The sequence below is a fragment of the Pseudoalteromonas sp. SR45-1 genome, from assembly GCF_014163655.1.
Lineage (GTDB): Bacteria > Pseudomonadota > Gammaproteobacteria > Enterobacterales > Alteromonadaceae > Pseudoalteromonas > Pseudoalteromonas distincta.
Window position 1 is genome coordinate 1 of the sequence record NZ_JACJDR010000020.1, and the last position, 57671, is coordinate 57671.

Below are 57671 nucleotides of genomic sequence, written 5' to 3' on the forward strand. Positions count from 1 at the left end.
AAAATTTAAGCTTTAGCCTTTTATCAGTTAGCTGATCCTGTTAGTATTTATCGTATTGATTAGTTTACTTTTATGTAAATTTATATTTACGTTATTTGTTTTTTAAGGTGGTATGAACGTGGCTGACATAAGTGATTTAGCACAGCTGAGAGAAGGTATAGATGAATGCGACGCACAACTTGTTGCCTTACTCGCTAAACGTAATGGTATTACGCAAAAAATTGGTGAGATAAAACAACAAACAGGCGCGCCTTTACATGCACCTAATCGTGAAGCAGAGCTATTAGCGGCAAGAAGGCAAGAAGCAATAAATCAAAATGTAAGCCCCGATCTCGTTGAAGATATACTAAGACGCATGATGCGAGAAGCCTATCAAAACCAACAAGCAAAACTTGCATGTGCAGCGCCAGAACTTTCGCCAATTGTTATTGTAGGTGGCCAAGGTGCTATGGGGCAGCTATTTGCTCAGCAGTTTATTCGCTCAGGTTACGAAGTTAAAGTTTTAGATAAAGATCAGCAAAACGATGCGCAAAATATTTTAAAAGGTGCCAAGCTGGTAATGATTAGCGTACCAATTAATGCATTGGACGCAGTAGTTGCTAAGTTACCTAAACTAGATGATGACTGTTTACTAGTTGATATTACATCGGTAAAGCAATCGCCTATTAAAGCACTAAAAGCTGCGCACAGTGGCCCTGTGGTGGGTTTGCATCCTATGTTTGGCCCTGACATATCACACTGGGTAAAACAAACAGTCGTTGTATGTGAAGGGCGAGAGCACCAAGCGGCAAAAGGCTTGTTACAGCAGTTACAAGTATGGGGTTGTCAGCTTGTTGAGCTTGATGCTAAAAAGCACGACGAAGCAATGCAAATTATTCAGGTAATGCGCCATTTAACAACATTTGTGTACGGACAGTTTTTAGCAAAACAAAGTCATACACTAGAAGAGTTACGTAGTTGCTCGTCACCTATTTATCAATTAGAGCTGATGATGGTAGGGCGTTTATTTGCACAGTCGCCGGAGTTGTACTCAGATATTATGTTAGCGCAATTCGATGATGTAGAGAGCCTGCTCGCACAGTACCAAGACACTTTTGCAAGTACATTGGAAAAATTAAAAGCAGGAGATAAAGCAGCGCTTATTGATTCTTTTGCGCAGGCGAAAGTTTACTTTTCTGATTCAACAGAGCACTTTTTAACACAAAGCCGAAGCTTATTAAATAAAGCGAATGATTCAAAAGTTTTAGACTAATACTCGTCACTTTTTACTAAAAAGGGCCGATATCGGCCCTTTTTAATTATGAAAGTGTGTATTAAGTATTAACGCTTACTGCCTGCAATGACTCGCTTTGATAGCAGCCTAAAATACGCACATATTGGGTGTGTTCTTTAAGTTCTTCTAGTGCTTCTTTTACTTGGCTATCAGCTAAGTTTGCTTCAAGATCTACATAAAATACTTCTTCCCACGGATTGCCCGGAGTTGGGCGCGACTCAAGTTTTACTAAATTAATCTTATGCTGTTTAAAAATCATCAACGCATCGGCTAGTGAGCCCGCTTGCTGTTTTGTCGACATGATTAAACTAGTTTTAGTTGGAATTTGGTTAGACACTTGCAGAGGTTTACGCGCAACAACAATAAAGCGGCTATGGTTTTCGCTTTGATTAGCAAGATTTGATTTGATGACTTCAAGGCCGACATTTTTTCCTGCTTGTGCAGAGCCAATTGCAGCACTATTTGGTGTGTTTAGAGCTGATTGTAATGCGCTTGATGTAGAGTCACAAGTTTCATGTTGTAAATCACCTAAGCCCTGTAAAAAACGGCTGCACTGTGCAAATGGTTGTGGATGTGCAAATACTTTTGTTAGTTGGCTAAGTTCAGTATCAGGGTTTGCGAGTAAGCAATGCTCTACACTGTGAGTGACTTCTCCAACAATAGAGACTTGTGCGTGCTGTAATAAGTCAAATACTTCGTTAATGCTACCAGAGCTTGTGTTTTCAATCGGTAATAAACCAAAATCAGCTTGGCCGTTTTCTACTTTACCTGTTATTTCGTCAAACGATGTACAGCCAATTTCAATTAATTTACCAGGGCGGCGACTAAAGTATTTATGACATGCAAGCTGGCTATAAGAACCCTGACCACCTAAGTAAGTTACACGGTGTGTTTCACTCAGTGCGTCTGGATTAAGGTTTTTTTGTAACATTGCTTGTTGGTGTAAAACTGAATCTTCCAAAATAGTTTGAAACACATTATTTACGTAGTAAGCATCTAAACCCAGTGACTTACCATAACCAATTAATTTCTCTAGAAGCGCGAGTTCACGTGCTTCATCGCGAATTGGCTTGTTGTTGGCGATTTTATATTCAACCACACCGTGGCTAATGCGACGACGTTTAGCTAATAACACGAGTAGGTCGGAGTCTATTTCATTTATATCGTGTCTTAGTGCATTTAATACATCATTTGTCATTTTGGTATCCTCATTCCAAAAGTAGGCTGTTATTACACAGCAAAAACAAAAAAGCCTCCCGGTTGGGAGGCTTTACTATTCGATTGATTTTATCTCACAAACAGGGAAGCCTCTTCTATATAAAGAAGCTAAAAAACGAAAAAAAAGTGCGAGAGATAAATATGTTCATACGGTTAATGTATGGAGAGTTGCCAACAATGTCAATAAAGATCTAAATAAGCTTAGGGTACTATTTATTTATCTTAGGTGATTATTATAGAAACTTTACAAATAATTTATAAATATGAATGCGGATCTGGTATATTTCGTTAACTGGTTCAAATAATAACAATTATTAATAATTAAGGTTGACCCGTGGTTTACAGACGGCCTCCATCTCGTTTTGGATTGAATTCTTTAAGTGTAAAACTTTCACTGCTTATATCTGCTATTTGTTTAATAGCAGGGGTATGTGCGGCTGCCTTAATGCTTAAATCTGAAGAGAAACAACTTGTTTTTGAAGAACATGAGGTGTTAAAAAGCTCTACAGATTTATTAGTGAAGCAGTTTAATGAGCGTATTAAAACAAAAATAAATATTGCTCAGCAAGCTAATAACGTAGTGACAGAGCAGCTTTTTCAATCTAATTCACCAATTAATTTAGGTAATAAATCACAGTTACAGTTTAATAGCGATGGTACGATTCGAAGTGCCTCGGCTGACGGATTATCAGCAGCATTTTTACCACAGCAAAATTACTCTCCTTTTTATAAACGCCTATTTAATGATTCTGAAATGTTATGGCGTATAATTTCTCCGACTCTGGTACATGACTTTTTTAACTTTTATTTAATTACCGATGACGATTTCATTCGTGTTTCTCCTCCAAACTGGGCATTAAATGCACCAGCCGAGTTTAGAGTTACGCAAGGTACAACGTATAAATATATTAAAAGTATGTTGGGGTCAGAGCGAGAGCCTGCATGGTCAAAAGTTTATTACGATACAGTATGGCGAAAGTGGGTTATTAGCTTACTAGTGCCGGTGTATGTTGATAACGAGTTTTTAGGTGTAACGGGAAGCGATATTTCCCTTAATAAACTTATTTCATTTTTACCTGTTGGCGATAAAGAAAAACACTTACTTGTATTTGATAGTAAAGGGCAATTGTTAGCCCATCCCAATCTAAACCCTGCATTATTAGCTGACTACGGTAGTGACAATAAAGCACTCGCTACTAACGAATTTGTAAACCCAGAACTGCAGTCAATTATTGACGATGCAATTGCGGTGAAGTTACCAGAATACGCCAATTCATTTGAACAAAATGATGAAGCTCACATTATTAATATCCGTAAAATTGATGATTTAGATTGGTACATAGGGGTTTATAAAAAACGTTCATCAACGTTATCTGCGTTACAAGATTTAAAACTGAAGTTTTTTGGACTCTTTATTTTATACGCAATATTAGTTGCCTTATTGCTGCATCAGGCGCTTTATCAACTAGTGCTTCGGCGTTTACATACTTTAGTTTATGCAGTAACAAGCTTTGGTAAAGGTCAGCTAACAACAGAGTTTCCGCCAGAAAACAAAGATGAGATTGGTACCCTTAATGGCTCATTTAGAGACATGACGGTAGAAATCCGCAAACTTATTGATGGTTTAAACCAAAGAATTACAGAAAAAGAAATTGCTGAAAAAGCAGCTAATCGTTTATCTAAAGCGGTCGCGTTCTCGGGCACTGGGGTTGTGATCACCGATGAAAATTTTGTCATTGAGTACGTAAACCCCAAAATGCTCGAAATGACAGGCTATCCAGAAAGCCATTTTAATAGAGCACCATTACTTAATATTATTGCCTCAGAAATGTCTATTTTAATTGAAGATATAGACATAGATTTACGCAGCCGTAATTACTGGCGCGGGGACACATTAATAGCTGGTTTAAACAAAGAGCCAATTTGGGTGTCTTTAAGTGTTTCGCCAATTCGTGAAGAGGGCGGTGAAATAACCAGTTATGTAGCATCAGCACAAGATATTTCGTTTGTAAAAGAAAGCCAGCGTAAAATGGAACAACTGGCTTACTTTGACACCCTTACGGGACTTGCCAACAGAACGTTTTTTAGAATGCAATTGCGTAAATCAATGGCATTAGCAGAGCGCGGGCATTATGCATTTGCTTTGTTTTACTTTGACTTAGACGAATTTAAGCGTATTAACGACACATTAGGGCACGATGCTGGCGATCAATTATTAATTGAAGTGGCAAACAGACTTAAAAAACGTTTACGAGCCGAGGACACCATAGCGCGCTTAGGTGGTGATGAATTTGCAGTGTTGCTCAGTGGTATAGAAAGCCAAGCTCACGCGGCTGATGTTGCCAATACAATTCAAAAAACACTGAACGTGCCCATAAAACTAGGTAGCAATGAAGTTATTGTCAGTGCAAGTATTGGTATAACTATGGCTCCTTACGATAGCTTAGAGGAAGATCAGTTACTCAAACATGCTGATTTGGCAATGTATGAGGCAAAAGCAAAAGGACGTAATACCTTCCACTTTTATAGCCAAGAATTAAACGCGGCCGCAAATGAGCGTTTATTTATCGAAAATGAGTTACGTATAGGGCTCAAAGAAAAGCAATTTGTAGTTTACTACCAACCTCAAGTTGATAGCCGTACTCATCAGGTCGTTGGTTATGAAGCGTTATTAAGATGGTTCCACCCAACTGAAGGCGCAATCCCTCCAGATAAATTTATTCCTATTGCAGAAGCGACAGGCCTTATAGTTGAATTAGGTGAATGGGTGCTTCAAGAGTCTTGTGATTTTGCCGTAAGATTGGCAGAACAAGGTCTAGAAAATAATATATCGATAAACTTATCGGCCCGCCAGTTTAAAGACTCAAGCTTAGTTACAACACTGAGCAAAATGATAATTAAGTCGGGTGTTTCAGCAAAGCGCCTTCATTTAGAGCTGACCGAAAGCATGCTAATGGGTAATGTAGAGGCAGCCATTACACAATTGCACGAGCTTAAAGCATTAGGTATATCTATTTCTATTGATGACTTTGGTACAGGTTATTCGTCGCTCAGTTACTTAAAACGGTTCCCGGTTGATATATTGAAAATTGACCGTTCATTTGTAAAAGATATCCCTGAGGATACAAATGATATGGAAATCACTGCAGCTATTATTGCGATGGCGCAAAAGTTAAAGCTAGACGTGGTCGCAGAAGGAGTTGAGACAATAGAGCAGATGCAGTTTTTACAAAATAATAATTGCTTCATTGTGCAAGGCTATTATTTTAGTAAGCCAATTGCTGAGCACGAACTACCGAATTTGTATGAAAGGTTAAATGAACTCGCAAATAGCGAAGTAACTAGTTAATAAAATTGCGGGTTAACCACCCGCAATTTTAACTTTAAATTTTAACGCTTCTAAAATGCCTTTTAGTTTATCTCGGTCATCACCTTGTACTTCAATAATGCCTTCTTTTACTGCGCCGCCTTGGCCCATTTTGCTTTTTATAGTTTTAGCTAACTTTTTTAAATCATGATCTTTTGGATCAATGCCAACAACTAGCATTACGCCTTTGCCTTTACGCCCTTTTGTTTGACGCTCAATGCGAATAAAACCATCTTTAAAAAGTTTAGCGTGCAACTCTTTTTCTGGTTTCGGCTGGTCAATGCGACCCGTACTAGTTGAATATACTAAGTGACTATCACTCATACCTTACCTTTGTGGATAAAAATGAATTAAATACTGGTGTAAATGATAGCAAATTTGAAGTTGTGTGTTTTTCTTTTTGCTAAATACTTTTAACAGGTTATATTTAGTTCAAAGGAAATATTATTGGAGTTTACTATGAGTTTAACTAAGAATGAATCAGTCGATGGCACTACATTAACAATACAAATTAAAGGTAAGTTTGATTTTAATTTAGTGCAATCGTTTCGCCAAGCTTATGCTCAAATGAGCGAAAAAACAGTAAAGGTTATTATCGATTTAAGAGAGACTGATTATATGGATAGTTCAGCACTTGGCATGTTACTTAACATGAAAAAAACCATTGATAGCCAAGTACAAACCATCGAAATAAGTAATTGCCAGCCTCAGCTTAGAAAAATCCTACAAATTTCACGTTTTGATAAAAAGTTTGATATTAGCTAATGATACATGTGTTGATTGTTGACGATCAGGCGCTCAATCGCATTTTACTAAGTAAAATGCTTGAGCAGGAAGGTTACAAAATTTCAGTGGCTTACAATGGGCTAGATGCACTTAATGTACTTAAAAGAGAGCAAATAGACATTGTTTTACTCGATGTATTAATGCCCGTAATGGATGGTTTTGAAGCAGCTGAAAAAATAAAGCAGCAGTATAGTGAAGTTTACTTACCGATTATTTTTATAACCTCCTTAGAAGATCAAGCAAGTTTTGAGCGGTGCCTCGCGTTAGGTGGCGATGACTTTATTCATAAACCATTTGAAAAAGTTATTTTGCATGCAAAAATTAAAGCACATAGCCGCACCAGAGAGCTAAGTAAAAAATCGAATCAACAAAAAAAACTGCTTGAATATCATCACAATCAAATTGAACGTGAACACGAAATAATTGAGCATATTTTTAATAACTCATTAGAGAATCAAGGCAAGTTTAAAGAGTACCTCGATTTTAATTTATCGCCGGCGTCTATGTTTAACGGCGATATGTTTTTAGTGGCGCAAAGTCCAATAGGCAATCTGTATTGCATGTTGGGAGACTTTACAGGGCACGGCTTAGCGGCAGCTATTGGTGCATTACCTATCTCTCGTGTTTTTTATACTATGGTACAAAAAGGCATGGCGATTAATGACATTGCCTGTGAGCTAAATACACTGCTTTACAATCTCCTACCTGGACACATGTTTTGTGCTGCAACCATTATAGAGCTTAGTGCATCCGGTAAAAGTATTTCTGCATGGATGGGCGGCCTGCCAGATGCGTACCTAATAGATAAAGACGGTAATGTAAAACAAACATTAGAGTCGCAACATATGGCGCTGGGGATTTTAGACGACCAAGAATTTGAATATGAAGTTATTCACTTTGAAACGAATAGTAATACACGCCTAGTATTAGCAACCGACGGTATTATAGAAACAGCAAACAAAGAAGATACATTTTTTGGGGAAGAGCGTTTTTTACAAACCTTAAAAAGTAAATCGATGATTAGTAGCGAAGATATAGTGGCTGACGTTACTAAGTTTGCAGATGGCACTAAACAGCAAGACGATTTAAGCATTGTTTTACTAAACTGCCTGCCTTTAGTTCCTGAGGAGCAAGAGCGAGAAGCATTCTCTACTTTAGCGTTTAATTTATCTTTGAGTTTAAACTCAGAACAAATAAAAAAAACAGACCCCGTTTACGACGTTGTTAATATTTTAAGCAGTGTTGGGGGGCTAAATGCCCATCGTTCTAATATATTTTTACTGTTGTCTGAGGCTTATAACAATGCGCTTGATCATGGCGTACTAGGACTTAACTCAGAGATTAAAAAACAAGAAGACGGCTTTTTTCGATATTACGAACTAAGAGAGGCAGCTCTTGCTAAACTTACAGATGCTATGATTATTATTGATATGCGCTATTGCCCCGATACGCTCAGTTTATATTTCATTATTTGTGATTCAGGCCGAGGGTTTAGTAGTAAGCACGATGAGTTGGCAAAGGTTAATAATGAATTTGGTAGAGGGGTGTCTTTACTAGAAGAAATAGCCGAAAAAGTAACTTATAACGCCAGCGGTAACCAAGTTGAAATGTGCTACAAGTTGAGCTAGCTCTGCAAAAATATCCATGCTATTATTCTCGAAACTTTAGATGTATGGATGGCCAAATGATTTCTTCTTACCTAAAACAAGCACAACTAAGTGCTAATCCAGCTTTGATTTCAACAGAGCTTGAAAAGCTTGAGCTACATTTAGCAAACACAGCTTTGCCTAATGTATGTTGGGAGTATCAAATACCTGAGCTTGGCGAGGGCGGTGCGTGTAGTTTATTTGGTTACCTACAAGATGAGCCATTCAAATTAACTGATTATCTTAAAAATGATGAGCAAACACAGTTCAAGCTAGCTAATTTACAAAGTATTGTGAGCTACATTGAGCAACAAACAAGTGTTGATTGGTATGGTATTTATCAATCAACTAATACTAGTGAAGGTAAGCAACTATTAAAATTAGCTTATCATGGTGCGCCTAGTCGTCCGTTGTTCCCTTTAACGCAAGCATTTGCGGCAGGTAGTAATAACGTGCAGGTAGCGCTATCTCACAAGGGCCGTATTATTAATAACGTTGAAGAGTACTTATCACAAGGTGGTGAATACTACACATGCGATCCTAAAGTTAAATCAGAAACCTGCTTACCTTTATTTAATACACAAAATGAATGTGTTGGTATTGTAGATGCTGAAGCCTTTAAAAATGATTTTTTTGATGAAAAGACGCTTGCCGTTTTAATTGCATGTTGTATTAAAATTCCTCACTTTCTAGTGTAAATAACGCTAGTCAACATGATGTGCTTTTATGTTAAGCTTAGCTTAACAGCTAACCCCTAAATAACGATAAGAGATAGCCAATGTTCTCAGTATTAAAACCATTACCAACAGATCCTATTCTTGGCCTTATGGCGGCCTATAAACAAGATACAAACCCTAATAAAATTGATTTAGGTGTAGGTGTCTACAAAGATGAGCAAGGCAATACACCGGTTCTTAAAGCGGTTAAAAAAGCTGAAGCGTTTCGTCTTGAAAACGAAATGAGCAAATCTTACATTGGTTTAGCGGGTAACTTAGATTACTGCCAAAAGATGGAGCAGTTACTACTAGGCGAACATCAAGCATTGCTAGCAAATCGCGTACGTACTGCACAAGCGCCAGGTGGTACAGGCGCACTTCGCGTTGCAGCTGAATTTATTAAGCGTTGCAATGCAGATGCAACAGTATGGGTAACTAACCCAACATGGGCAAACCATATTAGCTTGTTTGAAGCTGCAGGCTTAACAGTAAAAGAATACCCGTATTACGATTACGAAAATAAAGACTTACTGTTTGATGAAATGATCAATACACTTAAACAAGTGCCTAAAGGTGATGTAGTTTTAGTGCATGCATGTTGTCATAACCCAAGCGGTATGGACTTAAACGAAACACAGTGGAACACAGTTGCCGAACTTGCAAAAGAAGTTGGCTTTACACCACTTGTTGATATTGCATACCAAGGCTTTGGTGCTTCACTTGAAGAAGATGCACGTGGCTTACGTATTTTAGCTGATGCAGTAGAAGAGCTAATTATTTGTTCTTCATGTTCTAAAAACTTTGGCTTATACCGCGAGCGTATTGGTGCATGTTCACTAATTGCAAAAGATAGCGCAACAGCAGATATTTCAAACTCTGTAATGCTAAGCGTTGTACGTAGTATTTACTCAATGCCGCCAGCGCATGGTGCTGATATTGTTAATACTATTTTAAGCAGTACAGAGCTTACACAATTATGGCACTCTGAGCTTGATGAAATGCGTAGCCGCATAAATGGCTTACGTAGCTTAATTAAAGAAAGCTTAGCAACTAAAGATATTGCGCAAGACTTCTCATTTATTGAACGCCAAAACGGTATGTTTTCTTTCTTAGGTATTAATAAAGAGCAAATTGCTCGCCTACAAAAAGAATATGGTATTTACATTGTAGGTTCTAGCCGCGTAAATGTTGCAGGTGTTAGCCAGTCAAATATTGAATACTTTTCAAATGCTGTAGCTGACGTTTGTAAATAAACGCAGTTAATATAAAAAAACCGCACATCTAATGATATGCGGTTTTTTATTATCTAAATTAATACAAAAAGCTTTAACCGATAGCTGGAATTAGCCCCGCCATTTGCATAAACTGCGCAGCAATAATCGTTATGCCACATATAGCTGCTATGCCAAGCCCAACATTCCCACTTTTAACTTTGTAGCCTGTTTTATTTGATGTTGTACGCTGTTTATAAACCATTGCTACGGGCAAAAATATTGCAAGTACGACAAGTGCTATTGCAGCGTAACCTAAAGCTATAATAAAGCCTTGAGGATAAAATAATGCAAAGCCAAGCGGCGGAATAAACGTAATTAAGGCCGTTTTAATTCGGTCTGTTTTATTGTCACCTTTTTTAAATGTATCAGCAAAAAAATCGAATAACCCTAAACTCACCCCTAAAAATGATGTCGCAAGTGCTAAATCAGCAAATAACTTAACGGCCGTTGCCACACTTGGGTTATGCGCAATACTTGCTACGCTTGATACAAAGCCACTAAGGCCTTGGCTGTTGAGTAAGTCAGCTTGGCTCATAATACCTTGGCTAAGTAGTTGCCAAAAAATATAAATGACTAAAGGCAGGGCGGCTCCAGCAATCATTACTTTGCGCAGTACTTTTATTTCTACACCAACATATTTAACAATTGAAGGAATAGAGCCATGAAAGCCAAACGAAGTAAATATAACCGGTATAGCCGAAAGGATTAACCCTTGCTCTACAGGCATCTCTAATAAATGCTTACCTTGTACATAAGGGGTTAGCATGTAAAACAAACTAGCTAATACAATAATTTTTATTGTAAATAACACTCTGTTTAGTTTATCTACCTTGCTAGTGCCCAGTGTTACCACACTTGCAATAATAACAGCGAGGATCACAGAGCCAAACTGTGGGGCTATATTTACATCAAAGCCTATATTTATACGCGCTTGAAGCTGTGCACCACCACCTGCTATATAAGCAGCGCATAAAGCGTAAAATAAAAAAACCATCGAAAAATTCGCGATGTATTGTCCGCGCTTTCCAAGCCATAATTTAGCCAACGTATTTAACGTTGCATCGCGTGGTGCATATTGGTGTAGCTCTAGCATGAGTAGTGCGGTGTAGGTCATTAGTAACCAGCTAGCAATTATTAATGCAAGTGCAGTACTAAACCCAAGCCCGGCAGATGCAATTGGCAATGCCAACATACCTGCACCAATAGTTGTGCCTGCAACAATTAACATGCTTCCAGTTGTTTTATTTTTAAGCACTTAATTACCTTAATTATTATTAATATACATGCACGATATAACTAGTTACTCAAATCTCAAATAGTTTTGTAATAAAAGAGCGGTATTAAAATGTAACCTACAATTTACAACTGTATTTATTAAGGACTTGTATGCATTTAAAAGTATTAAAATAGGGTGGTGAGGGTATAATTTTATATACGTTGGATTGCGTTATAAAACGCTAAGGATTGGCATGTGCCGGTAAAAGTATCGTATTTTTTTATGGTTCTCATTTGGTCTACTACACCACTGGGGATTGTGTGGAGCAGTGAAACAGTATCGCCAACGCTTGCTGTATTAATGCGTATGCTGGTGGGGTTGTTTTTAGGTGGTTTAATTGTTGCCATAACAAACATTAGAGTACCTTGGAGCAAAAATGCATGCTTACTTTATTTTTATTCGAGTATAGGTATTTTTGGCGGTATGTTGTTGAGCTATATGGCAGCTAAAACAGTCCCTTCGGGTATTATTTCGCTTATGTTTGGCCTTGCACCTATTTTGTCAGGGTTGCTTGCTCAGCAATTACTAAATGAACCTAAATTTAGCCCGATTAAATTAGTGGCGTTAGCGTGCGCCCTAATCGGCTTATATTTTGTTAGTTATAACCAAGTACAAAACTCGCAAACTCAAGGGCTCGGGTTACTTTATGTGTTTATGGCTGTCTGCTTTTTTAGCTTAAGTGGTGTGATGATTAAGCGCGTACAAATTGCGATTCACCCTATGGCAACAACATTTGGTGCCTTAGTTTTTGTAACCCCACTCTTTTTTATTGCTTGGTGGTTATTAGATGGTCAGTTGCATATACAGAACTGGAGTGCAAAATCATTGTGGGCAATTGGTTATCTAGGTGTGTTTGGATCTTTAGTTGGGGCTTTGGCGTATTTTCATGTACTGCAAAACCTAAATGCGAGTACGGTATCACTTACTACGCTCATAACTCCTAGCTTTGCGTTAGGCTTAGGAGCTTGGCTAAACAATGAGCCATTAAGCCAAGAGCTAATAATTGGTGCGGTTATTATTTTAATTAGTCTGGGTTTTTTCCAATTTGGTGATAAATTTTTAAAGCGAAAGAGAGTAAGCGCAAATTAGTTTTACTACATTTTCTCTATTTGAATAATTAAACGACGGTTTTTGTCTCGGCCTAAAATGTTATCGTTATTATCAACAAAGCGTTTTTCGCCTAAACCGGTGGTTTGCACTTTTGCTTCATCAACACCCAAGCTCACCATATAATCTTTTATAGTTTTGGCGCGCTTGCGCGATAAATCTAAGTTATTCCAGCGTCCGCCATAACTATCGGTGTATGAGTCAATGCTAATGGACTCTATGCTTGCGTCATTTTTTAGATACTCAGCAATCTTATCAAGACGTTGTTGCGACGATTTAGTTAATTTACTGCTGTTAGATTGATAGTTCATTACAGTAAACGAAATATCTTCAAAGCTGTAAGGGAGTAGCTCATCGCGGCATTGTAAAAAAGCCCAGTAAGCTTGTTTAAAGTTTACACTCGATATGCCAACGGCAATTTTATCGGCACTATTTTGCCAGTCTTGATAATAAAAAGTAGGGTAGTAGCCTTTTTCAAGCTCGCTAAGCATCTCCCATGCGGTTTTATTGCCCAGCTCACCATCAAACTTTTTAAGTAATTTCATGTTTGCAATATCGCGAGCCGGCAACCCTGCACGCCATGTAGGCGGCACGGCTTTTAAACCTGCAATTGCGTAGTTATCTGGGCGTACAACCATGTCTAAATTAAATGTTAAGTTTTTATTTTTACTTGCTGAAGCTTTAAAAATAGCTTCCCCATAATAAGGAACCTCATGATTTAATTGGCATTGTAAGCGCGTTGTTTTAACGACTTCCCAGTTGGAGTTGTCTTGGGTTGCTGTATATTGGCGCATAGCAGCTTGCGAGTGAGTACTGCAAAGCACTGCACTTATACTAAGGCTAATAAATAACAACTTATACTTCATGGTGCTCTCCAGCTATCCGGGAATGCCAATAATTTGGCAAATTAACGACTGCAATGATTAGTTTGTTCTCTACGTAACTAACTTATTAGTTAAAGCAAGTTATGTGCCTACAATTTTAAAGCAATAAATACTTAAATCCCCTAGCCTAGGGGGCATCAATTTTGACATAATAGTCAGCTTACACGTATAAACAAAGAAGACTATGGCAAATACTGAGCAAACACCTTTCGCAAAACGCTTTCGTGGATTTTTTCCTGTTGTTATTGATGTTGAAACTGCTGGTTTTAACAAAGAGACAGATGCCTTGTTAGAAATAGCAGCTTCTGTTTTAAAAATGGATGACGAAGGACTGCTCAGCATAGATCATACTGTTCATTTTCATGTTCAGCCATTCGAAGGCGCTAATATAGAACAAGCAGCCATCGACTTTAACGGTATAGACCCGTTTTCACCATTACGTGGCGCAGTACCTGAAGACGAAGTAATTAAAGAAATATGTAAAGTAGTACGCAAAGCGCAAAAGGCCGCTGGGTGCCAACGCTCAGTTATTGTGGCACATAATGCCGCATTCGATCATGGCTTTTTAAATGCAGCAATAGAGCGTAATAACATTAAGCGTACACCATTTCATCCGTTCGTAAGCTTTGATACAACATCTTTAGCGGGTTTAGCGTTAGGACAGACTGTATTAGCAAAAGCGTGTAGAGCGGCAGGTATCGAGTTTGATAACAGCCAAGCACACTCAGCGCTTTACGACACAGAACGTACAGCTGAGCTTTATTGCTTAATAGTAAATCGCTGGCAGCAATTAGGTGGTTGGCCATTAGCGCCAACTGATGATTGCGACGCAAATGGCGAAGTTGAAACTGAGACACAAAATAACGAAGAAACTAAAACGTCTGAGTAATTTTACCCTCAGTTAGCTTAACTAGGTGGGGCGGGTAAATACGCGAAAATTGTTTAGAATCTTTCGCTATTTTAAGCTCCACACCAGGGTGCATTAATTCATTTACTTTTAAACGACTACTGGCAAGTAATTGCACTATTTTTTGCTTAATAAGTAGTTTTTGACGATGAATATGTGCAGAGCGTATTTTTATATGCTTTTCATTTTCAGTTATCTTATTCATGAATTGCTGGCGCTGAGCAGCCCCCGCAATTTTACTCGCTTTTTCACGAGCCTGTTGTAAAGCGGTTACTTTAGTCGCAAGTACTTTTTCAAAATCGGTTATTTGTGTTTGCTTTTGGCGAAGCTCAAACCAGAGTTGCGCTAAAAATACGCGCGTTTTAGTACCGGCTGGCGCGCCTAGCTCACCTGTTTCAATGCGCATAGCATCTAAAATATTACCGCCAATAATTTTACCTCGCGGATCGTTTGCTTTGCCTACACGTATTAACCGCCTAGCACTTAAATCACAATGTAGGGCTTGGCGTTCAATAAATAAATCTTGTTCGGATTTAATATTGCAGTACTGAGCATAACCAATAGAAATAGTTCGCTGAGCGGTTATAGAGCATGTAAATGCTTCCTCGCCTTCACGTTTTCTACCAATTGCGCCAAGCATAATGGTTACCGCACTTTTACTTTCAACAGCTCCTGATTCTACAAAACCCAGTACCGTAATATCACCATTGGCTTTTACACGCATGCCGTCTTTAATATCGCCAGTAATAATTACGCTACCATCAAAATCAACGTGGCCTGTACTTACATCTACGTTATCAAAGCATAAAACGTCATCTACACGCATACCTCGGGGTAGGGCAACGGGCACACCTTTGCAGTCGGCAATAAGCATATTAGGATTATTAGGATCTACTTTTGTACCTTCGAAAGGCTGGAGTTGGTGATCTGTACCTGGTTTTGCACTAATTGAATCGCCAAATACCGTATAGCCATCTTCTCCAGGAGTAGCGGCAATACGCTGCATTAAGGGAGTACCAGGTTTTACGGTGATAATAGCGCCAAGATTTTTCATATCAACCTTACCACCTTCCTTAGCTTGTGGGCTAAGCACACGGTCTTGGGCTGTTGAGCATAAGCGCACAAATTTAGCATCGCTGCCTTTTTTAGGATTACGCCCATGTGCAATTATGGCGCTATAAGAGCTTCCTGCTGGTTTTTCAAACTGCTGGCCTAAAAAGGTATCAAGCGCGCGTGGGCTTATTCCTTTTTTAACATCTGCATCAGCAAGCGCTTTTTGCGCACCTTCCATAGACAAAAGCGCACCACCTTTAGCGGTAGTTAATGTTGCTTCTGCGACCATGTTTTTTTCATCAATATTAATGACAAGCGACGCATCTACCGCTTTAGCAACGACAAGTGATACTTCCTGATAGTTTTTAGTTGGCGCAAAAAGCTTTCCAATATTGGCAATGACAGCTTCGTACTCACTAAACTCAGATTGTTCGAGCATTTGCGTAAGCTGAGTACTCGTAACAGGAAAGCCACTATCAATAGGGTGACTAACTAAAGAGACAAACCCTGTATTTTGATCAAATGAAAAAACCGACATTTATTAATTCCCTACTCTATGCCTGTTATTATTTTTGTTTTTTACAACTAAAGGTTTAGAAATGACAAAAACCTTAACTCCTTATTTGAACACAGGTTAAACACATTGTTAAGCAAATGTTTATATGGGCTTGCATAAACTAAATTTTGGTTACTTAATGCTCGGTTAGTGCACGCAATTAAAATAAAGCGTTACTAGGCCTTGAGTATCAGTACTTTACTCAGTTATACTGTTTGCACGCTCTGAATTGAGTTACTAATTCAGGGGCTGATTAGGATTCGACGGAATTCAAGAAGCCCAAGGTGCATGTCGAGGTGCGGTTTGCCTCGTTAAACAGCCGCAACCTAAAGTAATCGCAAACGACGATAACTACTCTCTAGCAGCTTAGGCTGGCTAGCGCTCCTTCCATGTATTCTTGTGGACTGGATTTTGGAGTGTCACCCTAACACCTGATCGCGACGGAAACCCTGGCCGGGGTTGAAGCGTTAAAACTAAGCGGCCTCGCCTTTATTTACCGTGTTTGTCCGGGACTTAAAGGTTAATTAAATGACAATACTAAACATGTAGTACCGACGGTCGAGGCTTTTCGGACGGGGGTTCAAATCCCCCCAGCTCCACCAATAAAGGTTTTTGAACTCGTTATTCGAAAACCATAAGAAACCCGCAAATTTGTTAATTCAAATTTGCGGGTTTTTTTATGGAATTTATAAAATAAAGTTTAAGAATGTCTTATTGCGCGTAGCTTCATTTTTATTGCAATCACAAGCAGGCTAAATAACGACAGCATACTTATTAACAACGTTAGGTTAAGTATAGGGTTACTTGGCTCGTAGGTAGTGACAGGAGAATTGTTTGTAGTTTGCGAGTTTTGCTGTTGCCTAATATAGCTTTGGCTGATCCAATCTACCGCGTTTATCCATTGTACTTTGGCGGGATCAGTATTGTTTAGCATCCCTATTACATGCTTATCGTTATCTAAGCCTTTTGAAAGTTGTACCAGTTGCTGCCAAAATTCATTTTTAGGGCCTAGGTCATCTATTTCTTGCAGGTGCTGTTGTAATTTATCGCCCCCCATCGTTTTTATATCAGCTTGTCCTGTACTTTGCGCGTAGCTATTTATTAGCGATGAAAAGCGTCTAAAGTACTCATTACTTTTTTGCTGTGTAGGGCTAGCTGCTTGCTCGTTTGTTACTTTTTTTGCTGGTTGATTTAGGCTATTTTGATCAATCAAATATTGTTTATAATTTTGGTAACTTAAGCTGTTTGTAGTTGTGTTATTTGTGGTTCCATTATTTAGAGTGCCCAAATTGTTTTTAAGTGCATTAACACTGATCCCTACGCCTATTATGGTAATAATACAAAGTGCGCAATAGCAAAAGTACAATCCGCTTTTTAAAGTGTTACGCAGTAATTTATATTTATTATAACTTTGCTTAATAGCTGCAGCTGTATTTGGGGCTTCGTTTGTATCTAGGCGTTCGTTTTGTATTGAAATACTTTTGCCGTCAGTACTTTCACTAATGTGTTTATCTGTATTTTTGTTGTGCTCAGTGAGTGCTATTTGATTATTTTGAGATTGAGAGATTACAGTAGAGAGTTGCGGTTCTACTTTAGTAATTAATCCTAGCTTTTTTAGTGAGGATTCTGTTTTAACAGCATCAATACTCGATAAGTCTTTTTTTAAAGCGTAAGCTTTTCCATCAAATAACTGAACAACAATATTATGAGGAATATTTAGAAGTTGGCTAAGTTTTTCTTGGGCAGAGGTAAGGTCAGTATTTTGATATAACTGACCATTAAAAACAATTTTAAATGTAGCGCTCACGTTAGTACCTTGCTTGTGTAATTCCATTTTTGGAATTCTATTTTTATTATTTGATACACAAAGCTAATTTAACAGATAAAGGGTATGCTTTCTAATGATTTGTGATTAAAAAAAGCCTTAACAAACAGCGTTAAGACTTTGGCGTGTAGCTGTTACTTTACTTTATCGTTTTGCGAGTGATTTTACAGATTGCTTTTGATCACTGGCAGATTGGGTTGCTTTGTCTATTAATGTTTCAAGTGGTTTATTTCGAACGCACATAAGTACTTTGTTCATTGCTTGGCATGTGCCTGTCGCTTTTTTATCATGGCTTGTGTAGCTACAACCTTCATTAATGGCTTTTTCTTCACATGCTTCCCAAGGCGCGTTTGAGCCGTGGCCTGCATGACTTAGCGCTGAGCATGAGGTAGCAAGTAAAAAGCCAGTGGTTAGTGCTTTTATTACGTTAAATATTTTCATTAGTATCTCAGTTAATTATTTGGCCAGAATGCGAGTTATCTTGCGGTAGCACCTTTAAAACAACCAATAAACATGTTTTCAGATACATCGGCTGCATGGTAGTGGTATCCGCGTGTATCGTCGGTGTGGCCTCTACATTCGTCTAAATCAGTGGGTTCTAATCCATCTTCGTTAAGCATGCCAAATATACCAAATCCATCGAGTGCATAACCCATCATGGCGGCATGACCGTCTGATTGGATTTGTGTTTGGCTACAGCCTGCTTCACCGTGGTAGTGATAACCTGCTACTAAGTTAATATGGCCAGCGCAATCATCAAAGGCTGCAATAGTATATGCGCCTAAAATAGCCTCAACAGGGGCGGGTGCAGCAAGTACAACACCATTTAGAGCAACACCTACATTAGCGTTACCAATACTGCTATTTTGAGTGGTTGCAACAGGCGTTATTGGAATTAAAAATGATTCTGATATACCGCCATCAACATAATCAATAGAGCATTCTACGCAGTGGTTTTGGTATTGCTCCTCTACGTTTGGACGTGCAGCACCATCACACGATTCTTGTGTGTCTGTTACATTTACAAGGCCAGTACCTTCGTCGTATAGCTGCCAATGGCTATCGTTATATAATGTTGGTAGATTTAAAATAAAGTCGCCAGTTATATCGTAAACCTCACCGGTGCCGTCAAACCAAATACCGGCTTCGTCTGCTGTTGATGTAATATTTCTAGGGCAAAATACACCAATCTCGTAATTTGAAGGCGTACCTGCAATATCAATTTTGTAGCATGAAGCTTCATCGCCATTACTTAGCGTACATGTTTGAGTGGTAATTGATGAAATGAGCGCATCGCTTTCAAAGTTAAAAGGGTCAACTTCTACAACGAAATCGGTTGAAGTATCTGTTGTAGTGCCCTCATCGGTGGTTGTTTCAGTTACGACGCTACTTTGAGTATCGCTACCGTTACAGGCAGCTAAGCCCAGTGCAAGTATACACACTGCAAGCGGTGCTAAAATTGGTGTGTTAAATCTTCTCATTAAAAATATCCGGTAATGAAGTTGAATGTATAATATTTGTTAAATGTGCAAACAAAGTGCAAAAACAACGCAACATAATACATTGCCTGAAATAGAGGCTTATAACGCTTGCTATAAGTGTATGTTGTACCTTTTATTGTTCAAAATACTGCGACTTTAAAGTACCTAAATAGGCAGTGGAGTTTTATGGACTTTTTACTTCCCGACAGTATGTCTTTATTTTTGTTTTTATTAATGATGATCACCGCTGGCTTTACTTCTTTTATATCTGCTGCATTTGGTGTGGGTGGCGGGCTAATGTTGCTTGTTGTTATGGCGTCGTTTATGCCTATGGCAGTTGTTGTGCCTGTGCATGGTTTAGTACAGCTTGGCACTAATGCAAATAGGTTTTTACTCAGCTTTAAGCATATTGATAAAAGCATGTTTGTATATTTTGCGTTAGGCGGCTTAGTAGGGGCGGGGTTATCAAGTTTTGTTATTAATGATATATCGCTTGATGCTATGAAGTTAGTGGTCGCTATTTTTGTTATTTATTTACTGTGGGGTAAAACGCCGCCAGTAAAACTAACCTCTAAGCTATGGCGCATGGTCGCCGGTGGCATAACAACTTTTGTTTCTATGTTTGTGGGGGCGAGCGGGCCATTAGTTGGTAGCTGTTTATATATAAATAATTACGAAAAGTTAAAATTTACGGCAACGTTTTCGAGCATTATGAGTGTGCAGCATTTATTAAAAGCGGTAATTTATGGTGCTGTTGGCTTTAGCTTTTGGCAATGGATGCCGCTTGTAATTGCTATGGTAATAAGTGGTGCTGTAGGGACTTGGTTTGGAATTAAATTACTTAAAAGTATGTCAGGGGATAAATTTAAGCGTATTTTTAGAGTCGTTTTAACGTTATTAACGCTACAACTCGGTTGGCAAGGTATTAAAATATTACTCCACTAATTTACTTAGTGGAGTAAATTTAATTTTATTAAACATAAATCACTTAAGCGGATTAAATAATTCATTGCGCCAAAAAGTTACTGATATAGAGCGACTACACTGTAATTTTTTGGCTTATCCATGAACTATACTAACTTGCAATAATTGTTCATACGTTTAATTAAATTGGTATTAAAGCTTATTTAACAGCGGCTTTAATTGGTTTGTCGCCATCAAATAACTCAAAAATGCGGTTACTAATAAATGAGTTAGTCGCAATATGTAATAATGCATTGGCTACGTTTTCGCGGCTAATTTTAGCCTCAGAACGATCACTTGGTCGCTGCGTCGTTACTTGCATTGAAGCGCTATCATCAGTCAGTGTACCAGGGCGAACGATGGTGTAATTTAAACCACTATTGATTAAGTGCTCGTCAGCCATGTGCTTGGCAACTAAGTAAGGTTTTAAATCACCTTGAATCGAATCTGGGTCGTCTGCACCGATTGAGCTGACCATAATAAAGTGTTTAACGCCATGCTCTTTTGCAAAGGTAGCTGCTTTAGTTGCAGCCCATAAATCAATAAGTACAGTTTTATCATCGCCCGTACTTCCACCAGAACCTGCAGCAAAAATCACTTGGTCACAGCCTTTCATTGCATCACCAAAATCGCCTTCAAGATCTTGCTCAACGATAGTTAAAAAAGAGCTGTTTAAATCGCTTAGCTTATTCTTGTCGCGCACTAATGCCACAACATTTTGCTCATTTTTTAAAAGTAGCTCAGTTGCCATTTTACCTATTTGTCCGCTTGCGCCAATAATTAGGGTCTTACTCATAATTAACTCCTTCCAATAAATAGTAAAAGTAATGTGCTTACAAACAGACCTTGGGGTAGGGGATAATTTTTAAAGGGTAAAAAAGAGTTTAAATGAGCTAATTTCAAAAAATACTTTAATTAAAATTCAATACTTAACTGAGCATTAAAATTAGCTGCTTTTGGCGTGTTTTTTAGAACTTTTTATTCAACCATTATACTCACTTCGGTCACATAACTACGGCGATATAGACTAATACGAACCTTATGTTCTTGGTAATTATAAAACAAAGTGCGATATGTATTATTGCCGTTTGTTTTTAACGGCTCACCTAATTTTTGCTGATAAAAGCGAGCGATATCAGAAATTGAATCTGTTAAATAACCAGTGCGAACCATTGGATATTCGCCGGCTACATCCATTGTTGTAACAAACTCTTCAGGAAGTGGGATTTCAGTGACGTTTTGGCTAAGTACATTAAACGATAGAGTGCATAGCAGTATTATTAAAAATGCTAAAGTTTTCATTAAAGTCCTTTAAATAATAAATTCCATTTATTGGTACTCATTTTACCTCAATAAGCACCTTTGTCATTTAAATTTTATTACGAATTAAATCTCGTACTATAAACCGAGCAGGGTGAATAGCTTGGCTTACACGTTCGCTTAATGGGCGAGGCTCGTTATTTAAACAGCTTACGAGATGTTCTGCGCTTAGCGGTGCGCTACATAAAGCGCGGGCGCCAAAGCCGGTAAAAATATGTAGGCCTTGTTGTGGCTTATTAAGTTGCTCGTACTGATAGCGTTTACCTAAGCGTAAGTTAGCAAAGGCCATTGTATAATCACTTTGTTCGCACCATTGCCCTGCCATTGGTAGGTGATCTATAAATGTGCATCGTACAGCTGCTTTTGCCGAGGTAATATTGCCAAGGGTTGAGGCAAATTCACTTTGCTGATAAAAGCTAAGTAGTTGCTCTTGGTTTAATTGGTTGTCGAGCGCTGTAACTTGACGGCTTTTGGTATTTTTTTCAAACGTGGCTCCCATACAGTGATGATCTAAATAGGCTGGGGTAAAATACCCTTTATGGCACAGCACTGTTTTAAGTTTGCGTGATTGCTCACTTGCCTCAATATGTGAAACTTGCCCGCGTACGCCTACTATTGGTAGCGCTTTTGTTTGCTCAAATGCATCACTGTGCTCGCCTGTACAAATAATTACATCACTAAAAGGACCTAACTGCTCATCATTCGTTAATAAAAACCAACCGCTGTCAGTTTTTTTAAGCTGTTTTATATTGCAGTTAAATACGCTTTTAAATGGGTTTATGCTATTTGCAGCGCTTAACATGGCGTTTACTAATTGCGGAGGGTTAACCCAGCCGCCTTGTTCAAAAAACACGCCCGAATAACCTGTTTCTACGCCGGCTATTTCGTCGCCTTGCTCTGCGGTTACGTTGTGCATTAGCTGGGTTGGCCACAGTTGTTTTTGTGCTAAGTTTTCATGTTTATCGGCCAGAGGTTTTTTTACTGCGTGTTGTAATACGCCGCACCAATCGTAATCAAAATTAAAACCACTGCTAAGTAAGTTGTTATATAGGCGCTTTGCGTATAAAAAGCTATGTGCAAACAATTCGCTGTGCGGTGAATTTTTAGCTTGTAGGTGAGGGTAGATAGCGCCTTGCACATTGTGCGATGCCCCCATAGCTGGTTTTTCATCTTGGCAGAATAATTGGCTTGCTATGCCTCGTTTAGCCAAACTATATAAAATGCAGCTACTGGCTATACCGCCGCCAATGACCGCTACATTTTTTAAAGCGCTGCTATCTTGATGAAAATATGCAGGAGCTGATCGAGCATCATTTACGCACTCTAGCTGGCCAACAAGCATATCTCTTTTTTGGCCAAAGCCTTTGGCTTTTTTAGTATTAAAGCCTGCATCAATTAATCCACGGCGAACAAAACCTGCTGAAGTAAATGTTGATAAGGTTGCACTTGCCCTTGATATATTGGCCATAGAATTAAATAAACTTTGCTGCCACATTTCGGGGTTTTTACTTGGCGCAAAACCATCTAAATACCAAGCGTCAACAATTCCTGTTTGCGGATAGCTCATTGCTTGTATTGATTCAAGTGCATCACCAAAGTATAAATCGAGAACAACAAGTCCATTGTCAAATTCGAGTCTGTGGCATCCTTCTAAATTAATTGGGTATTGTTTAGATAATTTGTTACTAAAGGCGCTTAATGAAGGCCATGCCTGTAGTGCTTTGTTTAAATCGTCTATGTGCAGAGGATATTTTTCAAATGAAATAAAGTGTAAGCGTTTAACACCATTATCTAATTGATTTTGAACTTGTTGACGTGCAAGGTGGTCAGTAAAGCGTTGCCATGTATTTAAAAAGTTTAAACCTGTACCAAAGCCGGTTTCGGCAATAACAAAATGTGGCTGGTCATGATTTTGTAATCGTGCATCTATATTATTTTGCTCATAATACACATAATGCGATTCAGCTAAGCCATCGTCATTAGAAAAATAAATATCACCGAAGTCATTAGCGAAAGGTGTACCTAAATTATTAAAGTGTATATGTGCATTTTTGATCATGATTTTTTAATTTTATAGATATATTTTTTAATTATTTTACGGGTTTTCTTTGAAATAGTCTGGCGTTATTTATAAGCTAGCAGTTCAGAGTACAAGTGTACGCTAGAAAGCTGACCACTTAGGTGATTAAATTCGCGTAAAATAGAATGCAATTAAGTATTAAGCTAAGGGAATTACCCATGAGAAGAGCTGTAATTACAGGTATCGGTGTTGTATCAAGTATAGGTAACAACAAAGAAGAAGTATTAGAATCGTTAAAAACGGGCAAAAGCGGCATCGCTTTTAATCAAGAATTTGCCGATTATAAGTTACGTAGTAACGTATCGGGTAAAATTGATATTGACGTTAAAGCACACGTTGACCGCAAAGCAATGCGCTTTATGGGAGATGCTGCTGCTTACTCTTATATTTCAATGACGCAAGCAATTGAAGACTCAGGTTTGTCTGACGACCAAGTATCAAATGAGCGCACGGGTATTATTGTTGGCTCTGGCGGTGGTTCGTCTAAATGGCAAGTAGAAGCTGCTGATATTTTACGTGAAAAAGGCGTAAAACGTGTAGGGCCTTATATGGTGCCACGCACTATGGCGAGCACTACATCTGCTTGTTTAGCAACACCATTTAAAATTAAAGGTGTTAACTATTCAATTAGCTCTGCATGTGCAACATCTGCGCATTGTATCGGTAATGCCGTAGAGCAAATCCAGCTTGGCAAGCAAGACGTTGTGTTTGCTGGTGGTGGTGAAGAGCTACACTGGACATTGGCAATGGAATTTGACGCTATGGGCGCACTTTCTACTAAATACAATGAAACACCTGAAAAAGCATCTCGTACATATGATGCAAATCGCGATGGTTTTGTTATTTCTGGCGGTGGCGGTATTGTTGTAGTTGAAGAACTTGAACATGCACTTGCACGTGGCGCGCACATTTACGCTGAAATTGTTGGCTACGGTGCAACATCAGATGGCTACGACATGGTTGCTCCATCTGGCGAAGGTGCAGCACGTTGTATGCGCCAAGCTATGCAAGATGTAGATAGTATTGATTACCTAAACACGCATGGTACATCTACACCAGTAGGTGACGTTAAAGAGCTAGGTGCGATACAAGAAGTGTTTGGTGGTAAATCACCAATGATCAGCGCAACTAAAGCAATGACGGGTCATGCCCTAGGTGCTGCAGGTGTTCACGAAGCTATCTTCTCATTATTAATGCTAGAGCACAGCTTTGTAGCACCTTCAATTAATATTGATGAGCTAGATGAGCAAGCGACAGGTTTAGATATTATTACTGAGCGTCGTGATGTTGAGTTAAATACTGTAATGTCTAATAGCTTTGGCTTTGGTGGCACAAACGCGACTTTAGTGATGAGTAAGTACAAAGGTTAATTTGAGCTTATAAGCCCTATATGCAAACGCATAACTGGGCTAAATAGTCCAAAACAAAAAAGGAAAGCCGAGGCTTTCCTTTTTTATTATCGAAAGTTTAATTAACCTTCGTTATGTTCTTGACGCGCTTGCTCAATTTCGTCTGCAATTTCTTGCGCTTTTTGCTTAGTTTTTTCAGTTAACTCGCCAGCAGCTTCTTTGCTTTTAATCCATGCGTCAACCGCAATCTCTTTGCCGTCGTCGTACATGTCTAAGCCCATTGCTTTACTTTGCTCTAATAGCTCGTTTAAAGACTCGTCATTTTTAAGATCGTTAGTTGTCTCTTTAACGTCGTTCCATGCATCACCAAGCTTTTCTTGCATTTGTGCGCTTTTATCTTTTGCATCTTCTTTAACTTCGTTGGCATCTTCACAACCAGTTAATGTAATTAAAGTGCCTAATAAAGCTAAACCTGCTAATTTATTCATGTGCTATCTCCTTTAGAGACTGATAATTAATTCGAGGCAGACTATACAACAATGAAAATGAACGCCCCCGTAACAAAACGATTAAATTTTAAATTAATGAATGAGCATGATTGGCCTCAATTATTTGAACTCGACCAAGACCCAGCTGTAATGCAGTATTTAACACGAGGTGAACCTACCTCTTTAGAGCAAATAAAAAATGAGGGAGTGCCTCGTATGCTCGCATATCGAAATGAGCTTAAAGGCTGGGGGCTGTGGAGTATCACTATAAAGCAAACCAATACATTTATAGGTTGGGTATTAATAAGGCCTATGTGCTTTTTTACTGATGCACCAAACTACAGTGATATTGAAATAGGCTGGCGCTTTAAGCAAGCAAGTTGGGGGCATGGTTATGCAACCGAGGCGGCTTTAGCATTATGTGATGAACTTATAAAGCAAGATGACGTTAAGGCGATAAGTGCAACGGCACTAAAAGATAATACGGCCTCTATAAATATAATGAAAAAGCTAGGTCTGCAATTTATAAAAAATTATACACATACAGACGAGCAAGGCGACTTACCTGCGGTGCTTTATTCAAAAAGTGTTTAAAGATGATTAAATATCAACAGTATAAAGATTGACCTGTCCTTAAGTGACGTGCATTAATAAGAATGCGTAACTAAAAAATAATAAATTAAGGATGTTGTATGGGATTGCTTTTTTCACCACGTAAATTAATTGTCAAAAGTGTGCTGGTTTTACAGTTCGCTGCTTTTAGTGTTTTAGCGCAGCCTTTATCGCAAAGTGCGGTAGCAATGCCTGACTCGTTCAGTGCCGATGCTGCTAAAAGTATATTAGAGCAAGGCGGTAATGCTGTTGATGCGGCTATTACGGCACAATTTGTACTAGCAGTAACGCTTCCTGAAGCCGGCAATATTGGCGGCGGGGGATTTATGCTTATTCAAAAAGATGGCAATGGCGATTTTATAGATTATCGCGAAACAGCGCCAACAGCGGCTCATCGTGATATGTATTTAGATGAGCAAGGTAATGTTATTGCAAACAAATCAATATATGGTATTCACGCAAGCGGTGTACCTGGCAGTGTAGCGGGCATGTGGCTTGCCCATAAAAAACATGGCACTTTAAAGTGGGAAGAATTAGTACAACCAGCGGTAACGTTGGCTGAGCAAGGGTTTGTAGTTCCGCCTAAGTTAGCAAAAGGTGTGAGCAATTATATAGCCCACCTAAAAGAGCAAAAAATAAATGTAAACTTCGAAAAATACTTTGCTGATGTAAAAGCTAATAAAGTATTTAAGCAACCCGAGTTAGCGGCAACGCTAAAGCGTATCCGTGATAACGGCCAAGATGGGTTTTATAAAGGCGAAACTGCAAATATTATTGCTAAATTTATGCACCAACATGGCGGTATAATTAATCAAGATGATTTAAAAGGTTACACCGCTAAATCACGTACACCTATTAAAGCGAGTTGGAATGGTTATGAAGTACTTACTTCTCCACCGCCGAGTTCAGGTGGTATTGCTATTTTACAGTGGCTTAAAATGTATGAGCTACAAAAACCAGATGCGGGCTTAGCGCATAACTCTACTCAGTATGTACACTTACTTTCTGAAATAGGTAAACGTGTATTTGCAGATAGGGCGGAGTATTTAGGCGATCCTGATTTTTTTGATGTACCAGTCAACGCATTAACTAATATTAACTACCTCAAAGAGCGCAGTAATGGCATTTCGTTAACCGCTATCTCGACTACCAAAAATATTAAACCGGGCCTTAAAGAAAGTGAGCAAACTACACACTTTTCAATCGTTGATAAAATGGGTAACGCTGTCGCAAATACCACCACAATAAACTTAGGGTTTGGTAGCGGTGTAGTTGTTGAAGGTGCAGGGTTTATTTTAAATGATGAAATGGACGATTTTAGTGCCAAACCAGGCGTTATGAATGTGTTTGGTGCAATAGGCGGCAAAGCTAACGAAATACAGCCGCACAAGCGTATGTTGAGTTCTATGACTCCTACAATACTACTTAAAGACAACACCGTTAAAATGGTGACAGGTTCGCCTGGTGGTACAACCATTATTAGCTCTGTGTACGAATCTATCTTAAATGCGGTAGAGTTTGATATGACTGCAGAGCAGGTTGTAAATAGCCCTCGTTTTCATCATCAACTGTGGCCTAAAAATATAATTAGAACACACATAGGTTTAACCGATAGCGTAAAAGCAGAGCTTACAAAAATGGGCTACACCATAGATGAGAATCACTTTGGTGACTTACACGTTATTATTAATAAAGAGGGCCAATTAGATGCCGCTTCTGAAGCATCAGGACGTGGTAAATCAATTGTTTTTTAAATAAAAAAACACCGCGCTAAAAGCGCGGTGCTTTAAACAATACAAAATTATTGAGTATCAATTAAATCTTCAACACCCACTATTAGCCATGGAGCGTCGTCTGAAATTAGACGCTCTAAGTGCCAGATTTCTAAAATAGGCTCTTCTTTTTTATTGCCTAAATCACGGTACTTACCTTTAAAGCGAACACTAATCTGCCACGATTGCGCGTTTGTATCTGCGCGCACAAGTTCGGCATCAATAAACATCACTTCTGTTTCTACGCTTTGTATAGCTTCACGTTCAGCTTTAAACTCGGCAACAAGTGCAGGGCTTAAGTATTCAGCCATTGTGGTGTAATCGGCATTGTTCCATGCAGTTTGTAGCGTATGGTAATGACTACGGGCACCTTGCAAAAAGCCATTAACGTCAAAGTTAGGTGGTAAATTAAAAGGCACACTTTCACCTTGTGGGGCGCTGCTTGCAAAGCCTGTACTTGTTGGTTGCTCGATAGGTGCTTGTTTAAAAGCATTTTGCTGAGCACTTGTACTTGCACTGGCAAGTTGTGGGGCACGATTAGCACGTAAAAAGCCCGTTACTAGCTTAAATAAAATAAAGAGTCCGCCAGCTAATAAAATCATTTCTAATAGCTGAAAACCTTCAAAATCGTCGCCTAACATTGCTGCAATTAAGCCACCCGCTAGAAGCCCTCCAAAAACGCCTGCCATAATGCCTTTTTTATTTGATGTGGCTTTAGGTGTAGCGTTAGGTGTTGTTGTATCTGTTTGTTGTTTTTGCGCTGTTTGTTGTGTTGCAGGTGTCTGTCCGCGTTTACTGCTGCCAAACTTTTTACGTGCGTGTGCATCAAAACTGGCAGTACATAATAATGCCAATAATGAAAAAATAACGATGATGTTCTTCATGAAATTCCCTAATTAAAATCGAGCCGCGATTATAATTTACTTTCTTTAGGAATTTAATTAATTACTTTAAAAATCAGAGGTTTTGGGGAGTGAAGAAACGCTTTGTTGGTGAGTATATAATCAAAAAACCGCTCAGTAGAAACTAAGCGGTAAATTTGTCTATTTTAAAGCCAACGAATTGCGCCAGTAACGCGTTCATTGTATGTATCTAGAGGTGCTCCAAGACTTGCCACTAAAATAGTATCAGCTTGTGAGCCACGATTAATGTGACCTTCAAAGCGCTCATCGCGGAAGCTGTCATCTCCAAAACCAAATGATTTATTTTCAGAAGGCACTATAAATACCGTCATAGGACCAAAGTCAGACTCAAATATTAAATGCAGTCCTTTTTCGCCTTTAAAATCACAAAACATCGCATAAGTTACAGCGCCAGGAAGTTCATCAAGATGACCACCTAATACTGCAAGCTTGTCGTTGACGCTTTGTAGGCTAATGGGCTCTTTTTTATCAAGCGCATTAATTTCGTAGTACACATGGGCAAGCGCATGCTCACCTGCTTCGTGTGCAATATTTTGCTCTGTACTAAAAAAGAAGGCACTAATCGCCACTACAAAAGACGCTGCTAACGCAAGATGTACACGATCAAACTTAAAACGCGATCGAGCATCAACCATGTTTTTACCAGTTGCTTGTTCTTCTTGGAGTGCTTTTTCTTTTAACGATGTGTTTAAAAGAATACGGTCTGCAAGATTTTCAGGCACAGGTATATCTAAAGAATCTTGAATGAATTTATCAAAATCTTTCATATCGTTAATAAAACTTTGTCGCTCTGGGTTATTGTCAGCAAACTCCATAAGCTCCTTGTCAATGTCGTTTGGCTGCGCAATAGTGCGGCGACGAAACTCAAGTTCATCCATTATTTTGATGCCCCTTTAAGTTGTTCATCATCACGGCTTAAAGCCTCTTTAAGTTGATTTCTGGCACGGTATAAACGAGTCATTACCGTGTTTTTATTTAAATTAAGTATGCCTGCAATCTCTTCACCAGAGCAGCCCATTACAACTTGCAGTAATAATGGCTCTCGGTATTCATCAGATAGCAGTGCAATCTGGCGTTGAATTACCGTTTGTTCCATTTCATCGTCTAATGAATGGCTGGTTTCATCAACAAGCGTATCGTTTTCTACGTCGCTGTAATCAAACTGTTTACGTTCAAATCGGCGTGCGTTTTCTCTTCGTAATATAGTAAGCAGCCAAGGTTTAGCTGCCTTTTGATCAAGTAAAGAGTCGAGTGAACGCCATGCGCGTAAAAACGTTTCCTGTACTAAATCATCTGCTATGTGCGGATCACGGCATAACCAATAAGCAAAGCGATAAAGCTCTTTATTGTAAACGTGGACCAAGGCTTCATAACGCTTTTGTTTCTCTGCCATATCGATTAAGACCTGATTGTTTGATTTTTTCTTTCCAAGCATAAGCACTTTTTTAATTAAAAATTATTAGTTATTGCAAAAAAAGACCTGAGGTTCGTAGTTATTAATCATAAAGGTCTTTTAATACAGTTTGTTGCGACTTTGATGCCTGAGTTTGATAGATCTCAAGAATTTTAATAATAGCATTAAGATCCGTGTTTGCGCCTTTATTACTATAAAGTTGTGCCTGCAATTGGCTAATGAGACCATTAAGCTCGCTGCTGTTTACGTGGATGCAGAGCTCATCAATCGCGCCAACATTTTTATGGGTCACCTTTACAGAAAAGTTATTTAATGCGGTGTAAAAGGCTTTCACATCGTGTGTTTTGGCTAATGCTTTAAGCTCATTTAAGCTTGGCTGAGAAGTACCACGGGTGTTTAGCTGTAATTTTTCAGTCGTATTTTTAGTAGAACGGCTTATTAAGTAAAAAATTACAGTACCAATCCATAAAATATACCCTAAAGCGGCAAAAACTATTAACCAAAGAGGAGTATCACTTTTAGTTTCAATAGGTTGTGTGCCAGTTTCTTGATTCGAAATATTTTCAAGAGTAGGTGAATTATTTGTGCTGGGTTGTGGGTTTGCTATGGCTGTATTAGGCGCGGTAGTACTTGGCGTTACTGTAATAGTACGCTTTGGTAATGTGGCTAAGCTAATACGGTTCATTTTGGTATTAAACCAAGGCAGCTTTATTTCAGGCAAAGTATAAGTACCTGGTTTTTGCGGCAGTAAGGCATATGATGCCGTTTGTTGCGATACAACGCGTCCGTCTCGCACTGCATTGTTATTTTCTTTTTTATCAGGATAGCTGCGTATGCCATCAATAGTAGGCATAGAGATTTCAGGTAATTGCTCTTTTGTAACTCCAAGCGCGGTAAGCGTAATAGTACGTGTTATAGGCGTACCTACTTCTACTGTGTTGTCGTTAGGTTGCCATTCTTCATCAAGGTTAACCAATTCGCTTGGTAACCATGCGCCTTTATAGTCACTCGGGATTGGTTTTATTTCTACTTGCTGATCATCGCCAAGAGCAGATACCTCCAGTTGGCGGTAATTTTGCTGTACTCGCCCTTGAAAAGCGGGGCCTGCAATCGTGTAGGCACCACTTTTTTGTGGCTGAATCAAATACTCACGAGTAATAACAAGGTAGCGTTTGCCATCAACTAGCTCATAACTCTCAGTTTGTTTACCTAATTGGGTTAGCTGAGCATCCTCCATACTTGGTGTGCTTAAGCTGCCATCAAGCAGTTCTTTGGCAAGGTAGAGCTTAACAGTGTAAACACCGGCTTCTTGCACAAATAATGAATTACTCGAGAGCGACGTTTTTAAAAATATTTCGTTATTTTTATCTGCATCAACTGAGCGTTTTGCCACTTTTAACTTAATAGGTTGTGAGGTTAACCCTGCAACGCTAAATGCTGGTATCGTGTAATCACCCTCTGTACGGGTCATTAGTTTAACTGACCACGTAGTTTGTTTATTAATGCTGCCATTAATAATGTTGGTACGAGAGCTTAAGCTTGTTGGGCCTACAACAAAGTCTTTTAACAGCGATGAGGTGTCTGGTTGCTCGCCTTTAACTGTATCGTCTACCGATATATTAAGCATAAAAAATTCACCCGCTAATACAGGGTTTTTATCTACGCTGGCTTCTAATTTGGTGGCAGCCCACGAAGGCATCGCACTTAATAGCAATAAACAGCAAAATAATCGCATTACCATGATTTTTCGACTCCTGTAGGGCGACGTTTGTATTGTCTTTTTTGGGCTTCTAATTGCATTTTATTCCGTAATAAAATAGCCGGATCGTCCGGGACTTTTCTAAGTAGTTGATTAAGCTGTTGTGCTTTTTCTTTTTCTTCATTAGTGAGCTCACTTGCTTGGGCTTGCATCGCTTGTTGCTGAGCATTTTGTTTTTGCTCATCAGTGGCAGGTTGCTCACTTATTGCTTGTGGCTTACTTTGTTGCTGCTCATCCTCTTTAGGCTGGTCAGCGTCTTTATTTTGCCCTTGTTCGCTTTGTGGCTGGGCTTGCATATCAGGCTCATTTTGCTTATCTGATTGCTCGCCAGGCTCACCTTGTTGATCTTTGGGTTGTTCAGACTCTTTATCTGATTTTTCATCGCTTGAGCTTTGACTTTCGTTTTCGCCTTTTTCAGAATTGCTTTTATCACCATTTTGTTGCTGATCCTGTTTTGACTCATCAGAATTTTGCCCTTGGTTTTGCTCATCTTTTTTCTGACTATCATCTTGGTCTTGAGAGTCGTCGCCGTCGCTTTGCTGATCTTGCTGGTTTTGTTGCTCTTGTTGATTTAGTAATTGCTCAACTAAGGCTTGGTTATCGGCTGCTTGCGTAAAGTCATCTTGTAAGGTTTGGGCTTGTTTGTACGCTTCAATTGCGTCCTCAAGTTTGCCAGCTTTGGCAAGGGCATTACCGTAGTTGTATAAACCGGTAGCCGACTTATCATTACTAAACTCATTAAGTGCAGCATCAAAATTACCTTGCTGGTATAGCGCCGCGCCTTTTAACTCACTCGATTGCGCCTGTGTTGCTGCATCGTATTCTTTATTATTGTAAGCCTCTAATGCACGTTGATCTGCATTTTGCAAAAGAGTAGGGAGCTCTACGGCATACGCATTTTGCTGCGGTAAAAAACCAAAAGCTAAAAAAGCCCCCAACAAGGCAGCGCGTCTAAATAAATACAAGCCAAATGGCAGTAATAACAAGAGTCCGTAAATACCTGCATCTATTCGCCAAAGCGCGTGGCTTTGTTTTTCGTCTTTCAATAATTCACTCTGCGCATTTGGAGCAAACGTATTTATGTCGTTATTGCTAGGTTGGTAACTAGCAAATTTACCGCCGCTGCTTGATGCTAAATTTTTAAGCTGAGAGGCATTAATTGTAGGTACTACAATTTGGCCGTATCTGTCTTTCAAAAAGCCGCCTTCAGGTAACTTAATTGGTGCGCCTTGAGCGGTACCTACACCATATATATTTAATCTATATTGGGTGTTACTGGTAAAGCTACTCACGTCGCTTTGTTCTTGTTGGTCAATACCGTCGGTCACTAAAATAATGTCGCCATCAATATAACCTGCTTGTGTTAATAGCTCTTTGGCCATATCAAGACCCGCTAAAACGTTTGAGCCTTTGTCTGGCATTATTTCAGGGCTTAAGCTTGGAATTAAATTACTGAGTGTTGTGGCATCGTTTGTTAGTGGTGAAATTATATAGGCCGTGCCTGCGTAAGCTACAAGCGCGGTATCACCTTCTTTAAATAGCTCAATCATATCAAGCGCTTTAAAGCGTGATTGCATTAAACGATTTGGTAAAATATCGGTGCTGTACATTGAGTACGACATATCCATAACAATTACACGGGCACTTTTACTTTGAAATACAGGAACTTGTTTTTTCTCAAAACTAGGCCCAGCACTAAATAAAATGCCAAGGCTGCAAAACAAAGCAACTAACCAAAGTGGCTGGCTGGCTTTAGTGTTTGCTTCGCTCATTATAAATTGTGCTAAATGAGGTGCAATTAGCTGCTCACTGGTGGTTTTTTTATGCTTAATTAAGGCAACAAAAAATAATGCCACAGCAGGTATGAGTAACCATAAAAGAGCGGGGCGAATAAATTCAAAATCCATTAGTTTGGCTCCTTTAATGCACGCAGTGTACTAAGCATTACTTTTAAGCTAATAAGTAAAATAGCGATAAGTAACGGGTAGTAAAATAATGAGCTTTGTGGGCGAAATGTTTGTTCATCAGCGCTAATAGGTTCAAGCTTATCAAGCTCTGCGTAAATTTGTTGAAGGCCAGCTACATCTTTGGCTCTAAAGTATAATCCGCCAGTTTGCTCGGCAATCTTTTTAAGTAAGCTTTCATCTAAATTACTGCCACTAGAGCCACCCACATTAAAGAGGCTAAAGCCGCGCGGATTATCTGAGCCAACACCAATGGTGTACACTTTAATCCCTTCTTCGCGAGCTAGCAGTAGGGCATCTTCTGGGTTTAGATTGCCCGCGGTATTTTGTCCGTCGGTTAATAGCACCACAATACGGTTACTTTCATCTTTATTGGCAAAGCGTTTTACCGAAAGACCCAATGCATCACCAATGGCTGTTGCGCGCCCTACTAAACCAATTTGCGCTTCGCTGAGCATTTTACTTACTGTTTTAACGTCGCGGGTGAGCGGGGTTTGTAAAAACGCGGTGTCGCCAAATAATATTAGCCCAAGCCTGTCGCCTTGACGTTGCTCTATAAAATCACTGAGTACAGCTTTTACCATGGTAAGGCGGTCAACATATTGGCCATTATAAGCCATGTCTTGTTCGGTCATCGAGCCTGATAAATCGACCGCTAACATTATATCGCGTCCTTCATTTGGTAATGAAATTGGCTCATCTAACCATGTTGGATTGGCAGCAGCAGTAACAAGTAATAACCAAATTACCCACTCGAGGGGATTTAAACGTCGTGCGTGTGGCTCGATGCTTTGGCTGGTTAAATTGTGCTTTGCAAAACTGGGTATACGTAAACGCGTACTGGCATTACTTGCTGCGGGTTTTAATAGTAAAAGTAATAAAGGCAAGGGTAGTAATAAAAATAACCATGGCCAGCTAAATTCAAACATTTACTGACTCCTTTATTTTAAATTGCTTAATACCTTGGCGAAATTTTTCGCACAGTGTTGTATCTTTTTGGCTAGGGTTATACAAGCTTAGTATTTCTTGTTCTGTAAAGCTTAAACCGGTGAGTGTATTAAGTGTTGTGCACCATTTAGAGGTAGATTGCGCAGCAAGTCGCTTGTCGTAATATTCAATCACTAAACGTTTTAAAATAATATGCAGTTGCTGAGGGTTTTGCTCACTTTGACTCAATTGTATTGCGTAGCGTTTAGGCTTTTTAAATTTATGTTTTTTATAAAATATATAAATAGCTGCGCACAGTGCTAAAAACAGCAGTGCAATAATAACCCACCAAGCAGGGGCGAGTGGCCACCAATTAACTTGGCTTGGCGCTATTATATCGTGCAGGCCATCGAGTGGATTGGTTTGCATGGTTATTTTCTCACTAATTGCAGCTCAAGCGGTGTTGCTGCATTGAATGATATTAAATTAAGACCCGATTTAGTTAGGCGATTAAAGCGCGCGCTAAATGCTTGCTCAGCATTTTTAGCAAAGCGTTCTCTAAAGCTGTTATCCATTAATGGTAGGGCAAAGTCTTGACCATTTGCATTAACGGTAACGGCTTGCTTAAACGCAGGTAACTGATGCTCAAATGGATCGCTTATGTGGCAACCAATCAGCTCGCAGTGGCGGCTTAATATTTCAAGTTGCTTAAAGCTGGCATCATCCAGAGCATTAAAATCAGACACTAAATACACTAAGCTGCCTGGTTTTGCTAAATGGTTAAGGCGCTTTAGGTTATCGCTAAAGTTGTTAGTGGCTGTTTTATCAATATTGTTAAGCGCTTGCTGGTGGTTGTCGCATAAATTATGACAAAGCTTAAGCACTGCTTTTTCGCGGGCGCTGGGTTTTAGCTCTAAATGCGAGTGCTGATTAAACACAATACCGCCAATTCTATCGCCGCGCTGACACGCCGACCATGCAACAAGAGCGCTTATATGCGCAGCTTGCACCGACTTTAACAGTAACTTTGAGCCAAACAGCATTGAGTTAGAAAAATCAGTGAACACAAACACAGGGCGCTCTTTTTCTTCTTGAAAGAGCTTTGTGTGAGTCTCGCCGGTACGCGCAGTAACTCGCCAATCAATAGAGCGAATATCGTCACCTTGCTGATAATGTCGCACTTCGGCAAATTCCATTCCTCGGCCTTTGTGCGGTGCAAGGTATTGCCCTGTTAAGGTATTTTTTATTTTTACCTTAGGGGCAAGTTCAAGCAATTGCGCTTTGGCTTTGTAATACATCAGCTCTTTGAGTGCTAAATTAACACCGTGGCTATGGCTCTGTTTGAGCCATGCTTGGGTTTCTAATTGTTTTTGCATAACTTATGGTACGGCTACAAGTTCAACTATACGGCTTATTACTTGATCTTTAGTAATGCCATCGGCTTGGGCTTCGTAACTTAAAATAATACGATGACGCAGTACGTTATGCACAACAGCTTGAATGTCATCAGGTGCTACAAAGTCACGGCCTTGAAGCCATGCATGAGCACGAGCACATTTATCAAGTGCTATTGTTGCACGCGGACTTGCACCAAACTCAATCCAGCTACCTAGTTGCGCGTCTAATTTAGCGCCTTCACGGGTGGCTATAATAAGTTGTACTAAATATTGCTCAAGTGGCTCTGCTAAATAAAGGCCTAATATTTCTTTACGCGCTGCAAATAAATCGCTTTGACTAATTTTTTGCATTACTGGTTGTTGCTCGTTAAGCGCTTCGCCGCGTGTTAAACGCAGTATATCAAGCTCATGCTCTGCGCCAGGGTAGTCAATACTTAGGTGCAGTAAAAAGCGATCCAGCTGGGCTTCTGGTAACGGGTAAGTCCCTTCTTGCTCTAGCGGGTTTTGCGTTGCCATAACTAAAAACAGTTCGCTAAGCGGATAGGTATTTTTACCCACGGTAACTTGTCGCTCTGCCATGGCTTCTAATAGTGCTGATTGTACTTTGGCTGGTGCACGATTAATTTCGTCAGCTAAAATTAGGTTGTGAAAAAGAGGGCCTTTTTCAAATACAAACTCGCTAGTTTGTTGGCGGTAAATATCGGTACCTGTTACATCAGCTGGTAATAAATCTGGCGTAAACTGTACGCGCTGAAATGAGCCTTCAATGCCTTTAGCAAGTGCATTAACTGCACGTGTTTTTGCAAGCCCAGGAGGGCCTTCTACTAATAAGTGACCATCAGCTAAAATAGCAATAAGTAGCGCTTGAGTAAGCTCTGGCTGGCCAATGATTTGTGTATCTAAGTACGTTTTTAATTGTGAAAATGCGTTAGCTGCCATAATAAGTGGACTGTCCTCGTCAGCTGGGTTTGTACCTAATAGTGTTAGGTGATAAATACTGACCTATTTATAAGGTTTATAATTGGGTAACTCAAGAGTTAGACTGTATTTTTTAAAATAGTTCGTTATTTTTTAACGAATTTTAGCGTACCACAAAACTTTGTAAATGCGTCTAAAAAAGCCTATTGTGATAGTCGTAATTAAACACTGTTTATATAAATTTGTGTTTATCTATTGGCTTTAGGGCACGGGTTGTTTAGAATCGAGGAAAACAAACAGGTCAGACCTGTCAGCGGGAGAGCATAAATGTCTGAGCAAAACATACTAAAAACACCAAAGGGCGACCGTATTGCCATCGTTAGCGGCTTACGTACACCTTTTGCAAAACAAGCAACAGCGTTTCACCATGTACCTGCACTTGATATGGGGAAATTGGTGGTTAACGAAATGCTTGAACGATTAAATTTCAATAAGTCAGAAATTGATCAACTTGTATTTGGTCAAGTAGTACAAATGCCAGAAGCGCCAAATATTGCACGTGAAATTGTATTGGGCACAGGTATGCCTGTATCGGTTGATGCATATTCTGTATCGCGCGCATGTGCTACCAGCTTTCAGGCTATTGCTAATGTAGCTGAGTCTATTATGGCGGGATCTGTAAGTGTAGGTATTGCAGGTGGCGCAGATTCGTCATCAGTATTGCCAATTGGTGTAAGTAAAAAGCTAGCAGGCAGCTTAGTTGATTTAAATAAAGCGCGTACGCTTGGTCAACGTTTAAAAATATTTTCAAAACTGCGTTTAAAAGACTTATTACCAGTGCCTCCTGCAGTTGCAGAGTACTCAACAGGCCTTTCAATGGGGCAAACTGCTGAGCAAATGGCTAAAACACACAACATTAGCCGTGAAGATCAAGATGCGTTAGCGCATCGTTCTCACTCACTTGCAACGCAAGCATGGGCTGATGGTAAGTTAAAAGATGAAGTAATGACGGCGCATTTACCGCCATATAAAAGCTTTATTTCAGAAGACAACAACATTCGTAAAAACTCAACGGTTGAAGGCTACGCCAAGCTTAAACCTGTTTTTGACCGTCAGCACGGTACTGTTACCGCTGCAAATGCAACACCATTAACTGATGGTGCAGCGGCCGTACTTATGATGAGCGAAAGCAAAGCAAAAGCACTTGGCTATGAAATACTAGGTTACGTACGTAGCTTTGCATTTTCGGCAATTGGCGTAGAAAAAGACATGTTAATGGGCCCAGCTCATTCAACGCCTATTGCACTAGATAGAGCGGGTATTACGCTTGCTGATTTAGATTTAATTGAAATGCACGAAGCGTTTGCATCGCAAACACTTGCCAATATGAAAATGTTTGCCTCAGACAAATTTGCACAAGAGCATTTAGGTCGCAGCAAAGCAATTGGCGAAATTAACATGGATAAGTTTAACGTTAACGGCGGCTCTTTAGCATATGGTCACCCATTTGCAGCAACAGGCGCACGCTTAATTACGCAAAGCTTACACGAGCTTAAACGTCGTGGTGGCGGTTTGGCATTAACAACAGCGTGTGCTGCTGGTGGTTTAGGTGCAGCCTTTGTATTGGAGAGCGCGTAATGACTGATTCAGTATTTAATTTAGCGGTAGATGAAAACAAAATTGCCGTAGTAACGATTGATGTGCCAGGGGAGAAAATGAATACCCTGCGCAGTAGTTTTGCCGATGACTTAAAAGCATTATTAGAAGACGCTAAGTCGCAAAATGTAAAAGGCATGGTATTTATAAGCGGAAAAACCGATAACTTTATCGCGGGCGCCGATGTAAAAATGCTTGATAGCGTTCAAAAGCGTGATGATGCTTTAGCTATTAGCGAACTATGCCATCAAGCATTTTTTGATATGACAAAACTGCCATACACAACAGTAAGTGCGATTCATGGCGCTGCATTAGGTGGTGGTTTAGAGTTTGCTTTAGCGTGTGACTACCGTGTTGGTACCGACAGCGATTTAACAAAAATTGGCTTACCAGAAGTGCAACTTGGTTTACTACCAGGTGGCGGCGGTACGCAGCGCTTAACTAAAATTGTTGGTATTCAAAAAGCACTTGAGTGGATGCTAACAGGTAAACAAATTCGCCCTAAGCAAGCTAAAAAAGCAGGCGTGCTTGATGACTGTGTACCACACAGTGTGCTGCTAAAAGTTGCAAAAGAATTTGCGACTAAGAAAAAGCCACAAGCAAAAGAGCCAAAGCTCGACAATATTAGTAAATTACTAGAGTCAAACCCGTTTGGCCGTAACTTTATCTTTAAAAAAGCTAAAGAAAACGTACTTAAAAAAACGGGCGGGCACTACCCAGCACCACTCGCTATTATTAAAGCTGTGCGTGCTAGTGTAGAGCTTGATGAGCTAAAAGCGTATAAAACAGAAGCTGAAAGCTTTGCAACACTTGTAATGAGTGACGAATCGAAAGCGCTTCGCGGTATTTTCTTTGCAACCACTGAAATGAAAAAAGAGTGGCGCAATGAAGACGCACCCGCAATTAGCAAAACTGCTGTTTTAGGTGGTGGACTAATGGGCGCAGGTATTGCGCACGTAAGTGCTGTTAAAGCTAAAGTACCGGTACGTATTAAAGATGTAGCAGAGCAGGGCATTAGTAATGCAATGAGCTACACCTACAAAATTTTAGACAAGCGCCTTAAGCGCCGTATTATGTCTAAAGCTGATATGCAGTTAACAATGAACCGTATTACAGGTACAACAGACTACAGCGGCTTTAAACACATTGATTTAGTAATAGAAGCTGTGTTTGAAGATCTTGCGCTTAAGCAAGGTATGGTTGCCGACGTAGAGCAGCAATGCCAAGAAAATACAATTTTTGCTAGTAACACGTCATCATTACCAATTTCGCAAATTGCAGCGCAGGCAGCACGTCCTGAAAATGTAATTGGCTTACATTACTTTTCACCAGTAGAAAAAATGCCATTAGTGGAAATTATTCCACACGAAGGTACATCTAAAGAGACTATTGCTCGCGTTGTTAACTTTGCACGTAAGCAAGGTAAAACGCCAATTGTTGTAAAAGACATGGCCGGTTTTTACGTAAATCGTATTTTAGCGCCTTACTTAAACGAAGCTGCTAATTTAATGCTTGCGGGTGAGCCAATTGAAAAGATTGATGCAGCCCTAGTTGAGTTTGGCTTTCCGGTAGGACCGCTGGCTCTACTTGATGAAGTAGGGATTGATATTGGCTCTAAAATTGCTCCAATTCTTGAAAAAGAATTAGGTGAGCGTTTTAAAGGCCCTGATGCATTTATGCGTATGATTGATTCAAAACGCCTTGGCCGTAAGTCCGGTCGTGGTTTTTATGAATACGACAAAAAAGGCAAAAAGGTTGATGAGTCAGTTTACGAACTATTGGGTGTTACCCCAGCTCCACGTTTAAACAAAAGCGAAATTGCTAAGCGATGTGTATCGAAAATGCTTAACGAAGCAGTACGCTGTTTAGATGATGGCATTATTGCAAGCCCTCGTGATGGCGACATTGGTGCAATATTTGGTATTGGTTTCCCACCATTTTTAGGTGGCCCGTTTAGCTATATGGATAAATTAGGCGCAAGTAAAATAAGCTCTGATATGTCTACATTAGCTAACAGCGATGCTAACTTTGCTCCATGTGAGTCACTGGTAACAATGGCAAGCTCTGGTACTACTTTTTATAATGCAGCAACTGTTGAGGTTGTAGCTCCTGAAGTACAAAGCACTGAGCCACAAGAGCAAAGTGTCACTGAGCCTGAAGTTACTAAAGAGATTGAAACAAAAGAATAAAGTTTCTACTGTTTATAAAAACCGCATTTAGATGCGGTTTTTTTATGATTTTTAATATTTAAATGAGGAGCTTAATGACATTATTTACACAAAGATTGAGCATGTACCAAATGGAAGAATCTGATTGGCCTCTTTTTCTAGCGCTTCATCGCGATCCTCAAGTCCTTAAGTATTGTTTTGATATGCCAATGGAGTCACTGATAAGAAACCGCTTTGAGATACGCTTACCTAAGTGGAATACTAAATCACGCCACCCACTGTGCTTACTCATTATTAATAATAAAACAAAACAACCAGTGGGTGTTACAGGCTTTGCCTATGACGGAGAAACCGCAGAGCTTGGTTATTTATTATTGCCAGAGTATTTTAATAAAGGCTACGCGACAGAGTCTTTAAGAGCTGTGATTGATTGGGCTTGGAAAGAATGTGGTATTAGGCAGTTTAAAGCTGTCGTAACGCGTGGCAATATTGGTTCTGAAAAGGTGCTTAGTAAGTGCGGCTTAACCCATACCGATACACTTTTTAAAGTGCATACAATAGGCGAAAAGTTATATGACGATTTAATTTATACGCTTAAGGTTTAAGGTTTTAATGGGCTAGTTTCCTAGCCCAAAAAGTGCTACAAGTGAAGTGCGATAGCTTTGCGGTCTTTTTCTGGCATGTTTTCTACGACTAAATTAAATGAGTTATCAATCATTCTCTCAATTTCACCTTGTGCAATTGTGCCGTCTAAAATTACTGTGTTCCATAAGCGTTTATTCATATGGTAACCAGGGATCACTGCCGGGAAAGTATCACGCAATGATATTGCTTCATCAGGATCGCATTTTAAGTTAAGCCACCAAATAACCTCACCATCATCATTAGTTTGACCGTCATTGCCAATAGCAAGAGTCGCAAACATTTTATGATTCACTTTATATACATCAACCTCTTGCGCAAATGGTTTTGTAACCTGAACAAGTGGTTTTTTAACTAAATACTCATGTACTTTTTTCTGGTCCATGATCCATTCCTTGAAGTCATACTCGGTAAAGCTACCATAGCAGTTTTTTTCACATTTGATTATATGTATTTTAGTATAAATTAAAATTTTACAAGCTAATACAACATGTAGCGTAAAACCAACGTAATTTTAGTTGAACAAAATCCAGTTCGTGGTATGTTTCTGCCAATCAAAAAAATAATAGGAATTCACACATGCCAAAGGCGAGTGATGTTAAAAAAGGTACTGCTATTGACTTCAATGGCCGCGTTTTAGTTGTAAAAGATATTGTGCGCTCTGTGCCGCAAGGTCGTGCTGGTGGTAGTTTATACCGTATGCGTTTATACGATGTGGTGACCGGTGGTAAAGTTGACGAAACATTCAAAGACAGTGACATGCTAACGCTGGCTGATTTAACACGCCGTGAAGTAATGCTATCGTACATTGATGGCGACGAGTATGTGTTCATGGATAATGAAGATTACACGCCTTACAACTTAAACAAAGATGCTATTAGCGAAGAAATTTTATTTGTTAATGAAGAAACGCAAGGCGTACACGTCATTGTTATTGATGGCGCGCCAGTAGGACTTGATTTACCGTCAAGTGTTGAACTTGTTGTTGAAGAAACAGACCCATCTATTAAAGGTGCATCTGCAAGTGCTCGTTCAAAACCTGCACGTATGTCTACTGGCTTAAATATTTCTGTGCCAGAGCATATTTCAACAGGTGACCGTATCCGTATTAATACTGTTGAACACAAATTTATGGGTCGTGCTGAAAAGTAACGCGTAAATTATAATTTTAAAAGCCGAATCTGTGTTTAACAGGTTCGGCTTTTTTGTGCGCGGGGATTTGTTGCTTTAAATTTAATCACGTTAGCGTTAGAATAAGCGCCGTATTTTTGAGCAACTTTAAGGGGTAGCTTTGTTTATAGTTTTACTAAGCAGTGCATTTATAGCTTTAATGTATTTAGAAACCATTAAAAAAGGCATGCCAATTAAACGATGGCTGATTTTAGGCGGTTTACTTGGACCTGTAGCCTGGTGCTTGTTTAATCTACATTATCGTCGCGCTTTAGTTAGAAATGTAGGAATAAATGCGTGTATATGGCGCCCTTAATTTATCGACGCCACATTTTTATTTTTTCTAATTAAGCTTGGGGCTGCTTTAGTTTGTTGCTGCTTTAAAAATTCAGTAAATTCACTTTTTGATAGTGGCTTGGAATAATAATAACCTTGTACTGTTTCGCAATTAAGCTTTTTGAGTATATCAATTTGATGGGCTTGTTCTACACCTTCAGCCACTACATGTAAATCAAGGTTATGCGCAATAGTGACTATTGAGTCGACCATATTACGGCCACGTTCGTTGGTCATGTCATCTATAAATGCTTTATCTACTTTAAGTGTATTAAGCGGAAATTGCTTTAAATACGCTAATGATGAATAACCAGTACCAAAATCATCCATTGCTAAATGAATACCTCGGGCACTTAACGAACGCATAATTGCAATGGCTTCTTTAGGGTCATCCATTACAGTACCTTCTGTTATTTCAAGCTCTAAAAAGTATGAAGGTAATTCGTTTTTTTGCAAAATAACGTCAATACGAGAGGTTAAATCGGGGAGGCTAAATTGCTTTGCTGATAAGTTAGCGGCTACTCGACCGCTAAATAAACCGCTATCTAGCCATTCTTTTACGTCTCTGCAGGCTTTGTTTAATACCACTTCACCAATTTCAATTATTTGGCCCGTTTCCTCGGCTATAGGTATAAATACACCAGGGCTAATAATGCCTTTTTTGGGTGTAATAAAGCGCACTAACGCTTCCATTCCGGTTAGCTTGCCTGTGCGAATATTCATTTTTGGTTGGTAGTACACTTCAAAATGGTCTTCTTTTAAACCAAAGCGCATGAGGTTTTCAATTTGCAGTCGTTTAACGGCTTGACGGTTCATCGTGTCGTTAAAAAATAAGTAGCTGTTACCTTTCTTTTTAGCATGATACATGGCGGTATCTGCATTTTTTAAAAGCAGTTCAGGCGTATTACCGTCTTCTGGGAATAATACAATACCTACACTTGAGGTGATTGCCAGTTCGTGGCCTGCCATTTTAAATGGTGTAGCAATGGCTGCTAAAAACTGTTTAGCCATGCGTGTAATTACATGTATGTCGTTAGTGTCAGACATTACCAGAGCAAACTCATCGCCGCCTAAACGATAAAACACATCATTTTCGCGGGTTAGTTTATTTAAGCGCATTGCTAGTTTAGCTAATAAGCTGTCACCTAGCTGATGTCCTAACGAGTCATTTATTTTTTTAAAGTTATCTAAATCGAATACAAGCAAGGCGTGATGCGAATTGAGTTTTACTAGTTTATGCAAATCAGTAAAAAATAAATTTCGGTTAGGCAGACTGGTTGTGCGATCTCGATTCGATAAGTTATGTAATTGCGATTCTGCTTTTTTACGCTCTGTTAAATCTGAATATACAACGACATAATTAGTTATTTGATTTTGATCGTTTTTAATTTCATCTATGGATATTTCTATCGGTAATAAAATACGCTCACTATTACGAAGCTTCACTTCTTGTTGAATATGTTCGCGCTCTTTTACTATTTCAATAATTCTGTTTGTGTAGCTTGGCTCATACCCAGATAGGCTAAAATCTTTTCCTAAGTATTGTTCGCGTACGCCACCAAACAAGGTTAAAAAGCTAGGGTTTATATCAACCAGTTTAAAGTTTTTATCGTAAATTGCTAAGGCGTCAGTAAGCGACTCAACACATTTTGCAAAAAGGTTTAAGCGCTCTTCAGTTGATTTTAACTGTGATATATCGCGAACGGTACCCGTCATTCTAAGGGGGGATAAGTTGGCGTCTTTTTCAATTATTTTTCCGCGATCGAGCACCCAGTGCCAACGACCAAAAGTATCTTTGATTCGGTAGGTGGCTTCAAAAAAAGCAGACTGCTCTGCAAAGTGCACTTTTAGCAAGTGCTCAACGTTATTAATATCGTGAGGATGGATAAGGCCTTTATTTGGTGGAAACCCCATTAACGTAGTTGAGTCCATTAAATACTTATCGTTAATACGAATAACTTCGCCTGTTTTTATGTTCCAGTCCCAAAGTGTATCGCCGCTACCTTCTACGGTACTTTTAAGGCGTTTTTCCGAAAGTCGAAGTTGGCGGCGTGAACGTCTAAGTTTATGGATTACAAATAACAGGTAGGGCAAAGCAAGCGATATAATGGCGCTTGCTAGTATAAGTATATTGTCTGAGTTGTAATTAAGTGACGACTCAAAGGCAAAAAGCTCAAATGAGTAAGCAAGTACTACAAGCATGCTTAGTTTTATTGTTGTTTTTATCATTTTTTGATTACTTCTAATTTACAAATGATAATTTAAAACAAGCTAAACCTAGAGTCAAAGAGATTGAGAGTAAACGGGCATATTTTGAGATTTACTGACTTTCGCCGAGCTTAAAAGCTCATATCTTGGTCTATTATCATCAAATAGGCTTAGTGCATAAACTTTTACTTCTCTTAGTGTTAGTGCGTTTAGGGCATCTAAAAGTCGCTGCTGCATATGAAATTCGTGATCTCTGTTACCAATAGCAAGCCATAACCGTTGTGAGCGCAGGCGCAAGTTTTTATCTTTTTCTGCAATATGAGTACTAAGGCCATGTTTTTGCTGTTGCCAATCGTTTTCATCAAGTGCATCAATGTTATCAAGGTATTTTTTAATAAAGCTGTTATGACGATGCAATAATGTTTTTGCATCAAACTTAGGTGACTGCACATAAAATGCTATTCCAGCACGAGTATTAAAAGGTGCATAACCTGCGCCCACTAAATAACCTAGCTGTTGTGTTGTTCGTAACTCGTTAAAGTAATCTTGATTAATTAAATGATTTAACGCCATCATTTTTACTTTTTCGGCCACGCAATCCGTTTGCGCCTGATAGTAAACTACCATGGCATGGTCGCTACAAGGAAGTTCTAACTCGTAGCGAGTTACTTTTTTAATTTCAAAAAGAGGGCGTCTTAAATCTTCAATTATGGCTGCGTTTTTTAGGTGTTCGGCGACCTTTTTTTGAAAGGCTAATGCATCACTTTGCTGCCAGTTACCATGTAAAAATGATTCAACATGTAGTGCTTTAAAAAAGTCTGTTCTGAACTCATTAAATTGCTGAAAACAGGTGTTTTTTAATGCCGATGCAAGCTCCCCAGGTTGAGGGTTCCAAGGCATTATTTTTGCGCCTAAAATACTAAATAACTCACTGACTGGTTTGTTTTGGTTGCTATTGCGCCAATGCCTTACAAGTTGTTTTTTATATTCAGCAAAGCGTTTTGCACAAATTTCTACATTAAATAAAGCATCTATTAATTGATCAACAAGCTCTAACTGACTGGATGAAAGCCCAGCGGTATGTAGAGTTAATCCACCTTGATGCGAGGTTAAGTGGTAGCTAAGTCCTGCAAGTTCTGCAGGATAAAATTGCTCGCCTACGCTATCCATAAATAAATCTGTAAATAAGCGGGTGAGTGCCATATGCTTTACATCTTTTACGGCAAAATCAGAATCCATGGCCAAATAAAAATGACCTTTAGCAACACGAAATGTGTTGTCTTGTTTAAACCAAAAGTCAAAACCGGGTTCTTTTACTAATAACTCGGGTTTTGTTTGTGGTTTTATGACATCAAATAACACCACTTCTTTTGTCAAATAAGGATTAGCGGTAGGCAGCAGCATTTCGCTCAGCGGTTTATTTATCTCGCTAAGTGCATCAAGCCAATTAGGTGAAATATGTTCTACTTTATATGGTGTGTTGTACCATGCGGTTTTATGTTCAGGCTCTACATCTGGATGTATAAGTACGATGCGCATATTATGTGGCGTTAACCACTGCATGGCCATTTCGTGGGTCGCTTTTTTAAAGCCTTCCATTAAATAGTCGCCTTGCACGTAATTTGCTTCGTCGTAATGCTGCATATTAATGCTTAAATTACTGACCCAATCAATCAAGCGTGACTTTTCTTGGTTATCGAATGCTATTTGTAATAGATTTTTTTTATCTTGGTATAAGCGCGGCAATTTTTCGGTGTTATCGTTAATTAAGCAAATATATTCAAACATCATTTCAATAATGTCTTCGAAGTATTCAATACCTTCATCGGTAAGCGCTAAGCTAATATTAAAATCTTTAAAGTTACTGCCATTAATACCACCGCCAGCAGAAAGCGCGTTTATCCAGCCTTGCTCTTTTAAAATAGAATAAAGAGAACCCGCGCCTTCATAGCCAAGTAAATGGGCGATAAAACTCACTGTTTTGTGGCGATAAAAGTCGTCAATATTAGGCATAGCAAAACTTATGATAAGTTTTTGCATATGCTTATGCGGCTCAATATGAAGTATTTTTCCTATGTCTTGTTTGCGATAGAGTGGCTCACTGATCTCTGGCTTTTTGAGGTTTTTATTACCCTTAATTGCGCCAAAGTAAGTTTGTGCCCAGCTTTGTAGTGTGTTTAATGTTTCGTTTGCGCAAATAACTAAAGTCATCCACTGAGCTTGGTACTGACTATTAAAAAAGTCGCGAAGCTCATCACTAATACAGCGCTCTCTGTCAGCTAAGGTTTGTAGGTTTCCTACAGAAAATTTAGCAAATGGATGAGCTGGATTTACCGTTTCTTTGTGGGCTTGATAAATACGGCGACCATCGTCTTTTATTTTTAGTTTAAACTCGGCTTCAATTGCGTTGCGTTCTTTTTCTGTTTCGGCTGAATTTAAAAGTGGCGCAATAAAAAAACGGCTAAATTGGGTAAGCGCCTGTTCAAATTCTTGGTTATTGATATCAAAAAAGTAACAGGTATGCTCAGTGCCAGTCCACGCGTTAGTGTTCCCGCCAGCTTGCGAAACAAAATTATTAAAACTGCCTGAATCTGGGTATTGGTCAGTGCCTAAAAAAAGCATGTGCTCTAAAAAGTGTGCTAGGCCTTGCCTATCAAGAGGATCGTCAAAATGCCCGGCGTTAACTGCCATTGATGCTGCCGCTTTTGTAGAATCTTTATCTTGCACTAATAGTACTTTTAGACCATTGTCCAGTGTAAAGGCGCGGTATGCTCTGTTATCATTGCGGCTGATATTCAAATGATGCTCCTGAAACTAAACGTTTACTTGTTAACAACAGATGATGGCTTCAGGAAAGCGAAATACAGCTTAAAGATTTACCTGAATCTCATGAAAGAATTATTTAGAAATAAATAGATTTATGTTGTTAATATAGCTGACAAATGGGCAAACTGGCTACTGTTTTATATTCTTTAATCGGTTGATTTTTTATGAAAACAATCCTAATAATGCGCCACGGCGAAGCAACACCCATGCAGGCTGATGATGCAGGTAGAAATTTAACCCAAGCAGGGCACGATGAAGCTGAAAAAATGGGCCTTTGGCTCAGTAAAGCACATTGCCCTGATGCACTGTTAGTTAGTCCTTACATTCGTGCACAGCAAACAGCTGCAGGTGTGGCTAAAAATAACGTATTTAAATTTAGTGAAACCACATCCGATATTATCCCCGAAGGCAAACCTCAAATTGCTGCTGACTATCTTGAAACGCTTATTGCTACTCATCCCCAATGCAACACATGGCTTATAGTGGCACACATGCCTATTGTAAGTTATTTAGTGGACCAATTAAGCCCTGGTAATATGCCAATTTTTAATACAGGTGCTGTTGCTGTTATTAGTTATGATGAGCAAACCCAGCGTAGTAGTTATATAAGTATAAATGCCCCAGAAAACCTTTAAATATAAATAATTGAGAGAAGTAATATGACGATAGAACGCTTACAAACAGGTGCGCGCATGAGCCGCATAGTAAAACACAACGGCACTGTGTATTTATGTGGGCAGGTATGTGCCGACGCGCAAAAAGGTATTAAAGAGCAAACTCAAACTATGCTTGATAAAGTAGAGGCGCTGCTTGATGAAGCAGGGAGTTCAAAAGAACATATGCTTAGCGCGACTATTTATGTAAAGAGCATGGAATACTTTGCTGATATGAATGCAGTATGGGATGCATGGGTACCCGAGGGTTATGCGCCTGCACGTGCCTGCGTAGAAGCTAAAATGGCACGTGATGCACTACTTGTTGAAATTTCAGTAGTTGCAGCTTTAAAAGAATAATAGCTTAAATGAATCGCTCCCCCGTTGTACTTATCACAGGCTCTAGCCGAGGTATTGGCGCAGCTACCGCACTATATTTTGCAAAGCATGGTTATGATGTTTGCATTAATTATAAAGCTGATTTAGCTAGTGCGAAGCTAGTAGCCGATCAAGTAAGAAGCTTTGGCGTTAGAGCTCAAGTTATAAAAGCAGATGTATCGAAAGAGGCAGATGTTTTGGCGTTGTTTGATTTTATTGATAAAGAATTTAGCCAACTTGATGTACTAATAAATAACGCCGGTATTTTAAAACCACAAATGCCCTTGTTAGAAATGAGTGCTAAGCGCATAAACGAAGTTTTGACTACAAATATTACCAGTGCTTTTTTATGTAGCCGAGAGGCAATAAAGCGAATGGGAAATGACGGTAGTATTGTTAATGTTTCATCGGGGGCAGCTAAAACGGGCTCTCCTAATGAGTACATTGATTATGCAGCATCTAAAGGTGCAATGGACACATTTACTATTGGCTTGGCAAAAGAGGTGGCAAGTAAAGGTATTCGAGTTAACTCGGTTAGACCAGGGCTTATTTACACTGATATGCATAGCGATGGCGGTGAAAAAAATCGAGTCGATCGTCTTAAAAGTAAATTACCCCTTGGCAGAGGCGGTACACCCGAGGAAGTTGCTGCAGCAATTTACTTTTTAGCTTCAGAGCACGCTTCTTTTACAACGGGTAGCTTTGTTGATGTAGCCGGCGGTTTGTAAGCTAAAGTAATAAAGCTAGCCAAAACGTAAAGCTAATAACACTTAAGATAGTAGAAAGTATGACAGCCCCAGCAAGAGTAGCTTCATGCTGCTTTATTTGAGTCGCAATAAGATAAGCATTTACGCCAACAGGGGACGCACTTAAAAGTACCAATACATTAAGTATTTGCGTGTCTAGCTTAAATACATAGGTGCCTACCAATAAAACTAGCGCAGGCAATAAAAATATTTTTAAAATTGATGCTATTAACGCCGGTTGCCAATTTGCAGCTATTTTATAAAAAGCTAAATTAGCACCAAGTACAAATAGCGCACAGGCAATTGCTGGTTTAGCTAATAGCTCCAAACTATTTGCTAAGTCGGTAAACAGTGTAACTCCTAATATGTTTAATATAAGCCCGCACCCAATACTCAGTACAATAGGATTTAGTACCATACTTTTTCCAAAGTGCGACCACGAAAATTTATCGCTGCTACCTTTAGCGCCTATTAAAAATGTAAGTGCAAATAACAATGTGCTATGAAAAGTAATGATCATAAATGCAATGGCTATCATTTCTTTGCCAAGCGAGGCAATAACAATAGGAATACCCACTAACACCATATTTGAATAGCTAGAAGCAAGTCCAAATACACCGTGTTGTTGGTAGTTTTTTAAATGTTTTTTACTTAAATAAAAGCGATCAATTAATATACCCACCCCAAATACACTCAAAACAGGTATGTAAAAGCTCAAAAATGCAAAAAGGCTAATACTTTGCTGTAAGTTAATTTGCGACATATTTAATAATAAAAAAGCAGGCAAACTAATATAAAAAGTAAACTTACTCAGGCCTGCGATATGCTGCTTGTCGAAAAATTTTAATCGGCAGCAGCTATAACCCAGCGCAACAATAAAAATGAGCGGAAAAATAATTGAAAAAATATGCACGTAGTTACATCCTAGTAATGGCTAAAGTTAGCGTCTAAATTCATCACTTTGCGGTAAATTAATTAAAATAAGTACAGCGCCTCTTCCACCATATTCGAGAGGGGCTTGGTGCATCGCTATTACGTCAGGGTGCTGTACTAAATACTGCGGTACTTTGTGCTTTAGTACACCGCCACCAATACCATGCACTACACATGCACAATAATAATGCTGCTTTTTACATTCGTGAATGAGTCCAGCGAGTTCATCTTTAGCAAGTTCTTTATTTAAGCCGTGTAAATCTAGCGTCAAATCGGGTGCAAAGTCACCACGGCGAAGCTGTTTAGCTAGGAAAGTATCTTGGCCAGGTTTTACATATTTAACCGTGCCGTGGGTGTCTATATCGGGAATATAAACGTCTGAGAAGAAAAATTCAGATTGAGCCTGCTTTTTTTGCTGGGCAAATTGCTTAGCTTGTGACACCTTAGGCTTTGTATCAAAACGATGAGTATCTTGTTTAAATACTTTGGCGCCTGTGATCGTTTGACGAAATAAGCTTATGTCGTCATTGCTTAGGGACGAATGTGATGGAGTGTCTTTTTTCATAACTATTACCTAAACAAAAAAACGTAAAAACGCAGCGCAAAAGGCGGTACAATACTTAAATGAGGGGCAATTGTAATTTGCCCAGCGCAGATAGGCAATGCAATCGTCTTAAAGACTCAAAACAGTCAGTAAGCTAATACAGGTAAAAATATATGAGCGATTTACAAATAGAAGAAGCAACACTCGAAGAAGCCGTTGCAGAACTGTCAACTTTACATGACTGGTTACGTTGGACTACAAGCCAATTTGCAAGTAGTAGTATATTTTTTGGACACGGTACAGATAACGCATGGGATGAAGCTGTAAGCTTATTACTGCCTGCGCTTAGCTTGCCTGTTGATGCGCCAAAAGAATTAATGCACGCGCGTTTAACAAGCACAGAAAAAAACCGACTTGCGGGTCTTATTGCAGAACGTATTAACGACTGCACACCAGTACCTTACTTAACAAACATTGCATGGTTTGCGGGTATGCCGTTTTATGTTGATGAACGTGTACTTATACCTCGCTCACCATTTGCCGAGCTTATTAGTAACCGCTTTACGCCGTGGCTTGAAGAGCCACAATCGGTAAACCGTATATTAGATTTATGTACGGGTTCGGGTTGTATCGCAATTGCACTTGCGCAAGCTTTTGAGCAGGCACAAGTTGATGCGGTAGATATATCGTATGAAGCGCTTGAAGTCACAGACATTAACATTAACGATTACATGTTGAGTGATCGCGTGTTACCGATTCAGTCTGATGTATTTAGCGGTGTACCAGGTCAAAAATACGACCTTATAGTAGCAAACCCACCGTATGTTGATGCAGAAGATATGGCTGACTTACCACGCGAATTTCATCATGAGCCAGAGCTTGGGCTTGCATCAGGCCACGATGGTTTAGATGTAACCCGTACTATATTGAGCGAAGCGAGTGAACATCTAACTGATAACGGTTTGTTATTTGTAGAAGTTGGTAACTCTATGGTACATATGGATGCACTGTATCCGGGCGCGCCGTTTGAATGGATTGAATTTGAACAAGGCGGCTTAGGTGTATTTGTAATTAGTAAAAAGCAGCTAGATGAGTATTTTGCAAAATAAGTAAAAAATGAATAGCCAAGCCCTGTGCTTGGCTATTGGTAGTCATTAGGAATGAGGAAAGTTAATGGCAGGTAATAGCATTGGGCAGTTATTTAAAGTGTCCACCTTTGGTGAGAGCCACGGCGTTGCATTAGGCGGCGTTGTTGATGGTACTCCCGCAGGTCTTGAAATCACAGAGGCCGACTTACAAATTGATTTAGATCGCCGAAAACCAGGCCAAAGCCGTTACACAACGCAGCGCCGTGAAAGCGATCAAATAAAAATATTAGCAGGCGTTTTTGAAGGTAAAACCACAGGTACCAGCATTGGTTTATTGATTGAAAATACCGATCAACGCTCGCAAGATTACGGCAAAATTAAAGATGTATTTCGCCCAGGTCATGGCGATTACACGTATTGGCATAAGTACGGCTTGCGCGATTATCGCGGTGGCGGTCGTTCATCTGCACGCGAAACCGCGATACGCGTAGCGGCAGGTGCTATTGCTAAAAAATACTTAAAGCAATTTCATGGTATTGAAGTTAAAGCATGTTTAAGTCAGCTTGGCCCTATTAAGGCGGAAACGTTTGACTGGGACGAAGTTGAAAATAACTTATTCTTCTTCCCTGATGCAAGTAAGCTTGAAGCGCTTGACGAATATATGCGTGACCTTAAAAAGCAAGGTGACTCAGTTGGCGCTAAAGTAAAAGTAGTGGCAAGCAATGTACCTGTTGGTCTTGGTGAGCCAGTATTTGACCGCCTTGACGCCGAACTTGCACACTCATTAATGAGTATTAACGCGGTTAAAGGCGTTGAAATTGGTGATGGCTTTGACGTAGTTGAGCAAAAAGGCTCTGAGCATCGCGACGAGCTAACCCCTGAAGGTTTTACATCAAATCATGCAGGTGGTGTACTTGCGGGTATTTCGACAGGGCAAGATATTATTGCTTCTATTGCGCTAAAACCAACGTCGAGCATTACTATTCCAGGTAACAGCATTAATACAAGTAACGAAGCGGTTGAGATGATCACTAAAGGTCGTCACGACCCGTGTGTAGGTATTCGTGCAATCCCGATTGCTGAGGCAATGATGGCCATTACCTTAATGGACCACTTACTGCGTCAACGCGGACAAAATCCACATGTAAACCACGAACATGGGCCAATTAACGGCTCTGTGTAAGTATATATAATTATAAAAAAACGCGGATTACCGCGTTTTTTTATGTCTGTAATTTAGTTAGGAGCCTTTCAGGAGTTGTTCAAGTAAGCCCTATATACTGCAAGAAGGAGGGTAGTAATCATGAACGATAATATTAATGAACACTCACAAATAAAAGCCCAAGCTGCAATAGCCCGCTTAGAACGTTTCAGTAAGTTAACGGATAGCAGCATTGGTATTCCTTTTACTAAATTTAATATAGGTTTGGAGGCTGTGATTGGCTTAGTCCCTGTTATAGGTGATGCCGCAGGGCTAATTTTATCAAGCTATGTGCTTATAGAAGCGCAGCGTTTAGGTGTGAGTAAACGTATAAAGACTAAGATGATCATTAATATGCTCATAGATTTTGTGGGCGGCTTAGTACCATTTTTTGGCGATATATTTGATGCGTTTTTTAAAGCTAACACGCGTAATACACAACTATTGAAAAAACATTTAAACAAGCAGTTAAGTGAGTAATTAATAGCTTTAAGTAACCGTTAGCACAGAGACTTTAAACAAAATGTTGTTGGTTGTTTAATCACCTAGTAAGGTAGGAGCGTCTATTCACTTTGGTATTTACAATATGCAATTATTCATCGGTAATAAAAACTACTCCAGCTGGTCATTACGCGCATGGTATTTAATGAGTAAATTTGATGTTGAGTTTAGTGAAACTCAGCTGGTACTCGACACCCCTGATTTTTACAATGAGCTAAAAAAGACCTTTGCTGTGCAAAAAGTCCCAGCGTTAATTGATGGCGATTTACAGGTATGGGATTCGCTAGCAATTTGTGAATATATTAACGATGCTTACTTATCGGGCGCTGCATGGCCAAAATATATTACCCAAAGAGCTAAAGCGCGTGCGCTAAGCGCTGAAATGCATTCAGGCTTTATGGCGCTGCGCAGTGAAATGCCAATGAATATAAGAGCTACCCGTAAAGTAGACCTATCGAGCGAAGCATTAAAAGACATAGCCCGTATAGACGAGATATTTGCACAGCAACAAGATGTGTTTCCAAATGAGTGGTTTTTTGGTGACTTTAGTATTGCTGATGCTATGTACGTACCTATTGTATTGCGTTTAAAAACATATCAAATTACGTTATCGCCAGAGGCGCAACAATATTGTGACTTTGTTATGCGTTGCCCAGTATTACAAGTATGGATCACTCAGGCATTAACCGAAACCGATATTGTAGAGTGTGATGAAGCAGGAACGCCTTTATAATTATTGTTTTTCATATGGCATGTTCTATGCCTTAAAATCATAAGTTTAAACTAGGCAGCTCATGTATCTAAATCACCCAAGGTATGGCAATAAACCGATAACTACCAATACCTCAGTGACAATAGAAGCTATAGAGAATGCGCACTGGCGTTACTCGAGGCTTAAATACTTCCCTGATACGGTAATATTGGCAGATATAAAAAAGCAAAACTATGCCATTGACCCTCGGGCACTTTATGTTGATATTGAAGATAAGTGCGAAAGTTGCTCTAAGGCATTTATTTTTTTTGCTCAAGAGCAGCAATATTGGTTTGAGGTACTTGATTTTTGGGTCGATTCACACTGTACACGTTGTTTTGAATGCCGTAAGCATGCCAGATATATACTAACTCTACGTAAACGGTACGGTATGTTAACTGGCTTAGCCAATAAAACCTCAAGTGAAAAAACACAGCGTAAAGAACTTGCCAATACGCTTTACTGTTTAGGTATTATTAAAAATATCAATAAAGTGAAAGATTAATCCGCTTATATTTTACTATCCCGCCTTATTTTTACTTTAGTTGTAAAAGCCCGTACAATTCGTCTCGTTTTTAGTGCGCTAATATGGCGCTGTAACCGAGACGAATTAATCAATTTTTATGCATCAAATAGCTGATCTAATTTCAATTTTTGAGCGCACTTTTTATCAAAGTCACAATACACGATTGATAAAAGGCGATTGTGAGCCTGTGTATCTGCCTGCAACAGAGCAGGTGCCATATCACCAAGTTGTATTTGCGCATGGTTTTTATGCCAGTGCATTGCATGAAATAGCGCACTGGCTGGTGGCCGGTGATGCACGTCGGTTATTAGAAGATTACGGCTACTGGTACTGCCCAGATGGGCGCGACAAACAAAAACAAGCTGAGTTTGAAAAGGTAGAAATAAAGCCCCAAGCTATAGAGTGGTTATTAAGCACCGCAGCAGGGTTTAATTTTAATGTGTCGGTGGATAACTTAAACGGCGAGCAAACGTGTCGGTTTGATTTTCAGCAGCGCGTACATGCACGGGTATTATTGCTAATCGAAAATGGCTTTAACTCTCGTACAGAGTCACTTTTAAAAGCACTGTGTGGTTTTTACAATACACCGTGGCCCTTAACAGCGCAGCAATTTAATTGGCAACATCCAAAGGAGCTTTGTAATGGCGTTTAAATTAGGCTTAATTGTAAACCCTGTAGCAGGTTTAGGCGGCACAGTTGCCTTAAAAGGCAGTGATGGCGCGCACACAGCCGCTAAAGCAATTGAATTAGGTGCAGAGCCAAAAGCAAATATCCGTACAAAAGCAGCGCTTGAGGTGCTATTACCTTATAAAGAACGCTTAACCATTTACACTGTTAACGGTGACATGGGTGAGCAAACAGCAAAAGCTTTGGGCTTTAATGTAGAGGTTGTATATAACACTACAGCAATAACAACCCCGGATGACACAGAACAAGCCGCAAAAATACTTAAAAACTCTGGTGTTGATTTAGTTTTATTTGCCGGAGGCGATGGTACAGCACGTAACATTTGCCATGCAATAGAGGATACCATTCCCGTACTTGGTATCCCCGCAGGTTGTAAAATTCATTCTGGTGTTTACGCTATTACGCCAAAGGCTGCAGGGCGCGTAGTCGAAATGTTGGTTAAGGGTGAGTTAGTTACCTTAGCCGATGCAGATGTAATGGATATAGATGAAGATGCTTTCAGACAAGGCACAGTAAAAGCCAAACGCTACGGCGAAATGCAAACACCTAGCGAAGTACGCTATATGCAAGCGGTTAAAAATGGCGGTAAAGAAACCGACGAACTCGTACTTGCCGACATTGCAGCGCATGTTGTATCGCAAATGGATGAAGACACATTTTATATAATGGGTAGCGGCTCAACGGTTGAAGCCATAATGGAAGAAATGGGGCTTGAGAATACGTTGCTTGGCGTTGACTTAATAAAAGATCAAACCTTAGTTGCCCAAGATTTAACGGCTAAACAATTACTTGAGCTTACACATGATCAAAGTACTAAGTTAGTCATTACGCTCATTGGCGGGCAAGGGCATATATTTGGCCGTGGTAACCAGCAATTGAGTCCTGTGCTTATACGCGCAATTGGCAAAGAAAATATTATTGTAGTAGCAACTAAAACAAAACTACAAGCGCTTAATGGTCGCCCCCTTATTTGTGATACAGGCGATGGCGAATTAGATGATGAATTAACCGGTTATATTAAAGTAACCACCGGATTTAACGACCATATTATGTATGCAGTAGGGCACCAGAACATTGAAAATATAGGTGCTTTGCAAAACCAGGAGATTAATAAATGAGTTTAGTGAACTATATCGATGCAGCCCAGCAGTACTTCGATGATTTAGTAATAAAAGCAACTGACGATGAGTTATTTGCTGGCGGCTATTTACGAGGTCATTTTGATCTTGCCGTTGGTTATGCCGAAGTAGAAAAGCTGACAATCAGTATAGATGAGCTAAACGAAACTGTAGAGCAAAGCTTAGTTAAAGCATATCGCAACGGCGAGCTTAACGAAGAAGATAAGGCATTAGTTGCACGCTTGTGGGATGAAGTTAAAGCCCTCGCTTAACCCTAAGTGGCA

At 39.4% G+C, this 57671-nt stretch carries 54 protein-coding genes, 1 other RNA gene and 1 other annotated feature; of the genes, 29 read left to right on the forward strand and 26 right to left on the reverse strand.

Translation table 11 applies throughout. The annotated features are described in order from the left end of the window. Positions 1 to 118: 118 nt before the first annotated feature. Positions 119 to 1252 carry a bifunctional chorismate mutase/prephenate dehydrogenase gene (gene tyrA, locus H5089_RS17520; RefSeq protein ID WP_002962944.1) on the forward strand — a complete coding sequence of 378 codons (1134 nt, stop codon included), beginning with the start codon at positions 119 to 121 and terminating at the stop codon, positions 1250 to 1252. Between the two features lie 61 nt (positions 1253 to 1313). On the opposite strand, the gene H5089_RS17525 is transcribed toward tyrA, so the two are convergent. Beyond that, positions 1314 to 2471: a chorismate mutase gene (locus H5089_RS17525; RefSeq protein ID WP_002962945.1), complete on the reverse strand. Its 1158-nt coding sequence runs from the start codon at positions 2469 to 2471 to the stop codon at positions 1314 to 1316. Positions 2472 to 2515: 44 nt separating this feature from the next. Next, positions 2516 to 2633: a sequence feature (Phe leader region), on the reverse strand. Positions 2634 to 2825: 192 nt separating this feature from the next. Between H5089_RS17525 and H5089_RS17530 the strand changes: the two genes are divergently transcribed. Further along, on the forward strand, positions 2826 to 5840 hold the full coding sequence (locus tag H5089_RS17530) for an EAL domain-containing protein (RefSeq protein ID WP_182712752.1): 3015 nt from the start codon (positions 2826 to 2828) through the stop codon (positions 5838 to 5840). A gap of 12 nt (positions 5841 to 5852) precedes the next feature. Here H5089_RS17530 and H5089_RS17535 read toward each other — a convergent pair whose 3' ends face one another. Beyond that, positions 5853 to 6182 carry a translation initiation factor gene (locus tag H5089_RS17535; RefSeq protein WP_002962947.1) on the reverse strand — a complete coding sequence of 110 codons (330 nt, stop codon included), beginning with the start codon at positions 6180 to 6182 and terminating at the stop codon, positions 5853 to 5855. A gap of 135 nt (positions 6183 to 6317) precedes the next feature. Here H5089_RS17535 and H5089_RS17540 point away from each other — a divergent pair, with 135 nt between their 5' ends. The 4 genes from H5089_RS17540 to H5089_RS17555 all read left to right on the forward strand — a co-directional run bounded on the left by H5089_RS17540 (position 6318) and on the right by H5089_RS17555 (position 10259). Further along, entirely contained in the window at positions 6318 to 6623 is a 306-nt protein-coding gene (locus H5089_RS17540) for an STAS domain-containing protein (RefSeq protein ID WP_149602997.1), read from the forward strand. Then, positions 6623 to 8272 (forward strand): SpoIIE family protein phosphatase, encoded by a 1650-nt coding sequence (locus H5089_RS17545; RefSeq protein ID WP_182712753.1) that lies wholly within the window; start codon positions 6623 to 6625, stop codon positions 8270 to 8272. The genes H5089_RS17540 and H5089_RS17545 overlap by 1 nt, the downstream gene beginning before the upstream one ends. 56 nt (positions 8273 to 8328) lie before the next feature. Beyond that, positions 8329 to 8988, forward strand: coding sequence for a GAF domain-containing protein (locus H5089_RS17550; protein ID WP_182712754.1), 660 nt, complete (start codon positions 8329 to 8331; stop codon positions 8986 to 8988). 80 nt (positions 8989 to 9068) lie between these two features. Then, complete coding sequence (locus tag H5089_RS17555; RefSeq protein WP_002962951.1) at positions 9069 to 10259, forward strand: amino acid aminotransferase; 1191 nt, start codon at positions 9069 to 9071, stop codon at positions 10257 to 10259. A gap of 73 nt (positions 10260 to 10332) precedes the next feature. On the opposite strand, the gene H5089_RS17560 is transcribed toward H5089_RS17555, so the two are convergent. Then, a complete protein-coding gene (locus tag H5089_RS17560) occupies positions 10333 to 11535 on the reverse strand; it encodes an aromatic amino acid transport family protein (protein ID WP_182712755.1) in 1203 nt (400 codons plus the stop codon). Between the two features lie 216 nt (positions 11536 to 11751). Between H5089_RS17560 and H5089_RS17565 the strand changes: the two genes are divergently transcribed. Beyond that, positions 11752 to 12645 carry a DMT family transporter gene (locus H5089_RS17565; RefSeq protein ID WP_024595662.1) on the forward strand — a complete coding sequence of 298 codons (894 nt, stop codon included), beginning with the start codon at positions 11752 to 11754 and terminating at the stop codon, positions 12643 to 12645. A 5-nt stretch (positions 12646 to 12650) separates the two neighbouring features. Here the strand turns inward: H5089_RS17565 and H5089_RS17570 are convergent, their stop codons facing one another. After that, positions 12651 to 13529: an OmpA family protein gene (locus H5089_RS17570; protein WP_182712756.1), complete on the reverse strand. Its 879-nt coding sequence runs from the start codon at positions 13527 to 13529 to the stop codon at positions 12651 to 12653. A gap of 202 nt (positions 13530 to 13731) precedes the next feature. Between H5089_RS17570 and rnt the strand changes: the two genes are divergently transcribed. Next, positions 13732 to 14436: a ribonuclease T gene (rnt, locus tag H5089_RS17575; protein WP_002961267.1), complete on the forward strand. Its 705-nt coding sequence runs from the start codon at positions 13732 to 13734 to the stop codon at positions 14434 to 14436. Here the strand turns inward: rnt and H5089_RS17580 are convergent. After that, positions 14420 to 16045, reverse strand: a complete 1626-nt coding sequence (locus H5089_RS17580; RefSeq protein ID WP_182712757.1) for a DUF342 domain-containing protein — start codon at positions 16043 to 16045, stop codon at positions 14420 to 14422. The two genes, rnt and H5089_RS17580, sit on opposite strands and share 17 nt — an antisense overlap. Before the next feature lie 263 nt (positions 16046 to 16308). On the opposite strand from H5089_RS17580, the gene ssrA reads away from it, so the two are divergent. Then, positions 16309 to 16665: a transfer-messenger RNA gene (ssrA, locus tag H5089_RS17585) on the forward strand. Positions 16666 to 16763: 98 nt separating this feature from the next. On the opposite strand, the gene H5089_RS17590 is transcribed toward ssrA, so the two are convergent. The 3 genes from H5089_RS17590 to H5089_RS17600 all read right to left on the reverse strand — a co-directional run bounded on the left by H5089_RS17590 (position 16764) and on the right by H5089_RS17600 (position 19369). Continuing rightward, positions 16764 to 17897 carry a hypothetical protein gene (locus H5089_RS17590; RefSeq protein ID WP_182712758.1) on the reverse strand — a complete coding sequence of 378 codons (1134 nt, stop codon included), beginning with the start codon at positions 17895 to 17897 and terminating at the stop codon, positions 16764 to 16766. Between the two features lie 135 nt (positions 17898 to 18032). After that, positions 18033 to 18329: a hypothetical protein gene (locus tag H5089_RS17595; protein ID WP_182195342.1), complete on the reverse strand. Its 297-nt coding sequence runs from the start codon at positions 18327 to 18329 to the stop codon at positions 18033 to 18035. A gap of 35 nt (positions 18330 to 18364) precedes the next feature. Further along, complete coding sequence (locus H5089_RS17600) at positions 18365 to 19369, reverse strand: YHYH protein (RefSeq protein WP_182712759.1); 1005 nt, start codon at positions 19367 to 19369, stop codon at positions 18365 to 18367. 186 nt (positions 19370 to 19555) lie between these two features. On the opposite strand from H5089_RS17600, the gene H5089_RS17605 reads away from it, so the two are divergent. Further along, complete coding sequence (locus tag H5089_RS17605) at positions 19556 to 20314, forward strand: sulfite exporter TauE/SafE family protein (protein WP_182712760.1); 759 nt, start codon at positions 19556 to 19558, stop codon at positions 20312 to 20314. Positions 20315 to 20492: 178 nt separating this feature from the next. Here the strand turns inward: H5089_RS17605 and H5089_RS17610 are convergent, their stop codons facing one another. From H5089_RS17610 to mnmC, 3 genes are all read right to left on the reverse strand, one after another. Further along, entirely contained in the window at positions 20493 to 21128 is a 636-nt protein-coding gene (locus H5089_RS17610) for an NAD(P)-binding oxidoreductase (RefSeq protein WP_149602990.1), read from the reverse strand. A gap of 182 nt (positions 21129 to 21310) precedes the next feature. Then, entirely contained in the window at positions 21311 to 21634 is a 324-nt protein-coding gene (locus tag H5089_RS17615) for a hypothetical protein (protein WP_004335602.1), read from the reverse strand. Between the two features lie 67 nt (positions 21635 to 21701). Continuing rightward, positions 21702 to 23711: a bifunctional tRNA (5-methylaminomethyl-2-thiouridine)(34)-methyltransferase MnmD/FAD-dependent 5-carboxymethylaminomethyl-2-thiouridine(34) oxidoreductase MnmC gene (gene mnmC, locus H5089_RS17620; RefSeq protein ID WP_182712761.1), complete on the reverse strand. Its 2010-nt coding sequence runs from the start codon at positions 23709 to 23711 to the stop codon at positions 21702 to 21704. 179 nt (positions 23712 to 23890) lie between these two features. On the opposite strand from mnmC, the gene fabB reads away from it, so the two are divergent. Continuing rightward, positions 23891 to 25102: a beta-ketoacyl-ACP synthase I gene (gene fabB, locus H5089_RS17625; RefSeq protein ID WP_004335606.1), complete on the forward strand. Its 1212-nt coding sequence runs from the start codon at positions 23891 to 23893 to the stop codon at positions 25100 to 25102. A gap of 101 nt (positions 25103 to 25203) precedes the next feature. Here the strand turns inward: fabB and H5089_RS17630 are convergent, their stop codons facing one another. Continuing rightward, positions 25204 to 25569 (reverse strand): hypothetical protein, encoded by a 366-nt coding sequence (locus H5089_RS17630; protein ID WP_024596750.1) that lies wholly within the window; start codon positions 25567 to 25569, stop codon positions 25204 to 25206. Positions 25570 to 25620: 51 nt separating this feature from the next. Between H5089_RS17630 and H5089_RS17635 the strand changes: the two genes are divergently transcribed. Together H5089_RS17635 and ggt are read left to right on the forward strand one after the other, a co-directional pair. Next, positions 25621 to 26163 carry a GNAT family N-acetyltransferase gene (locus H5089_RS17635; protein ID WP_024596749.1) on the forward strand — a complete coding sequence of 181 codons (543 nt, stop codon included), beginning with the start codon at positions 25621 to 25623 and terminating at the stop codon, positions 26161 to 26163. A 98-nt stretch (positions 26164 to 26261) separates the two neighbouring features. Next, positions 26262 to 27935 (forward strand): gamma-glutamyltransferase, encoded by a 1674-nt coding sequence (gene ggt / locus H5089_RS17640; RefSeq protein WP_182712762.1) that lies wholly within the window; start codon positions 26262 to 26264, stop codon positions 27933 to 27935. Between the two features lie 47 nt (positions 27936 to 27982). Here ggt and H5089_RS17645 read toward each other — a convergent pair whose 3' ends face one another. The 9 genes from H5089_RS17645 to H5089_RS17685 form a co-directional block, all read right to left on the reverse strand. Next, on the reverse strand, positions 27983 to 28837 hold the full coding sequence (locus H5089_RS17645; RefSeq protein ID WP_182712763.1) for a Tim44 domain-containing protein: 855 nt from the start codon (positions 28835 to 28837) through the stop codon (positions 27983 to 27985). A gap of 164 nt (positions 28838 to 29001) precedes the next feature. Next, positions 29002 to 29754 carry a DUF3379 family protein gene (locus H5089_RS17650; protein WP_182712764.1) on the reverse strand — a complete coding sequence of 251 codons (753 nt, stop codon included), beginning with the start codon at positions 29752 to 29754 and terminating at the stop codon, positions 29002 to 29004. Beyond that, a complete protein-coding gene (locus tag H5089_RS17655) occupies positions 29754 to 30311 on the reverse strand; it encodes a sigma-70 family RNA polymerase sigma factor (protein WP_032827217.1) in 558 nt (185 codons plus the stop codon). Before H5089_RS17655 ends, H5089_RS17650 begins: the two co-directional genes overlap by 1 nt. A gap of 61 nt (positions 30312 to 30372) precedes the next feature. Further along, positions 30373 to 32031, reverse strand: coding sequence for a BatD family protein (locus H5089_RS17660; RefSeq protein WP_182712765.1), 1659 nt, complete (start codon positions 32029 to 32031; stop codon positions 30373 to 30375). After that, positions 32025 to 33956, reverse strand: a complete 1932-nt coding sequence (locus H5089_RS17665; protein WP_182712766.1) for a VWA domain-containing protein — start codon at positions 33954 to 33956, stop codon at positions 32025 to 32027. Before H5089_RS17665 ends, H5089_RS17660 begins: the two co-directional genes overlap by 7 nt. Then, positions 33956 to 34942: a VWA domain-containing protein gene (locus tag H5089_RS17670; RefSeq protein ID WP_182712767.1), complete on the reverse strand. Its 987-nt coding sequence runs from the start codon at positions 34940 to 34942 to the stop codon at positions 33956 to 33958. Before H5089_RS17670 ends, H5089_RS17665 begins: the two co-directional genes overlap by 1 nt. After that, a complete protein-coding gene (locus H5089_RS17675; protein ID WP_004335624.1) occupies positions 34935 to 35369 on the reverse strand; it encodes a DUF4381 domain-containing protein in 435 nt (144 codons plus the stop codon). The genes H5089_RS17670 and H5089_RS17675 overlap by 8 nt, the downstream gene beginning before the upstream one ends. A gap of 2 nt (positions 35370 to 35371) precedes the next feature. Then, positions 35372 to 36316, reverse strand: a complete 945-nt coding sequence (locus tag H5089_RS17680; RefSeq protein ID WP_004335626.1) for a DUF58 domain-containing protein — start codon at positions 36314 to 36316, stop codon at positions 35372 to 35374. Positions 36317 to 36319: 3 nt separating this feature from the next. Further along, positions 36320 to 37276, reverse strand: coding sequence for a MoxR family ATPase (locus H5089_RS17685; RefSeq protein ID WP_007377762.1), 957 nt, complete (start codon positions 37274 to 37276; stop codon positions 36320 to 36322). A 306-nt stretch (positions 37277 to 37582) separates the two neighbouring features. Between H5089_RS17685 and fadI the strand changes: the two genes are divergently transcribed. The 3 genes from fadI to H5089_RS17700 all read left to right on the forward strand — a co-directional run bounded on the left by fadI (position 37583) and on the right by H5089_RS17700 (position 41684). Further along, the gene (gene fadI, locus H5089_RS17690; RefSeq protein ID WP_004335629.1) at positions 37583 to 38893 is read left to right on the forward strand and encodes an acetyl-CoA C-acyltransferase FadI; all 1311 of its coding nucleotides are present in this window, start codon (positions 37583 to 37585) and stop codon (positions 38891 to 38893) included. After that, positions 38893 to 41100, forward strand: coding sequence for a fatty acid oxidation complex subunit alpha FadJ (fadJ, locus tag H5089_RS17695; protein WP_182712768.1), 2208 nt, complete (start codon positions 38893 to 38895; stop codon positions 41098 to 41100). Before fadI ends, fadJ begins: the two co-directional genes overlap by 1 nt. Positions 41101 to 41174: 74 nt before the next feature. Next, on the forward strand, positions 41175 to 41684 hold the full coding sequence (locus H5089_RS17700) for a GNAT family N-acetyltransferase (protein WP_024596740.1): 510 nt from the start codon (positions 41175 to 41177) through the stop codon (positions 41682 to 41684). Between the two features lie 35 nt (positions 41685 to 41719). On the opposite strand, the gene H5089_RS17705 is transcribed toward H5089_RS17700, so the two are convergent. Continuing rightward, complete coding sequence (locus H5089_RS17705) at positions 41720 to 42106, reverse strand: MmcQ/YjbR family DNA-binding protein (protein ID WP_039489238.1); 387 nt, start codon at positions 42104 to 42106, stop codon at positions 41720 to 41722. A 194-nt stretch (positions 42107 to 42300) separates the two neighbouring features. Here H5089_RS17705 and yeiP point away from each other — a divergent pair, with 194 nt between their 5' ends. Then, on the forward strand, positions 42301 to 42873 hold the full coding sequence (gene yeiP, locus H5089_RS17710; protein ID WP_002962153.1) for an elongation factor P-like protein YeiP: 573 nt from the start codon (positions 42301 to 42303) through the stop codon (positions 42871 to 42873). A 139-nt stretch (positions 42874 to 43012) separates the two neighbouring features. Then, complete coding sequence (locus tag H5089_RS17715; RefSeq protein WP_024604473.1) at positions 43013 to 43207, forward strand: hypothetical protein; 195 nt, start codon at positions 43013 to 43015, stop codon at positions 43205 to 43207. Here H5089_RS17715 and H5089_RS17720 read toward each other — a convergent pair. Together H5089_RS17720 and H5089_RS17725 are read right to left on the reverse strand one after the other, a co-directional pair. After that, the gene (locus H5089_RS17720) at positions 43204 to 45456 is read right to left on the reverse strand and encodes an EAL domain-containing protein (RefSeq protein WP_182712769.1); all 2253 of its coding nucleotides are present in this window, start codon (positions 45454 to 45456) and stop codon (positions 43204 to 43206) included. The two genes, H5089_RS17715 and H5089_RS17720, sit on opposite strands and share 4 nt — an antisense overlap. A gap of 54 nt (positions 45457 to 45510) precedes the next feature. Then, entirely contained in the window at positions 45511 to 48234 is a 2724-nt protein-coding gene (locus tag H5089_RS17725) for an insulinase family protein (protein ID WP_182712770.1), read from the reverse strand. A gap of 191 nt (positions 48235 to 48425) precedes the next feature. On the opposite strand from H5089_RS17725, the gene sixA reads away from it, so the two are divergent. Genes sixA through H5089_RS17740 form a run of 3 tightly spaced genes read left to right on the forward strand, consistent with a single transcriptional unit; the run spans position 48426 to position 50020 of the window. Next, positions 48426 to 48896: a phosphohistidine phosphatase SixA gene (gene sixA, locus H5089_RS17730; protein WP_024593905.1), complete on the forward strand. Its 471-nt coding sequence runs from the start codon at positions 48426 to 48428 to the stop codon at positions 48894 to 48896. Positions 48897 to 48920: 24 nt separating this feature from the next. Beyond that, positions 48921 to 49274, forward strand: a complete 354-nt coding sequence (locus H5089_RS17735) for a RidA family protein (protein WP_002962161.1) — start codon at positions 48921 to 48923, stop codon at positions 49272 to 49274. A gap of 8 nt (positions 49275 to 49282) precedes the next feature. Continuing rightward, positions 49283 to 50020 (forward strand): SDR family oxidoreductase, encoded by a 738-nt coding sequence (locus tag H5089_RS17740; RefSeq protein WP_182712771.1) that lies wholly within the window; start codon positions 49283 to 49285, stop codon positions 50018 to 50020. Between the two features lies 1 nt (position 50021). Here the strand turns inward: H5089_RS17740 and H5089_RS17745 are convergent, their stop codons facing one another. Both H5089_RS17745 and smrB read right to left on the reverse strand, forming a co-directional pair. After that, entirely contained in the window at positions 50022 to 50951 is a 930-nt protein-coding gene (locus H5089_RS17745; RefSeq protein WP_182712772.1) for an AEC family transporter, read from the reverse strand. A gap of 27 nt (positions 50952 to 50978) precedes the next feature. Next, a complete protein-coding gene (gene smrB / locus H5089_RS17750; RefSeq protein ID WP_007377742.1) occupies positions 50979 to 51536 on the reverse strand; it encodes an endonuclease SmrB in 558 nt (185 codons plus the stop codon). A 152-nt stretch (positions 51537 to 51688) separates the two neighbouring features. Here smrB and prmB point away from each other — a divergent pair, with 152 nt between their 5' ends. The 8 genes from prmB to H5089_RS17790 all read left to right on the forward strand — a co-directional run bounded on the left by prmB (position 51689) and on the right by H5089_RS17790 (position 57659). After that, the gene (gene prmB, locus H5089_RS17755) at positions 51689 to 52624 is read left to right on the forward strand and encodes a 50S ribosomal protein L3 N(5)-glutamine methyltransferase (RefSeq protein ID WP_007377743.1); all 936 of its coding nucleotides are present in this window, start codon (positions 51689 to 51691) and stop codon (positions 52622 to 52624) included. Positions 52625 to 52688: 64 nt separating this feature from the next. Next, a complete protein-coding gene (gene aroC, locus H5089_RS17760) occupies positions 52689 to 53786 on the forward strand; it encodes a chorismate synthase (protein WP_008138551.1) in 1098 nt (365 codons plus the stop codon). 120 nt (positions 53787 to 53906) lie between these two features. Continuing rightward, positions 53907 to 54284, forward strand: a complete 378-nt coding sequence (locus tag H5089_RS17765; RefSeq protein ID WP_182673896.1) for a DUF4112 domain-containing protein — start codon at positions 53907 to 53909, stop codon at positions 54282 to 54284. 106 nt (positions 54285 to 54390) lie between these two features. Continuing rightward, positions 54391 to 55038, forward strand: coding sequence for a glutathione S-transferase family protein (locus H5089_RS17770; protein WP_182712773.1), 648 nt, complete (start codon positions 54391 to 54393; stop codon positions 55036 to 55038). A 61-nt stretch (positions 55039 to 55099) separates the two neighbouring features. After that, on the forward strand, positions 55100 to 55561 hold the full coding sequence (locus H5089_RS17775) for a zinc-ribbon domain containing protein (protein ID WP_220486992.1): 462 nt from the start codon (positions 55100 to 55102) through the stop codon (positions 55559 to 55561). Between the two features lie 118 nt (positions 55562 to 55679). Then, entirely contained in the window at positions 55680 to 56234 is a 555-nt protein-coding gene (locus tag H5089_RS17780; RefSeq protein WP_182712774.1) for an elongation factor P hydroxylase, read from the forward strand. Beyond that, positions 56224 to 57387, forward strand: coding sequence for an ATP-NAD kinase family protein (locus H5089_RS17785; protein WP_182712775.1), 1164 nt, complete (start codon positions 56224 to 56226; stop codon positions 57385 to 57387). Before H5089_RS17780 ends, H5089_RS17785 begins: the two co-directional genes overlap by 11 nt. Beyond that, on the forward strand, positions 57384 to 57659 hold the full coding sequence (locus H5089_RS17790; protein WP_024596509.1) for a YfcL family protein: 276 nt from the start codon (positions 57384 to 57386) through the stop codon (positions 57657 to 57659). The genes H5089_RS17785 and H5089_RS17790 overlap by 4 nt, the downstream gene beginning before the upstream one ends. The last annotated feature ends 12 nt before the right edge of the window (positions 57660 to 57671 follow it).

Excerpts from the sequence above, each read along its gene's own strand:
- H5089_RS17525 (WP_002962945.1), bottom strand. The coding sequence starts at position 2,471 with ATGACAAATGATGTATTAAATGCACTAAGACACGATATAAATGAAATA.
- H5089_RS17535 (WP_002962947.1), bottom strand. The coding sequence starts at position 6,182 with ATGAGTGATAGTCACTTAGTATATTCAACTAGTACGGGTCGCATTGAC.
- H5089_RS17540 (WP_149602997.1), top strand. The coding sequence starts at position 6,318 with ATGAGTTTAACTAAGAATGAATCAGTCGATGGCACTACATTAACAATA.
- H5089_RS17545 (WP_182712753.1), top strand. The coding sequence starts at position 6,623 with ATGATACATGTGTTGATTGTTGACGATCAGGCGCTCAATCGCATTTTA.
- H5089_RS17550 (WP_182712754.1), top strand. The coding sequence starts at position 8,329 with ATGATTTCTTCTTACCTAAAACAAGCACAACTAAGTGCTAATCCAGCT.
- H5089_RS17555 (WP_002962951.1), top strand. The coding sequence starts at position 9,069 with ATGTTCTCAGTATTAAAACCATTACCAACAGATCCTATTCTTGGCCTT.
- H5089_RS17570 (WP_182712756.1), bottom strand. The coding sequence starts at position 13,529 with ATGAAGTATAAGTTGTTATTTATTAGCCTTAGTATAAGTGCAGTGCTT.
- rnt (WP_002961267.1), top strand. The coding sequence starts at position 13,732 with ATGGCAAATACTGAGCAAACACCTTTCGCAAAACGCTTTCGTGGATTT.
- H5089_RS17580 (WP_182712757.1), bottom strand. The coding sequence starts at position 16,045 with ATGTCGGTTTTTTCATTTGATCAAAATACAGGGTTTGTCTCTTTAGTT.
- H5089_RS17590 (WP_182712758.1), bottom strand. The coding sequence starts at position 17,897 with ATGGAATTACACAAGCAAGGTACTAACGTGAGCGCTACATTTAAAATT.
- H5089_RS17595 (WP_182195342.1), bottom strand. The coding sequence starts at position 18,329 with ATGAAAATATTTAACGTAATAAAAGCACTAACCACTGGCTTTTTACTT.
- H5089_RS17600 (WP_182712759.1), bottom strand. The coding sequence starts at position 19,369 with ATGAGAAGATTTAACACACCAATTTTAGCACCGCTTGCAGTGTGTATA.
- H5089_RS17605 (WP_182712760.1), top strand. The coding sequence starts at position 19,556 with ATGGACTTTTTACTTCCCGACAGTATGTCTTTATTTTTGTTTTTATTA.
- H5089_RS17610 (WP_149602990.1), bottom strand. The coding sequence starts at position 21,128 with ATGAGTAAGACCCTAATTATTGGCGCAAGCGGACAAATAGGTAAAATG.
- H5089_RS17615 (WP_004335602.1), bottom strand. The coding sequence starts at position 21,634 with ATGAAAACTTTAGCATTTTTAATAATACTGCTATGCACTCTATCGTTT.
- mnmC (WP_182712761.1), bottom strand. The coding sequence starts at position 23,711 with ATGATCAAAAATGCACATATACACTTTAATAATTTAGGTACACCTTTC.
- fabB (WP_004335606.1), top strand. The coding sequence starts at position 23,891 with ATGAGAAGAGCTGTAATTACAGGTATCGGTGTTGTATCAAGTATAGGT.
- H5089_RS17630 (WP_024596750.1), bottom strand. The coding sequence starts at position 25,569 with ATGAATAAATTAGCAGGTTTAGCTTTATTAGGCACTTTAATTACATTA.
- H5089_RS17635 (WP_024596749.1), top strand. The coding sequence starts at position 25,621 with ATGAAAATGAACGCCCCCGTAACAAAACGATTAAATTTTAAATTAATG.
- ggt (WP_182712762.1), top strand. The coding sequence starts at position 26,262 with ATGGGATTGCTTTTTTCACCACGTAAATTAATTGTCAAAAGTGTGCTG.
- H5089_RS17645 (WP_182712763.1), bottom strand. The coding sequence starts at position 28,837 with ATGAAGAACATCATCGTTATTTTTTCATTATTGGCATTATTATGTACT.
- H5089_RS17650 (WP_182712764.1), bottom strand. The coding sequence starts at position 29,754 with ATGGATGAACTTGAGTTTCGTCGCCGCACTATTGCGCAGCCAAACGAC.
- H5089_RS17655 (WP_032827217.1), bottom strand. The coding sequence starts at position 30,311 with ATGCTTGGAAAGAAAAAATCAAACAATCAGGTCTTAATCGATATGGCA.
- H5089_RS17660 (WP_182712765.1), bottom strand. The coding sequence starts at position 32,031 with ATGGTAATGCGATTATTTTGCTGTTTATTGCTATTAAGTGCGATGCCT.
- H5089_RS17665 (WP_182712766.1), bottom strand. The coding sequence starts at position 33,956 with ATGGATTTTGAATTTATTCGCCCCGCTCTTTTATGGTTACTCATACCT.
- H5089_RS17670 (WP_182712767.1), bottom strand. The coding sequence starts at position 34,942 with ATGTTTGAATTTAGCTGGCCATGGTTATTTTTATTACTACCCTTGCCT.
- H5089_RS17675 (WP_004335624.1), bottom strand. The coding sequence starts at position 35,369 with ATGCAAACCAATCCACTCGATGGCCTGCACGATATAATAGCGCCAAGC.
- H5089_RS17680 (WP_004335626.1), bottom strand. The coding sequence starts at position 36,316 with ATGCAAAAACAATTAGAAACCCAAGCATGGCTCAAACAGAGCCATAGC.
- H5089_RS17685 (WP_007377762.1), bottom strand. The coding sequence starts at position 37,276 with ATGGCAGCTAACGCATTTTCACAATTAAAAACGTACTTAGATACACAA.
- fadI (WP_004335629.1), top strand. The coding sequence starts at position 37,583 with ATGTCTGAGCAAAACATACTAAAAACACCAAAGGGCGACCGTATTGCC.
- fadJ (WP_182712768.1), top strand. The coding sequence starts at position 38,893 with ATGACTGATTCAGTATTTAATTTAGCGGTAGATGAAAACAAAATTGCC.
- H5089_RS17700 (WP_024596740.1), top strand. The coding sequence starts at position 41,175 with ATGACATTATTTACACAAAGATTGAGCATGTACCAAATGGAAGAATCT.
- H5089_RS17705 (WP_039489238.1), bottom strand. The coding sequence starts at position 42,106 with ATGGACCAGAAAAAAGTACATGAGTATTTAGTTAAAAAACCACTTGTT.
- yeiP (WP_002962153.1), top strand. The coding sequence starts at position 42,301 with ATGCCAAAGGCGAGTGATGTTAAAAAAGGTACTGCTATTGACTTCAAT.
- H5089_RS17720 (WP_182712769.1), bottom strand. The coding sequence starts at position 45,456 with ATGATAAAAACAACAATAAAACTAAGCATGCTTGTAGTACTTGCTTAC.
- sixA (WP_024593905.1), top strand. The coding sequence starts at position 48,426 with ATGAAAACAATCCTAATAATGCGCCACGGCGAAGCAACACCCATGCAG.
- H5089_RS17735 (WP_002962161.1), top strand. The coding sequence starts at position 48,921 with ATGACGATAGAACGCTTACAAACAGGTGCGCGCATGAGCCGCATAGTA.
- H5089_RS17740 (WP_182712771.1), top strand. The coding sequence starts at position 49,283 with ATGAATCGCTCCCCCGTTGTACTTATCACAGGCTCTAGCCGAGGTATT.
- smrB (WP_007377742.1), bottom strand. The coding sequence starts at position 51,536 with ATGAAAAAAGACACTCCATCACATTCGTCCCTAAGCAATGACGACATA.
- prmB (WP_007377743.1), top strand. The coding sequence starts at position 51,689 with ATGAGCGATTTACAAATAGAAGAAGCAACACTCGAAGAAGCCGTTGCA.
- aroC (WP_008138551.1), top strand. The coding sequence starts at position 52,689 with ATGGCAGGTAATAGCATTGGGCAGTTATTTAAAGTGTCCACCTTTGGT.
- H5089_RS17765 (WP_182673896.1), top strand. The coding sequence starts at position 53,907 with ATGAACGATAATATTAATGAACACTCACAAATAAAAGCCCAAGCTGCA.
- H5089_RS17770 (WP_182712773.1), top strand. The coding sequence starts at position 54,391 with ATGCAATTATTCATCGGTAATAAAAACTACTCCAGCTGGTCATTACGC.
- H5089_RS17775 (WP_220486992.1), top strand. The coding sequence starts at position 55,100 with ATGTATCTAAATCACCCAAGGTATGGCAATAAACCGATAACTACCAAT.
- H5089_RS17780 (WP_182712774.1), top strand. The coding sequence starts at position 55,680 with ATGCATCAAATAGCTGATCTAATTTCAATTTTTGAGCGCACTTTTTAT.
- H5089_RS17785 (WP_182712775.1), top strand. The coding sequence starts at position 56,224 with ATGGCGTTTAAATTAGGCTTAATTGTAAACCCTGTAGCAGGTTTAGGC.
- H5089_RS17790 (WP_024596509.1), top strand. The coding sequence starts at position 57,384 with ATGAGTTTAGTGAACTATATCGATGCAGCCCAGCAGTACTTCGATGAT.